This is a genomic window from Calothrix sp. CCY 0018 (assembly GCF_963920925.1).
In the GTDB taxonomy this organism is placed as follows: domain Bacteria; phylum Cyanobacteriota; class Cyanobacteriia; order Cyanobacteriales; family Nostocaceae; genus Rivularia.
Genome location: NZ_CAWUDI010000047.1, coordinates 1 through 57,671 on the forward strand (window position 1 = coordinate 1; position 57,671 = coordinate 57,671).

Here is a 57,671-nt window from a genome sequence, read left to right on the forward strand (position 1 = left end):
GACAAGGGGACAAGGCGACAAGGGGACAAGGCGACAAGGGGACAAGGCGACAAGGGGACAAGGGGACAAGGGGACAAGGGGACAAGAGGAAATTTCAACTCCTAACTCTTAACTCCTAACTCCTAACTCTTAATTCCCCAATCCAAAATCTAAAATCTAAAATCTAAAATCCAAAATCCAAAATTGTTAAATCCATCCTTCGACTTCCTCCCAACCCAAACCTTGACGTATAACTGTTGGCTGTTCCTCAGTTAAATCTAAAATTGTGGAGACTTGATAACTAGGCTCTTTGCCAGTATCTATGATTACGTCTACCAAGCTTTCCATCCGGTCAAATAGCTCCACTCGCGATAAAGTTTCAAGTTCAAGCCATTCGTCATAATCGGCATCTGAAGGTGGTGGTATATGGGCTGAAGTTGAAATAATTGGGTTTCCCAAAGCTTCTAATAACGACAAACAAACCGCATTGTCAGGTACTCGAATCCCAGTAGTTTTACGTTTTGGATTTTGTACTAATTTTGGTACTAACTTGGTAGCAGGTAGCAAAAAAGTGTAAGTTCCCGGAATCAGATGCTTCATAATTCTATAAGCTGCATTATTGACAAAAGCGTAAGTAGCCACGTTTGAAAGAGAAGGACATAAAAATGTCAGTGGTTTGTCATTCGCTAACTGCTTTATTTGTCGTACCCGCCCGATAGCGGACTTATGGTTTAAATCGCAACCGATCGCATAAACCGTATCGGTGGGATAAAGCATAACAGCGCCACTTTTTAACGCGACAATAATATCTTCTATTCGGCGATTTTGCGGATTATCAGGATGGAGGGTAAAGATTTTTGCCATGAGAGAAAAATATTAGTGTGTAATAAATGAATTAAGAATTGGTTTTAAAAGTAAATAGGGTTGAGGGTTGGGGGCAACGGGGAACAGTGGAAACAAAGAATATTAATTCAGAAAAAAATGTTATGAATAAAACATATTTTTGATATAAACAGCTAAAGGAGGTTTTTCACCGGAACTTTAGCATAAAAACAAATTAATTTCTAATCTAAAATCCCTAATTAAAAGTCTCTTAACTGGTAACTGCTAATTGTAATCATGAGTAAAATTGTTTATTTTCAATGTCCAACTGGAATTTCTGGTGATATGTGTTTGGGAGCTTTAGTCAGTCTGGGTGTAAGTATTGAATACTTAATTGAAAATCTGTCGAACTTAGGAATTGAGCCAGAATATAAACTGTGGACTGAACTTGTTAGCCGTAAAAGTCAGCAAGCCTCGAAAGTTCATGTAGATTTAATCGAGAATCACCCTTCGGGTTCGCCACTTCGCTCAACGGAGGGAGACGACCCACGCGAGTGGTCTCACCACCATCATCAACATCACCATCACGGACGACATTTACCAGAAATTGAACAAATCATCGAAAAAGCAGGTTTGCCCCCAAGGGTTAAAGCTTGGAGTTTGGCAATATTCCGACAATTAGCAGTGGCAGAAGGAGCGGTACACGGTATTGCCCCAGAAAAAGTTCATTTCCATGAAGTAGGTGCTGTAGATGCCATAGTGGATATTGTAGGAACTTGTTTGGGTTTAGATTGGTTGGGTATTGACAGCGATAATCAAGGATTACCTTTACTATACTGCTCTAAGCTGCCAACTGGCGGAGGAAATGTACGTGCTGCACATGGAATAATGGCTGTACCCGTGCCAGCAGTATTAAAATTGTGGGAAATGCGGAAATGTCCGGTTTATAGCAACGGTATCGAACGAGAATTAGTTACACCAACAGGTGCCGCTATTGTGACAACTCTTGCAATAGAATTCGGTTCTCCACCCGAAATGAATATTGAAAAAATCGGTATGGGTGCGGGAAATAAAGATTTAGAAATACCAAATATTTTACGTATTTGGTTGGGTGAAACCACAGATGATGATATAAACCAATTACAAAATTCAGAAATTAGTCCTTATTTAGAAAATATTTCGGTTTTAGAAACACAAATAGATGATATTAGTCCTCAAGCAATAGGTTATATATTTGAAGCATTATTTGCAGTAGGTGCCGTAGATGTTTTTACCCAAGCTGTAGGAATGAAAAAATCTCGTCCGGGAATTTTATTAACTGTAATTTGTCATCCACAAGATTTAGCTGAATGTGAAACGGTTTTATTTCGAGAAACCACCACATTAGGAATTCGCCGTTTTACTCAACAACGTGCCGTACTCCAAAGAGAAATTCAAGATTTAATTACTGAATATGGCAAAGTTAGAGTTAAAGTAGCGTGGAAGGGAACAGTACAAGATAAAGTTATTGCAAACGTACATCCCGAATATACAGATTGTGCCGAGTTAGCACGAAAATATGATATTCCCTGGCAAGAAATTCATCGCCTGGTATTGCAAAGTTGGTATGCAAAAAATCATCAATAAATTTATAATACAAGAAAATTTACGGAGAGCTTCTACATAAGACCGTAAAATTACTGAAGACTTTGGTTTCTTTGCTTTGTTAAATTTATTTTGTCTGTTTCAAAAAATACAGGGTATGAAAGTAAGCGCTCGCAACAGTTTCAAAGGTACCGTGAAAAAAATTATCCCCGGAGCAATCAATACAGAGGTGCTTTTAGAAATTGCCCCTGGAATAGAAGTAAATGCGATAATTACAAAAACATCGGTAGAAAACCTTAATTTGACAATTGGTCAACCAGCCTACGCGATGATTAAATCATCTGATGTAATAGTTGCTATAGACTAAAAATTAAGTATATTGAGTATGAATCAGCAGTTTATTTATTTCCATAAACTGCTTATTTTAGTCTTTTTATGATAATTTTTGAGAGATAAATCATTCATAAAAAAAAATCCCCTTGATTTTGGAAGAGGACTAAGTATGTTATGACGATTATTAAAACGACACTAAAACCAAATAATCAAAATCTAAATGTAGTTCTCACAACTCCTTCATAAATAGTGTCATTGTTACTATTATGTTCGGGATTAAAAATAACAATCAAAGCTGGCGTAATTGATAATCTAGGATTAACTTGATAGCGATATAATGCTTCTAAATGGAAAGATGTATCGCTATCTTCGCGTCGATTAGTAGTAGGAGTAACCACAGCTGGACCGAAATCATTACTTGTCACTTTCGGTGGTTGACCAAAAATAATTCCACCCAAATTACCTTTTTTACCTAAATCTGGGAAAGCTAAAGTAACAGCCCAATTCCAAATATCGGCTTTATCACCTTTATTTACATTATTCGTCGTAGCGACATTACCGGAACTTGTTTCCGCTTTTGCTTGAGTGTATCCCAACCAACCAGAAAGCACGAATTTTGGATTCAAGCGATAGCTGGTTTGTAAGCCGTAATGATTAGCTGAAGTTGCAATCGTGTTACCAAAGGGAGTAGCAGCAAAAGCACTACCTTCGGAACCAGAAACGTTGACATCTCCTGTTGCGACACCATTAATCGCACCGCTAAAGTAAGAATGAGCGTAGGTTAAAGCAATGGTTGTATTTTTATTTGGTTGAATGGCTAATTGAGTTAAAGCACCATAACTACCATCGAATAATCCTTTCTTGATTCCTGGATCTTCCACGTTACGAGCCAAATAACCAGCTGATAGAGTAAAGGTGTCATTCAGCTTATATGTTGCACTCACCCCAGCACCTTTACCAGCTGCAAGTCCGGTGTTGCTAGCTCGGTAAATGGGTGCGAATCGACCAAAGCGAGATAATGCACCTGCTGTAGCTGCGGAAAACTGAGGATTAACAGTGTTGAAGTTATCGAAGAACGACCCACCAACGGCATCAACAACAATATTACCTTTTTCACCCAAAGGGAAACTATAGAATATTTTACCTACATCTATAGTGTTTTCCTGTCGAACTGTTGTATCGTATCCCAGACGGGTCATATTTGTACCAGTAACACCACCGTTGAAAGGAATAGTGTTATTAGCTTTGAGGATAATTCGCAAGCGGTCTTTTCCTGTAAAGCTAGAATCTAAAATTAAACGAACGCGATCGCTGAAAATTGTATTGTCTTGCAATTTAGAACCCCCGGCACCATAAGCAGATGCTCTAACTGCATCTCTTTGATCTGGGGTAAGTGCAGGGTTATTAATCTCTCTCCACCGATCGGATGTCAGCGCTCTATCGTCACCGAATACACCTCCCACATTAAAAATGGCATCTCCACTTAATTTAGTGGTAGCGGAAAACTGCTGACTTTCCAAAACTGCCGCCCGTGCTTCTAAAGGGTCAATTCTTCCTCGCAGTTCGGCTAGTCCGTCGGCAAATTCTTCTGATAGCTTTTGCAGTTCTATTAAGTCCTCTTTTCTAACTAGATCGGCTGTACCCGCAGCAATCAGTTCGTTGACTCGATTTAAACAAGCATTCAAACCAGCCGCAAATTCATAGCGAGTCAAGGCTCGATTACCTCTAAAAGTACCGTTTGGATATCCGGCAATACATCCATAACGTTCAACTAGCGATTGTAGGGCTTGAAATGCCCAGTCTGTCGGCTGTACGTCCGATAGTTCCGACACCGATGTTACCTGTGACATGGTTGATTCTGAGTCTGACGCATTATTTTGATCAGATTGGGAAACAGGAATTAGCTGGTCTTTAATTGGATCGAGTTGTACGGATATATTCCCTTCAATATCTATTTGATCTAACTCTGACTGCTGAGAATTTTCCGAGGTTGATTTTGCCAACGCAGCACCAGCAAACAAGGTATATGCAGCCAAAAAAGGCGCAATCCGCAAGGAATTCCACAAAATATTAAACATTTACCTCACATCTCCAAATATGCTGAAAATACCACCAACCCAGTTGGTAAATATTGTTAATCTCCGAGATGCTTCGTTACAAAGCTTTACGCAACTTTAAAGTAGCCAGAACTACCCCACCAAGCAAAAAGCCAAAATTCATCGATGGTTCGGGAACTTTAGTAACTACAAACGAAAGTTTGTCAGCATAAGCATCATTGACACGTCCGCGCACGTAATTCATATTCAACGCAACGTTAACTTGTCGCGAACCAACCGGAAGTATCCCTTGAGTAGACTTAAATAATAAGCCAGTGATGTTATTCCTTTCCTTTGGAGTCGGTGAAGCAATATTAGTTTTACCCAAAGACAAACCATCTCGATCTAAAAAATCCAGACTTAGCAATACATTGTCTAAGTCGGTGTCATATCCACCCAACCAAGCACCCAAATCGTAACCACCTTTACCTGCATCAATAACTGATGCTAGGTCAGTCAGATTAATTAATTGAGAAGCACTTGAAGAAGCTCTATCTGCACCACCAAAAAACAAATTTTGACCTCGATTCTCTGGTCCGGGACTATTAGCGTCAGGAAGTCCGCTGACACGCACTGAAGTACCTTGGTTGTTTACAAACTCAAAACCACTGGCTCCGTAGCAAAGGATGCTAAAGCTACCAGTTGTTTTCCAAGCCGGAATATCCGGTATGTCAGAACCGACAGCATTCCCTACTGGATCGCAAGTTCCTTGTTCCCCATTACCGTTGACTATCAAATTTTTATTTAGCACTGCATCTTTAGTTTTTACAGCTGCATAGAGAGGATTATTGCTAAGTAAATTTAATGCTAATCCTGTAATAAGTAAGACGGTAAGCAAAGACTTTTTCATAAATTTTGAAAATGTTTAATCGGTATTTACCAACTTAATTGGTATCAACTTTATACCAATTATATTGGAAATAATGTAGTTGTTGTTACAGTTTAAGTTTATTTTAGTTGCCCTGTAATCTCTAAATAAAAGCAGTTACTTATATCTGCACTTAATACCACTATGAATAAGCGAAATTAAATTATTTCGGTTGGATTATAATTTTCTTCTTTTATATACCAACTTTGTAAGTGTAGATTTAACATAATAGTTGGTATTATAAAGCTGCTGTAACTTTCGATACTTAATTTAAAATTATTTATGTTTATTTTGGATAATAGTAATATGACACTGCTCGCAATCCGATCGCATTCACTCGATCGCGATCGCAATATCTGTAGATTTAATTACTGCATAAGCTTCCTCACCCACAGCAAGTTCGAGTTCTTCGGCTGAAACTCTGGTAATGACTGAAGTTAATTTAACTCGATGCACAATTTCTAGTGTCACTTCCGCATTAACTGCTCCAGGAATAATTCGCGTAACTATACCTTTTAGGGTATTGCGAGAACTCACTTTTAATGCTTTCTTTGGACTGCTAGTTTCTGTATCGGGTAGGAAATTAGCATCAATATTATCAACTTGCTTAGTAGATTTCTGACGACTTTTTTTAGCTGGTAGAGGATTTTCAATCTCAATTGGTTCCTCTTCGGTTGGTAATGGTGGTGCAGAATGCTTACCCAAAGTCCGCACCATTTCCCGTAAAATCTCAGTTTTAGTCCGCTGAGACTGCTGACAGAAATCGTCGAGGATTTTCCGTTCTTCCTCTGATGTTTGAAATGTAACCCATCCTTGTTCTTTTCTTGGCATAAATATTACCAAATTAATTGGTAAGTTGGTTAAAAGTTGGTATTATAAAAACAACCATTAATTTTACGAGAAAATTTCTCATTATTTGTCAATAATGAATAGAAGACAACTTTTTGCTTTCGTTGGTACGATGATTGCCAGTTTGTTGTTGACAATTGGCTCACCGTTATTAACTCCTTCTACTTCAACTGTAGTTGCCCAATCAAATACTACTTTATTAGTATCCACTGCTGCTAGTTTAAAAGACGTAATGGAGGAAATTAAAGGTAATTACCAAAGAAGTAATTCTGGAGTCACTATCAATTATAATTTTGGCGCTTCTGGTGCTTTGTTGCAACAAATCCAGCAAGGCGCTCCAGCTGATATATTTCTTTCTGCTGGTAAAAAGCAGGTAGATACCTTAGAACAGTCAGGAAAGCTGGTTGCAGGTACTCGCAGCGTTTTAGTTAAGAATCGTTTAGTATTGATTGTTCCCAAGAGCAAAGTTGGTGTCACCAGTTTTTTTAATTTGACTAGAGACGATATTAAAAAAATTGCCATTGGTGAACCCAGAAGCGTTCCTGCTGGACAATATGGAGAACAGGTACTGCAAAAGTTGGGTATTTACAACAAAGTAAAGTCAAAATTAGTTTTCGCTAATAATGTGCGTCAAGTTTTAGCTGCGGTGGAAGCTGGAAACGCTGATGCGGGTTTAGTTTATCGAACTGATGCCAAAATTTCTAACAAAGTTAAAACTGTTGTGGCTGCGGATGAGAAGTATCATTCACCTATAGTTTATCCAATGGCAGTATTAAAACAAAGTAAGAAGGTTGCTGCTGCCAAAGAGTTTGTTAACTATTTATCTACCGAACCAGCTCAAGCTGTGTTCAAAAAATACGGGTTTATTCTGCCCTAATAATATTTGATATAAAGTCCGATTAATTAAGCGGTCAATTGGCTTGATTGTTACATCCCAAAAATACAAAGTCCACGGCGACTAAAGTCGCACGCGGCGTTTTTACTCTTGCCCTAAGAGGACATACTGCGCGAACAGGTCTAAAGACTCTGAGTTTCCAAACTACCGAGAATTTCTTATGAACAAGACACAAATTACTTCTTTTTTGGGCTGGGTGTTTCTATCTCTGTTAATAACTGTCGGTTGCAGTCAAATTACCCCTAATCCTTCTACAACTTCACCATCCGCAGCATCAACCGCGAGTTTAACCGTATCGGCAGCTGCTAGTTTAAAAGATGCGATGGAGCAAATCAAACCTTTATACAACCAGGAAAATCCAGAAGTTGAATTGACATATAACCTTGGTAGTTCGGGTGCATTACAGCGACAAATTGAACAAGGCGCACCTGCTGATATTTTCGTTTCTGCTGCAACTAAACAAATGGATGCTTTAGAAAAACAAGGGCTTTTGTTAGAAGGAACCCGTCAAGATTTGTTGAAAAATCAATTGGTATTAATCGTACCGCAAAATTCTACTGGGGTAAAAGATTTTCAAGACTTAGTAAAACCAAGCGTTAAGAAAATTGCATTAGGTGAACCCAAAAGTGTTCCCGCAGGACAATATGCTCAAGAAGTCTTGACTTCGCTCAACGTTTTAGCACAAGTAAAACCCAAAGCTGTGTACGCGAAAGATGTACGTCAAGCGTTGAACTACGTCGAGTCAGGAAACACCGACGCTGGTATCGTTTATCTCTCAGACGCAAAAATCTCTCCCCAGGTAAAAGTTGTCGCAACAGCAGACGAAACAACCCATAAGCCAATTACTTACCCTGTTGCAGTTCTCAAAAGTAGTAATAATATAGACGCAGCTAAGGAATTTGTGCAATTTCTCTCAAGCGATCAAGCTAAAGCTGTATTTGAAAAACAAGGATTTACAGTAATTGTAAACTAATCAAATAGCGAAGATGGGTAAAACTGTTTATTGATAATTGTTCATTGTTCTATGCCTCAAGATTTAACTCCCTTTTGGATATCAGTAAAAACTTCTTTACTCGCAACAGTAATTACCTTTTTCGTTGGGATTGCTGCTGCTTATTGGATGCTGCAATATCAAGGTAAAGGTAAGTCATTTATTGAAGGAATATTTGTTGCTCCCTTAATTTTGCCTCCTACTGTCGTTGGTTTTTTACTGCTGATGTTTTTTGGTAAATTTGGTCCAGCAGGGCAATTTCTGGATAAATTCGGCGGCTTTAGTGTTGTTTTTAACTGGTATGGAGCTGCGATCGCGGCGACTGTTGTTTCTTTTCCGTTGATGTATCGCACGGCTTTAGGGGCTTTTGAACAAATCGACCAAAATCTTCTACTGGTAGCAAAGACTTTAGGAGCTTCTCAATCAACAGTATTTTGGCGGATTATGTTACCCCTATCGCTACCTGGGGTTTTAGCAGGGACTACATTAGCTTTTGCTCGTGCTTTGGGAGAATTTGGTGCAACTTTGATGCTGGCTGGTAGCATTCCCGGACAAACTCAAACAATACCCCTAGCGATTTATTTTGCCGTGGAAGGGGGAGATAATAACGAAGCTTGGTTTTGGTCCCTGGTAATTATGGCTACATCTTTATCCGGGATTATTGGGGCGAATATTTGGCAGGAATCACGGAGTAAGAGAAAAGGGAGAACAGGGAAGAATATACAACTAACGCCTCACTCCTCACTCTTAACTCCTAACTCCTCACTTGCTGCTCCCTACTCCCTAATTGTTGATATTTACAAGCAACTTGCCGATTTTGATTTACAAGTCTCATTCAGTGCAGATAACCAACCTTTGGGATTATTAGGAGGTTCTGGGGCTGGCAAGAGTATGATTTTACGCTGTTTGGCGGGAGTAGAAACACCTACATCGGGAAAGATTATTTTGAACGGACGAGTATTGTTCGACTCGGAACATAAAATTAATCTACCGTCACGCGATCGCAAGATTGGTTTTTTAGTCCAGAATTACGCTTTGTTTCCTCACATGACGGTAGCGCAAAACATCGCTTTTGGTTTATCCAAAGGTTTATCGAATACAGCGATTAAGCAACAAGTCGAAACTCAATTAGTAGCGCTACAGTTAGCAGGGATGGGAAATAGATATCCTCACCAACTTTCCGGGGGGCAGCAACAACGGGTAGCCTTGGCAAGGGCTTTGGCTTCGCAACCGGAAGCATTACTATTAGATGAACCATTTTCGGCGTTGGATACCTATCTACGCAGCCAATTAGAGCAGGAAATGATGGCAAAGCTTGCCGATTATGATGGTGTGTCTTTATTCGTCACTCATAATATGGAGGAAGCTTACCGCATTTGTCCGAATTTATTGGTATTGTCAGCAGGGAAAACAATACAATATGCTTCTAAACAAGAAGTTTTTGAAAACCCACAAACAGTTACAGTTGCTCAAATTACAGGCTGTAAAAATTTTTCTAAAGCTGTTTGTAAAGAGGTTGAAACTGTAGAAGCAGTTGATTGGGGTTGTACGCTACAAATTATTGAACCAATCCCTAAAAATTTATCTTATGTCGGCATTCGCGCTCATCAAATTACTTTCACTAACGATGCAAATCGGGAAAATACTTTCCCATGTTGGTTAGCAAATTCTATCGAAACTCCGCACCGAATGACGCTATTTTTAAAATTACATTATCCCGCACAAAATAAAAGCGATTATCACCTACAAGCAGAATTATTTAAGGAAAAATGGACAACAATTAAAGATAAATCTTTTCCTTGGTACGTGCGCTTGGATTCCTTACGGTTGATTTTGATGGATTGACTTCTCTCCTGACTAAAGTCGAGGAGATTCCAATAAGGATGTTGCATGACGGGTTGAAACCACGTCACTACACTTTTTATCTTTATTAGCTGTCACCCAGAGATTTATCCGGGTGGGACGAGTCAAAACGTCCCTACACAGTCGTGATAGGTTTAAGCCCAGCGTTCTGCTTACTTTGCGAATGATGTTGGCTGCTGCATTGGCATCCGCATTGATATAAAAATTGCTAGCTGTTCTGTACAACCCGCGCTTTGTTCTTTTTCCTGATGGCTTCCATAAGTTGGGTTTTTCACCATATGAAGGTAGATAGTCGCCATCTAAAAAAGATGTTTTGCTAGTGTAGCTTTCTTCAGTTTCTATAAATTTAATTCCATATTGTTCGCACAGTTGAGATATTCTATCTTTAAGTCTAGCTGTAGGAATAGGAACAAATTCTGAATTATTCTTTTTACCTAGTTCTATTTCATTTTTATTCCCTTTATTCCATCCAAATATAATAGTACCTATATTGTTTTCCAAACAATGATTAACTACTATTTTTGCGGCTTTATTAATCCCGTCTCTCATTTGACGGTTACGTTTTTCAGTTATAGCAGCTAGTTTTTTGTTCCAAAAACCCTGAAGTTTATCTTTTTTTATAGTTGATACTTTTTTATTGTACCAACGATTCATAGATTTAACTTGTTTGCCATCAAGAATAAAGCTGATACCAACGTTAGATACGCAGGTTAACCAATTAGTTAATCCTGGGTCTATGCCTAATACATTATCTTGATTTAATAAATCGCTATCTATATCTTTTTTATAAACAAACTCGAAATAAAAACATTTATTTCTGGGCAGTATTCTTAACTCTTTGATATCAATAAATTTCAGATTTGCTGGCATTGGAATATAAAAACTATCTATTCCAAACCACCGTTTACAAGTATTGCCTAAAGGTACTCTTATTTGACCATCTTTTAATTTAAGTGCTTGTTTAGGATAACTAACCGTAGCCATACCTCCCCTTTTTCTATAGTTAGGTATCCGTGGTCTAGTAGTTATTTTTCATAGATGTATATGCTTTAATTAACCCATAATAAGATTTAAATGATTCAGCTACCGTTCTTAGTATTTGTTGTGCAGCTTGCGAATACAAAACCTTAAAATGATTATTATCTTTGTATATTTTTTCTAAATCATATTTGCCAATTCCTTTTTTAGCTTTAAAGTATAACTGCCTAGCTGTAGGAATTCCCATATTCGTCAGTTTATGAGACTCCGAACATAAGAATGTCAATATTGCAATTAAGTTCTTATTTTGTTTTACTAAAACTTGTTGACAACCGTACATTGGATTAATTGAAAACTAGTATAACTATATCATGTTATGGGATAGTTAAAACTATCTTTACTCGTTTTCATGAGGACACTTCTGTGCGCGGGTTCCCCGCGTTGAAGAAAGTGTCCGTCCCTTGTCTAAAGACGAAGGGCTTTCAACTCGTTTTTCTGTAAATATTGGAGTTAGAATTAAAAGGCGATCGCAATAAAAACGGATAGAATATCGCATATCCTACCCGCTTAACAATTAATTAAAGACTCGTATTAATCAACTGCATCTCTTAATGTTCTTTGTACTGCATTACCAGCATCTTCAGCAGCACGTTTAGTACTTAATTTTGCATCTTTAGCAGCACGCTGAGTACCTAACTTCGCATCTTCAGCTACATCACCTGCATTGTTAGTAAGCCTACCAAATGCATCAGAGGTATTGTCTTTGATATTTTCAACTCCTCGCTTGGTACCTTCAGCGAAATTTCCAGCTTCTTCTTGAGCTTTATCTGCTGCATATCCCGCATCTTCTTTGGCATTTTTACCTAAATCTTTGAGGTTTTCTCCTTTCTTATCCAAAGTGCGACGAGTATTACCACCCAAGCTACCAGTTTGGTCGATTTCATTTACTTCAGCATTATCTCTCAAACCCTTAGCTTTCATTTTTGCTGCGGCTTCAGCATCTTTGCTTCTAGGATCGACATCGCTATACTTGTTCATTCCTCCCTGATAACCAGAATCAGGGCTTTTTGCATCAACTGAACTGCAAGCCTGGGTAACAAATAGCAATGTTCCTAACACAAAAGCAGTTAGAATTTGCTTAATTTGAATTTTTCTCAATGCAGAAAATACTTTATTCATTATTTACTCCTTTGTTTGAACGATTGAATGAGTTGTAACCTGAAAAAGAATCAAAATTTAAACTCTTAATTGATTCTTTTGAATTAACTTTATTTGCCTAAAGCTGGATTCTTCTGTAATTCAGGTCTTGCACTTGCTTCTTCGGCTTTATCTTGTAAAAAGCTTGAAGCTTCTTTTACTGATTCTTTCACAGCATCAAGTCTTCCTTCAACGCGATCGCCAAAGTCTGCTTGCCGCTGATTAAATCCACCCGGCTCTCTTGAGTTAGTGGCTTCCAAACCCTTAATTGGCAATTCTTTCTCTTTGGCAATTCTACCTGCGGGAGTTTCTGCACCGGGATACAGCAATCCATCAGATTTTGCAGCAATTAACAATTGCGAATCGGGATTATTTGAATTTACGTCTAAAGAATATTGACTATTATTAAAAGTCATGCTGGTCGCAAACAGTAATATACCAGCCAAAAATACAGTCAAAATCTGGCGCGATTGCAGTTTTTTTAAAAATCCGGTTAATTTATTCAATGAAGTCCTCCTGGCTAATCTCTTGGAGGTAACTTCCGGTTTACATACGTATTTGCTTAGTAAACAGATGCTACCCGTTCGAGACTGCTAAATTTGATTATCAATTGTCAACATTACATCAAAAAAAACAACCTTTTCCTCTAGCAAAGGTCTTATTATTGCGAATACTTTAACTATATATTTCTCTTACTTTGGAGAGATATAAGTCGAAAAAATTGCATTTTTATCCAAATATATAAATCGTCTATTCATATCCATCGTATATAAATATTTGGTTATACAATAATATAATTTTAAATCCATCTAAAGAGTGATTTTTAGATATAAATGGGAATAAGGCAAATTTTCTAAATTAACCACTTTAGAGTTTTTACCGCTTCTAAGTCAATTAATTTATTTAGGTGCTCTAAGTATTCCTGAAATCTAAATATGAATTCTAATTAATAATCAAGTTTAAAATTATGGTTCTTCAGTATTTGGTATGCGCTCAGCTTCAGAAAAAAACTTTATAAGCCAAGTATATATTCCCTGTTGCCCGTTCCCTCTTTCCGATTATTTAATGCCGCATCCCTTTGTGCTGAACAACCAGATAATTTTAGTACTTATAATTGTTCGTCAAAAAAATGAAACTAAAAATTTAGGCATAAAGTTACTCTTATTACTTGGGCTTCTGGTCGATCTAACATATTATTTGTTGTGTTTGCCTGTTTGAAAACTTTATCAGCAAAATGATACTAATGATTAAGCAAGTTTTACGCTGGCTGCTTTTGGGTGGAACACTGTTTTTTCTGGCAAGTGCTTTAAAAAATAATTGGCAAGAAGTCGCAGCTATTCGTATTGATGCGGCTGGATGGGCAATTTTAGCAACTGCGACTGGTGTTACCTTGCTAGCACATATTTGGGCTGGGTGGGTATGGAGTTGGATTATTAAAGAGTTCGAGCGAGATCCAAGCTCTATAAAACTGATTCAGGCTTATCTTAAAACAAATATTGCTAAGTATTTACCGGGTAATATAGGACATTACGTTGGAAGAATCATGGCTGCAAAGGATTTAAAAGTTAGTACCAGCGCTGCTACTATTAGCGTACTACTCGAACCCTTGTTAATGGCAACAGCAGCTTTGATTGTTGTGCTTTTGTGCAGCCAGTTCACTTTGATGGAGAGTTCAGTTGCTGTACTAATAGGGCAAATATTGGGTTTAATAGTAGCCCTTTGCCTGCTTCATCCTTTATTTCTCAATCCAATAATTCGTTTTGTACACCGTCGGAAAGATAATAAATCGAAAACTGGTAATTTTAATAGTGTTTCTTTAAGTCTGAATCGCTATCCACTAATACCTTTGCTTGGAGAATTCGGCTTTTTATTACTTCGTGCCTGCGGTTTTATTATCACTTTATATGCAATAGCTCCAATAAATTTAAGTCAGCTTCCTTTAGTAATAGGAGCATTCAGTTTCGCTTGGTTGCTGGGTTTGGTTGTTCCTGGTGCCCCCGGTGGCATCGGAGTATTTGAAGCAACTGCGATCGCGCTTTTACAGCAGTCTTTCCCTATGGCACTTATCATTAGTGCTAGTGTTTTGTATCGTTTAATTAGCATTGTTGCTGAAACTGCTGCTGCAAGTCTTGCTTGGTTCGATCAACGGCTTTTTTAATCTCAAATACTTATAGCCGTAATAGCTGCCTTTGATGTTAAGTTTTCCGCTCTCAATAGCTTGTAAAGCTGAATGTACAATAAAAATTATGCTCTATTACTAATATTATTATTGTAAAAACTTTCCACAGTATTCCCTATTACTAATCATTCTTTTCTACTTAATCTTAATTGAGAAAATACTCGATAAGTATCTAAATTAGTTTGTAGTTCGTTATCATTTTCTTGCATTTTGATTAAATTGTATTCAACGTTCTCTGCGTAAATTGCAAAGGTTATGTTAAATACTTCGATAAACTTAATTACCCAATCACACTCTTCTTCCTGATATATTTCATAATAATTAATTATATTAGCAATTCGCATTTCTAAATGACGACGCGAATGTTTACTAATTAAAACTATTTTCAGAAGTGCAATTACCAAAGTCAGAGGATTCCCTTGAGAAAGCAGTAAAATAAATAGCCCAGAAGGTTCTTTGCCATTTTCTGAAATCAGACAATCAATTACTTTATTACAAGTTCTCAGTAATAAATTCTTGTCAATTTCTACTTTGTGATAATCAGTTTTCCATGCAAACAACTTCCCAGAGAGTTTCTGCTCTACTGTTTCAACAAATTCTTGTTGACTTACCGAATATATCAAATACTTCAGTAAGCTTTGTTTGAATTCTTTTAAATTTTGATTTCGAGTCTGCTTAACAAAAATATTGGCAATATTTTCATAGGTAAACACACCTCTTCTGACAACAATGACTTTGATTAAACGTAAAACCTCATCTCCCAAAATACTGGGATTATTGTAACGATTAATATTAGAAGCCGCAGATTGAGAGCGAGCAATATACATTGCTAACTCAAATTTAAACTTGTCTTTTAATTGTTTAGAAAGACGTTTTGCCGCATCTTGTTGTTCTTTCGGATTATTTTTGTCTGTAGACTGAGCTAATAACAAATAAGAGCTATAGCGTTTTGTCCAATGAAGATTACTTTTTTCTTCATGTCTAATCGCAAATAAGTTTAGTTCTTGATAATCTTTACTATTAATAAAGTTTGTTAACCAAGCTCTAAAAATATTGATTTTTCTAGAACAGCTTAAAGTATTTTTTGGCGTATACTCACTAAATAAATCAATTAAATTTTGAATATATTTGTATTGACGACGATTTTCCCAATTGTTGATCAGTATGTAACAAGTCCGTTTTAGAGTATTCCGAAACTCCGGTTCGTTACTACCGACAAAAATTTGGTATACCCCTAGTTCGGAATTAGAATTAGCAGAATCTAAACAATTTATAAATAAATCTTTAAATTCTTGTAAAACATCTTCCGGTTCTTGACTTTGAACAATCTCTAGAAAAAAGCTATAAACTTTTTCTTGTGCAGCCTGCACATCTAATCCTCTATCATTCAAATCAAGAAGATGCTTTTTACCCTGTATACTCGGTAAGCGATCGACAATCATGTTATGGTTCTCAAGACCCAAAGTCTCAGCAAGGGCAGTTGTTACTAGCTTATCCTTCACAACCAGGAGCATCAATCGATTGTTCAAAACTTAAGTATTTTTTTTACATAAATTTGATAAATTTATGACCAGGAGATAAAAATATTGCATCAGCTTATGTAATTCCCGATATAATATTTAAAATATTATACGGACTCGACCGTATCCGTAATTAGTTAATTCCTTTAAAATTGTCGCAATCAAGAAAATATAAGTTTTATTGTAGGGAATGGGGAGTAGCGAGTAGCGAGTAGGAAGTAGAGAGTAGAAAGTCGCGAGTAGCGAAATATCCCGGTAATAAATTCGTAGTGCGAGCGTCTCGCTAGTACCGCTTCGCGGAAGTAAGAAGTAAGAAGTAAGAAGTAAGAAGTTTGATTTTCTAGGCTTTTCAGCTATTTTTAATGGTTGCCTTATTTACGCCGACTTGTACTAGTGGCAATCAGCGAGCGAGACGCTCGCACTACAAATGCGTTATTGCTTAAAACAATATTATGCTTGCCAATCAAATTAAAAATTTATTTCCTACTCGCGACTCCCTACTCCCTACTCCCTACTCCCTGATAAAAAAATTTGTCCCGAATGTAATTACATTCGGGATAGCAATCAAACTATTAGTTTTTAGTGGGGGTGGAGGGACTTGAACCCTCACGACTTTATAAGGTCAACGGATTTTCATTCTCCCGTAACTTTCGCTACTGCCTTAATATTTTTTAAAATATAAGGCTTTAAGAATTGGACTCTCTCTTTACCCTCGACTTAACAAACAATATAACTATTTGCCCTGTACGTTAGGGTCGCTCCCGTCGAGTCTCTGCACCTTCCGAACCGTTAAACTTTGTGAGTTTTAACATAATGGTTTGGCTTGGCTCAGGATTGCCTTGTCTCTTGTAAGATTTAGGTTTCCCTGAGTTTGAGAGCATCCACTTGAAGAATTTCTTCAACAAGGCTCAACTTTTTAAGTCCGTAGCGTCTACCATTCCGCCACACCCCCATTTTTTTGGGGAATTTGTAGATATTTGCTTGTTGTTCAAATATCTCCTCATATATTTGACCATTAATTACGTATTTTGTCCAACATTTTTTAAAACTTTTTTTTCGTAAGGATTTTTTACGCCCCTCTTTATTGGCTCAACCTAGCTTGGCAACAGGTAATCAATGGCTCTAACTAAAACTTTCTCAACACAAAGCGATTAGCTTATTATGGAACTTAAAGATCCAACCATGAGCGTGACTCACACGAAGACAGATGCTACAGAATCTACTGAATTATTTACAGAACTTGCAGACCGAGACGCTAATTCTACCTTTAACCTACTTAGCTTTAGCAGGTTCTTACTTGTTGGTCATTCCGGTTCTCGTGCTGACTTACATGAAATTTCGCTGGTATTCAGTCAGTTCCTTTGAACGCGGCTTCATGTATTTTCTTGTGTTCTTGTTCTTTCCGGGCTTGCTACTGCTATCACCCTTCGTGAATTTCAGACCCCGACGACGACAGATCGAAGTTTAAAATATATTCGCAGGGCATATTTATAAATGCGACGCATTGACGCTATCGGAATTGTATTTGGCGTTTTTGTTTTGGGTGGTTTAGCCTATGTGGTTCTTCAATTTGCAGGTTTAAATAACTTGAGCGCTGGTATCTGGAGCCAAGTTTTATTGGTTGCAGGTTTAATTGGCTGGTTGTTTACCTATATTTTCCGTGCTGTAGGAAACAAAATGACTTACCATCAACAGCGCGAAGAATACGAAAAAGCATTTTTGGCTTCTAGGCTAGACCAACTTTCTCCAGAACAAAGGGATAAACTTTTAGCTGAGGTGGAACAGGAAGAAGCTAGTTAGTAGTTGAAGAACTCACCACATTAATTACTCATGCTGGTTTGTAGTGAGGGTTTGTGACCTCAATATAAGAGTTAAAACTCTTACTACAAACTTTTTTGCTCGCAGCCACCATAAGAATATCCACTGTTATACATAAGTATCTTTGATAGTTAAATTATTTTTAGTATTTACACATTAAGATATAACGAAGCTAAGTTCATTCTAGATGGTTAATCCAGTTGACAGGCTTTGAGCTATGCGGAGCTAGTAAATTATCAACATGACCGTTTTTATTCATTGGTCATCAGTATTATTACGGCGATAATCCAATTTCAGCAAGATAGCTTTTTCCGGATAAATTGCCCGATATTTATGATTAATTTATGGCTGAAATACTCTTTAATACAGTGACAATGGTTAAATAGACACCGATCGCTAATATTGATAGCAATGAAAAACTATATAAAAGATGCATAATAATAATGTCTTATTCAATCGGCTGTAGTAGACAATTTCAGCGATATGATCTTGAATATATTAAGAAGACCGTCAGTAACAACCTGCACTAGCTGTTAGGAAATTATTATATTTTCGTTACACAAGTAATCGTTGAGTAAGGTATAAATAATGAGTGTGAGAGAGTGTAGGTTATCAATGATTTTAATTTTGTCGCGCTGTAGGGGCAAAGGTTATGAGTGAAAGTATGGCATTTATTGGTGGAGTTGCAGTAGCTGGACTGGCGGCTCTTTTATTGTTGAAAGGTAGTGGTAATTCCCTCCCAGCAACTTTTAATGCCCCGCAAGTGCAGTCTCCCGTAGTCGCACAACCGTATATGGCTCAACCGGGTGCTTATCCTGGCGTACCAGTTTACCCCAATCAACTTCCCCCAAATCCCGATTCAATAGAGTTACGGACGCAGTTGGAACGTCAAAAAACCCAACTCGATACCCTGCAACGGGAAAATGACCTGTTAAAGAATCAAAATCAACAGTTCCAGTCTCAAGTACAAACTTACTACCAATCGCAATTAAGCGCCCAACAAAATCAAAATTCGGCGCAACAAGCTGCATTGCAACAGCCCCAAGAACCTTGGTGGTCTTCGGGTATACTTTGGGCTGTAGGAGGAATGGCTCTTACAGTTGGCGGTGGTATTGTAGTTGCTGGAGTTTCTGCTTTGTTTTCTCCAAAACAGCGTCCGACTCGAACAGTACAGGTAATTCATCCTTATAATGCTTCGGGCAATACGATATCTCCTCCGGTACGCCGTGCTGAATTTCTACCTCCTCGTTCGGAAAGACGGATGGAAGCACCTGAATACGACGATACTTATTAAAAAAAATTAAGAATGAGGTTCGTAGCGCTGCATCTGTCCCGATGACAGCGCAGGCTCAAATTGAAAATTATATTGATTGTTGCAATTTAATGGCTTTGAAGCTCCCTCAATACCTTTGAGGGACTATTACTAATAGATGTTTTCTAGAGGTTTACTTTGAGCAACGCGTGAGCCTTCAATTCGGGGGCATCAGACAAAGGTTCACCTAGAAAAGTCAACTGTAAGTAGGTTGGTGTTGAAAATTGTAATTATGATGAGGCAGTAGCGGTAAGGTTTTTAAGGCTATTTACATTCTGTTACATAATTATATTTATTTCTGCGAACTTATTTAATTTAACAAGATAAATTTTTTTCAGATGGGAATGGTGATAGGCGTTTACCGTAGGTGCGGCTTAGCCGACACCGCTCGCCGCACCTAGCGGTGAACGGGTGTATCGCAATTCAAATTTTTGATCGGTATTTTTCGACAAATATAGAAAAATCATAAATACTATTCGCAACTAATCCCTTCGATCTTCTTGATAAAATTCTCCTTCCAAGGTTGTGCGTGCAGATCAAAATTAGATATTTTTCTTTATAGATCGATGTTTAGGGAGCAGTATTGACCTCTAAATTTTGTATTGTCTTCAGTAATCGCAGGGCAAAAGAAGCAAAAAATACATAAAAAGTTATATTTTGAGTAGACACTTCATGAACTGTCTATACAGATAATTACACCTGACTACAAGTGTATTTGCTGAGTAATAGTATAAAAAAAATTTTTTCTGGACGTAGCTCTAAACGATAAGCAGCAATCAGGATGAGAATAGCGTGATTTATATTACATTAAGATGTAAATTAGTTTGCGTCTAAATGAAAGATGAAGCGCTCTTTAAAAGGTCAATAGTAATTAGTTACATTTTTACTAATTCCTATAGTTGATTACCTATTCAACTTGCATCTTGCAGTTTCAGGATAATTTATTATTTTTTTTCAAATTAAATTAATTATTGCAGATGACAAAATCACTACATAATTTATTTTTATATTAAATGATACAAATATTATTTTGTTAGAGTATTTATGCTGTAAGAAGTAATACGCACAATATTTTGGCAATAATAAATACATAACTAAACAAGAAATCCCTGATTGCTTAAGTGAAAAATCTGAGTAATATTACTTAAGTGTGGTTATTAGATAAAGATTCGGCAAAGTCAGGTTTTAGGTAGTGGTCTAGATTGTAAATTAGAAACATATAGTGTGTAGGGCAGTTCATAAATACTGAGTTTCGGAGAACCTTAAATGTAGTTAGTAGCTGCAATTTTGGTTCTCAGAATTACAAGTAGCTTGTGAAGTTCAGTTTTTAAATATATATTGCGTCGGGTGTTTAAAAGTTTGATGACACGGTAATAAATAATTAACGTGGAAATTTTTAATTATTGCCTGCACGGAATTACTGACTGAAAAAGAACCCATACATGGGATACTCAACTTTAAGCAAGAGAAATGTTAGTGGTGTGAAGGTTATGGAGATGAAGATGAATATGTTTTATTTAATATTCAAGAGGAAATGGCGTATATTCTTTTCCTCGGTTGATGGTAGTTTTTACCGCAAACAGACAAAATTAAAGTCATTTCAAATAACAAAAATTTAGAGGAAATACCTTTAATAAAAAAGTTACACGTTGTATCTACGGACAAAAAATAGCTGCAATTTTAAATTAAGTCAGGTAGTCAGTGTTGGTTCACTATTGACGAGTCGCAGTTAATGTTTATTGTTGCCAATTTCTTGAAAGGCAATAATTCAGATTTACTCTTGACTAGTGCATTTACTCAAATAAACGGATCTTTTATGGTAGTCAAAAATATTTTTCACGCAACTGTTGTGTGGAAATATTTGTTCTACTAATTTTAGTTGAAGCTAGGGATAAAGATGATGAATCTATGTCAAATTATCTCAAAATTTGAAAGTCTCTCCTCACATTTGTTTATTTGATACAGGAATTCATAACTATGTACACCAGTTTTGATTCTTGACAAGCAGTTAATAATATGCTCTGATTGCAAAAAAATATACATTTTGCATAGTAGGAGAAATAAAAAATAAAATTTTCCTAGATACTACGTGTAACGGTGGTGAGGTTTAGTGATACTATTCTTTGCTACTGGTTAATAATTTCAAGATTAGAAAAAATAGGTTTTTTATTAAAGCCTATACAGAGAGAAAAATGATAGCTATTTATTGCACTGATGCCTTTCAATGACATTTTTAATTTCATGGTTAAGGCGTAAAAGCCTCCTTTTAGCAATTAGTTCCTTAAGTGTTATTGCTTACGGAATTATACCGACTGTTGCCCAAACAGTGATAAACAATACCGCTAGCGGCGGTGCAGATAATTTACCTGACGAACAAAGAGTTGATTCAAACGAAGTAACTCTTAGTGCATCTCCGGCAGATTTGCGATTAACCAAAACAGGCGATCGCGCGGCTGCGGAGCCTGGGGATACGGTAATTTATCGGTTGTTGGTTGAAAATGTTGGTCGATCGCCAGCGACGAATGTGAGTATTACCGATCGGCTGCCTTTGGGGTTGCGGTTGGTTGCTAATTCGTTCAAAGGTTCCATCGGTGATAGAGAAGTAGATTTTGGCACTCCAAATATCAATGCTTCTAGTCGAGGAACAAATCTCACTGTAAGTTCGACTGCTACTTTGCAACCGGGAGAAAGCATGGTTGTTAATTATGCGGTTGAAGTGACTCCAGATTCTATCCGTGGAAGCGGCAGAAACTTAGCTCAAGCAACAGCTGGGGGTTTGCGGAGTAACCAATCGAGTCATAGATTGCGGATTAGACAAGGGATTTTATCTGACTGCGGTACTTTGATTGGAAGGGTATTTGTCGATAAAAACTTTGACGGCGAACAGCAGCCAAACGAACCTGGAGTACCGAATGCGGTGGTTTACATGGATGATGGGAACCGCATTGTCACCGATGCCAATGGTTTGTATTCTTTAGCGAATGTGATCTCTGGATACCGCTCTGCGGCACTGGATTTGACTAGTTTACCAGGCTACTCCTTGGCTCCGAATAAATACTTTATTGAGACAAATAGCCCGTCACGTTTAGTGAAATTAGCGCCTGGAAGTATGGTGCGGGTGAATTTTGGCGTTACACCTGCGTTTTCGGAGGGTAAGAATGAATAAGAAACAATCTCGCGTGCGACTTTGCAATGGTAATAACGACCATCGCAACCAAAAGCAATTTTTTCATACGATGTTACCTGCCCTACTAAAACTGGGTAGTGCGGGTATTTTGCCAGTGGTTATAGCAATTTTAGGGTTTTCTACAATTTGCTCTAAGGCTGAAGCAGCTGCATCTTCAGATGAAAAGGCTCAACCGTCTATAGGTTCTAGATTAAAAGAGAGTAAGAATACAGTAAAAGAGGTCAAAGGTCAAGAGCCGAAAACTTCTTTACCCTCCAAAACTTCCTTAAGAGTAGAAACAGGAAAAGAGGTCAAAAGTCAAGAGCCTAAACCTTCTTTAATATCAGAGACTTCCTCCAAGTGGCTGTTTGAAAATACAGGAAAAGAGGTTAAAGGTCAATACTCTGAATCATCTTCAAGATCGGAATCTTCTAACATTTCGCCACCTCTAGAGGAATTAGTAAAGCTGGCGGAAATCGGAGACAGTCCCGTTTCTCCAACCTCTCCAGCAACACCTGGTTCAGGCTCTTTGTTTGACCAACAAGGTGGGTCTTTATTTCAGCAACAGCAGCAACCACAGCCGCAGCCACAGAACGTTCCTCAAGAACAACAAACTCAAGCAGAACCGGCGTTACCCCTGCAAGAGAATTCGACACCTCCCTCAACACAAAGAAGTCGTAGCAAGATACAGCTCGAAATTACCCCTGTAGGCGACCCAGTAGTACAGGCTGATGGACGTTCGACGATTCAGATCCGAGGGCAAATTATCAACTCGGAAGGGGAAGTGATTCCTCGCGATGTGTTGGTAACTCTGACAAGCAGCGCGGGTAAGTTTATCGGTTCCGACCAAGACCCAGATGCACCTGGATACCAGGCACTTGTGGTCAATGGTGAGTTTATTGCCACTTTGCAGTCAGGCTTAAAGCCTCAACCCGTTCGCATCCGGGCAGCAGTTCATAAAATCAAAAAACCTACATCTACCCTAAGACAGAGAGAAAGAGCAATTGATGGAGAAATCTTATTAGAGAGCGGTAGAGATACAAGGCTATTTAATAACGAACTTATTGACGAGCCGATAGAAGCCTATACCCAAGTAGAATTCACCACCTACTTGCGTCCTTCGTTAGTTACGGGTATTGTCAATCTCCGTATCGGTGCTAGAGGTACCAATTTCTGGGGTAGTCGCAGAGAGTTTCTAGATCCAGATGCGGGTGATGGAACCGAGTTCGATTTAGATTCTCAGGTATTCGCTACGGGTAAAGTTGGTGAATGGCTGTTTACTGGTGCATTTAATAGCGAACGACCAATTAACCAGGATTGCGAAGGTAGAAACAGGTTATTTGGCGGGATTCAGTTTTGCGAACAGAATTATCCCGTGTATGGTGATAGCTCTACGGTGACTGCCACCACACCTTCAACAGATAGTTTTTACGCTCGTTTTGAACGCAGTTCTAAGATACCTGGTGCAGATCCCGATTATGTAATGTGGGGAGATTACAGAACTGAAGAATTTTCTCGACCTTCTCAGCTTTATGGTGGAACTGCTCGTCAACTGCACGGTTTCAAAGGTAATTACAATTTTGGACCTTTGCAGATAACTGGTTTATACGCCAATAACGTTGAAGGTTTCCAACGAGATACTTTTGTTCCTGTAGGTTTGAGCGGTAATTACTTTCTATCAAGACGATTGCTGGTGCCAGGAAGTGAAAGCGTTTATTTAGAAGCCGAAGAAATCAACCGTCCGGGTACTATTGTCAAGAGACAGGAACTATATCGCGGTCGAGATTATGAAATAGATTACGACCGAGGCACGATTAGGCTCTTAAGTCCAATATTGGCAACAGAACTTAATCCTTTTGGAGCAACTCTGCAAAGACAGGTTGTTGTTACCTATCAGCCGGAATTTGGCAATGAATCTGATATTTACGGCGCAAGGGCACAGTTTAATATCTCTCAGAATTTTGATAATAAATCTTTTATCGCCGGTTCCTATTTAAGGGAAGACCAGGGAGATAGAGATTTTGAACTGTATGGAGCGGATTTTCTACTTTCCTTCGGTCGTTTTGGTAAGATTCTTGGTGAATATGCCAGATCGGAAAGCAATATCGGCAGTGGTGACGATTTAACCGGAAATGCTTACCGTATCGAAGCGATTGGTAACTTAAACGATCGCGTAAACTTAAATGCTTATTACCGTTCGGTGGAGGAGAATTTTAATAATAATGCTACATTCAGCTTTTCTCCCGGACAAACCCGTTACGGTGCTGGTTTACTCGGTAAGTTAACCGATACCACAACTCTGGGTGTTTCCTACGATGTGGAAGAAAACTTCGGTCGAGCCGCTACGGGTTTAGTAAACTTCTTCGATTTATTCGATCCCCAACCGCAAGCGCGTCCTGGGGAAGCTTTAGATAACGAACTAAAAACTTTCCGAGCCGGTATTTTACAAAACTTTGGTTTTGCAGATGCCAGCGTTGAATATGTTAACCGTTCGCGGGAAGATCGGGTAAACGATGAGTTGCAAGGAGATGCGGAGCAGATTGTTTCGCGATTAAAAGTTCCTTTAACTCAATCTTTGAGTTTCCAAGCCCAGAATGAAGTTAACATCGATGGTTCCGATCCGCTTTATCCCAACCGAACTACTTTAGGGCTAGATTGGCAGGCATTTGAAGGTGTCACTTTTAGATTGGCGCATCAATGGTACGACGATACCAGCTTGTTACCCGGTAATTCCCTAACAACTTTAGATACTTTAGTTGACTACAACCTAGCCAAAGATACTACCTTCAACGGACGTTATTCGGTATTATCTGGCTTCAATGGTTTGCAGGGACAAGGTGCATTGGGAGTCAACCACGGAATGCCGATCGCGCCGGGATTGCGGTTGAGTTTGGGTTATCAATACGTATTTAGAAACATTTTTAATGCTACCGCTGCCGGAGATAGAATCCCGCAATATTACGCAGTCGGACAAACGGCATCTTCCTTGGGATTGTTCGCCGGTTCGGTGTACAGCGTCGGCTTGGATTATACCGACAATCCAGACTTTAAAGCTAGCGGTCGCTTTGAATTCCGCGATGGTGATGAAGGTGACACCACCTTTATATCCGTGGGTGCGGCAGGTAAAATAACTCCAGCATTAACAGCATTAGCACGCTTCCAACAAGCTGGTGAAGCCAACGTGTTTTTACCTTCTTCGGTAAATAACTTTGGTGCAGATCAAGGTGTGAGATTTGAAGAGTTGGGAGACACCGCTAATTTCAAACTTGGTTTAGCTTATCGCGATCCAACCAACGATAAATTTAACGGCTTGCTCAAATACGAATGGCGACAAAACTTTGACTCCATACCCGAAAACCAGTTTACGGGAAGTTCTACAGCGACAGGACACGTATTTTCAGCAGAAGCTATTTATGCACCTTCTTGGCGATGGGAATTTTTCGGTAAATACGCGCTGCGTAACGGTGTAACTTATTTCGACGGCGATCGCTACGATGGAACGGTGAATTTAGCACAAGCGCGAGCCACTTATAAATTAGGATTCCGCACCGATTTAGCTGTAGAAGGACGTTGGATTGGTCAAAATTCCAATAATAATGCGGACTTCGACGAATTTGGAATTGCGGTAGAAGGCGGATATTACTTAACTCCAGATTTGCGTTTGGGAGTAGGTTATGCATTTGGTAGCGTAGACGACCGCGACTTTACCGGATATCGCTCGGAAGGTGGACTGTATCTTAATGTCAGCTTGAAGCTTAACGAATTGTTTGGCGGATTTGGATTGCAGAAAACAGTTCCAAAACAGGAACAGGAATCGGAAGTTTCGCCTTTGGTAAGAAACGGTAACGATTCTCAACAATCTAAGAAACCGTCGGAATTAGCCGAACGTTTGAAGAAGAACTCAGAAAGCAAATTGGTTAATCGTTTGAAGAGCGGTCAGACTCCGCGCCGCCGCAAGGCGCAAGGGAATGCTGACCAAGAGAGGGAACAGGGAACGGGGAATGGGCAACAGGAAAGAGAGCAATTTCCCACAAACAATACTCAATCTCGAATCCCTCAAAATAAATCGAATCAAACCAATTTGATTAACAATCTGAAAAACTAGCTGTTGAAATACTGGTCAAATGTGGTGTTATAGGAGCGAGCAATGCCCAAGAAAAGGTCAAAAAGGTCAAAGGTTAGAGTAATACGGTTAAAGGTGAATTTTTCGCTTTTACCTATGGTTCGTTCGCTTTTACCGAATAAAAAAATATTTTGTGTAATCCCCACTTCGATATTATTTCTTCCCACCGCAGTATTCGGACAAAATCCGAGTCCCACTCCCCCTATCTCCCCCTCCCCTCCTGCCGTGCGGGTGGTGGTAAATAGCAATATAGATGGTGAGGTAACTGCGGATGCTCAATTAACTTTGCGCGAAGCGATTGAAGTTGTCAACGGAACTCTAACCCCCCAGCAACTCAGCAGCGCCGAACAAGCTCAAGTTTCTCCGGCAACTGGGGGAAGCACTATTGAATTTAATTTACCCAGTGGTGCGACAACTATCGAACTGCAAACGGTGTTACCAGATTTGGCAGTACCTGGGTTAACAATTGACGGAAGTACCCAACCAGGATATGACCCCAACACCTCGGCAACGGCGGAAATTGCCATTCCGATTCCCTTGGTGACGATTAAACCTGCTACAGGAATAGAAGTATTTCGCGGGTTAACGGTAGTTGCGGATGACATCACAATTCGCGGCTTGAATATGTATGGTTTTAATGCCGAACCCATCAAGCAACAGTTGGGAAGCGCGTTGATTTATGACGGTAAAGCCGAACCCGCAACTCTGACAACTCCACCGGGGGATATTGTCATTGCTCACCGCAACCCCCCTCCGGATATCAGCGAGCAAAAACCTCCTAACGATGATTTTCCTTTTTACGAAAGAAACGAACCGCCGAAAAACGTAACCATTGAAAATAACTGGTTGGGAATAACTCAAGATGAAAGGGTACCCGATCGCCTTTCCGCTTTTGGTGTTTATGCCTTTAACAGTCAAGGTGCAAATATTCGTAAAAACCGGATTTCTTACCACGCTGGTAGTGCAATTATTACTTCGGTAAGGGCGGAAAATACTCAGGTGGTGCAAAACATTATTGTCGGTAACGGTATCGACGGAATGCCCGATGCTTTGCGATTTGAAGGGGTAGTCGATAATTCCCAGATTTTGGGTAACTTAATCTGTGCGAACGACGGCGCAGGAGTGTATTTATTCAAACCTCAAGGCAAGATATTAGTACAGAATAATAAAATTACCTATAACGGCCGAAGATTAAGAAGGGCTGCTGTTTTCGTTATGGGTAGCGACCATCAAGTAATTGGTAACGAAATCGACCATCAAGCGGGGCCTGGAGTCGTAGTTACCGCATTTCCCCATAACGATGTTGGTAGAAGAGGTGTAGCGAAACGCAACGACATCCGCAACAATAAATTTGCGGCATTAGAAGGATTGAGTATCGACCTCAACAGCCAGAGAAACCTGGGAGTAATCGACTTTCAGCGCGGAGATGGCCCAAACCCCAGACGTAACTCTGTAAATCGGCGTAAAGAAACCGGAAACGCTGCAATTAACGCTCCGGAATTTACCGAAAAAGCCTTTGCACCCAATGGCAGTAGCGCCATCATTACCGGCAAAGCCGATGAAGGAAGCGAAATCACAATTTATCGGTTGGGCGATTACCAACGGGGAAAAGAAGCCATATATCAACCGGGATTCGGCGCATTAACAGAACCATTAACCATAGTTACCACCGGGGAAGACGGCGAATTTACTGCTCAAGTTGAAAACGTGCAGCCAGGGGACATGATCAGCGCGATCGCCACCGACCCAAAATACGGAACGTCGGAGCCTGCGGTAGCGACAAAGATTGGTACGATTGACACTCCACCCAACGTTAACGTTACGCCAAGAATTGAACCGATTAATCCGCCGCAGTGCGTTTCCAGACCGGCACCACCACCGCCACCAACACCACCAGCACCACCACCGACACCACCTGTTACCCCACCAGAACCAATTACGATTCGAGTACCGCGCAATATCCACTTTGCCTTAGATAAATCTTTCATTAGCGACGAAAGCGCAGAAGTCCTAGACAAGGTAGCAGAAGTTCTCAAACAATATCCATTCATCGTCATAGAACTGCAAGGTCATACCGACCCCAGAGCCAGCGATGCTTACAACCAAGCGTTGGGTAGACGACGGGCGCTGTCTACGAGAAATTATCTGTTGCGGAAGGGAATTGCACCAGAAAGGATGACCATACGCTCCTTTGGTGAAAGTCAACTCAAGGTTCCCGGTAGTAACGATATTGTCGATTACGCCAGAGATCGACGTACCGAAATTATCTTCAAGGATATCAGGGGTATAGACCTTGAAATCATTGACCAAGAGCAAGATTTACAAATCGAAGGAAGGTAAAGGATTTTGGATTTTGGATTTTGGATTTTGGATTGAAGATGAGGATTTAGAAGCTAGGAGTTAGAAGCTAGGAGTTAATAGTTAATAGTTAAAAGTCCCCTTTGTTCCCTTGGACATTCCCAATTCCCAATCCCCAATTCCCAATTCCCAATTCCCATTACTAAATATTTTTCGTTGTTTAGGAAGCAAAAAATGAAAGCTTTATTTAAGCATTTATCGGCAATTACTCAAGGGGAAACGGGTTCGGTGGCAGATAATACTTCGTACTTAGTAAACAAAATCTCCACTCCCTTTCTGTCTACAACTTTATTAGCAGTGTTATTAGGCGTACCCCAGATACCAATAATTGGGAGTGGAAAAGCAGTAGCGCAAAACACGGGAAGCTGTCCTGCGGGTACCGCACCAGCAACAGTACAGTTGAACCCTAGCGATAGCCTGCAAGATTTAATACAAGAGTATAATGTTGGCGGCATTGGTACCGTCCTTAGTATTACTGAAGAAGTCCCCGGTCAAGTAATCGATCGAACCGAATCGAGAGTCGATGATGGTATTTACGGTGGTATCCAAGGTCCCGATTTACGTTTAAATATTGGTCCGGGAAAACCTCCAGAAACAGGTAATCTAGCTCCGGGTAGCGCAACAGTGACTATCACTTTTGCTCAATCAGTTACCTTAGCATCACCTTTAACGTTATTGGATGTTGACCAGGAAGGACCGCAAGACAACCGTCGATTTTTCCGAGATATAGTTACCGTTAGCGCAACTAATAATAATTCCAACGTTCCCGTTAACCTACAAGCGCTCGGCCCGTTCACCCAAGTTTCCGGAAATACTGCTTCCGGTATCAATGGAAACTCACTTGCTCAGAATGGAGATGCTAACGTTTCCGTAACACCCCAAGGACCTATTGACCAAATCAGCATTGTTTACACGCCAGACGAATCTCAACCAAGAGGACAAGACCAAAGCATCGGTTTAGCGCCATTTACTATCTGTGCGCCAGGAAATCTAGCTTCAATTGGCGATACGGTTTATCGAGATACTAATGGTGACGGTACGCAAAACCCTGGTGAAGAAGGAATTCCTGGAATTAACCTGACTTTGACAAATCCCGGCCCCGACGGTCAATTTGGGACTCCCGACGACACTACAGAAACCACAACTACTGATAACAACGGAATCTACAATTTTCCCGTAACTGGGGGAAATTACCGAGTTACCGTTGATAATCCCCCTGCTGGTTTAACACCCACTCAAACACCACCAGGAACCATTGTTGTCGCAGCAGGTGAGAATTTTGATACTGCTGACTTTGGTTTCTCTCCACAGCAAACAGGTAGTATCGGCGATACCGTTTATACAGATGGAAATAGAAATAACGTCCAGGATGAGGGAGAAGAAGGTATTCCTGGAGCTACAGTTAGCTTAGTTCTTCCAGGCCCCGACGGTCAATTTGGTACCCCTGACGATACTACTCAAACCACTACTACCAACGATAACGGTAATTACACATTCCCCAATCTTCCTGCGGGAACTTACCGAGTTACCGCAACCAGTCCCAGAGAAGGAGATACCCCCACTCAAACCCAACCAGATACTATTGAACTACAGCCAGGTCAAAATTTAGATACAGTTGACTTTGGTTTTGTACCGGAACCAGTAGGACAAGGTCAAGGAACGGGTTCTCTTGGTGATACCGTTTACAATGATTTGAACAATAACGGTCAACAAGACGAAGGTGAACCCGGAATCGGGGGTGTAATTGTCAACTATGCCGGAACCGGGCCAGATGGCGTGTTTGGTGAAAGTTTAACTGATGACGATACCAGCGGTAGAACTAGTACTGATGCAAACGGTCGTTACACCTTCCCTAACCTACCTGCGGGAACTTATCGAGTTACGATCAACGACCAATCTCAGCCAGAAATTCAGGGATTGAGTCAAACCCAAACTCCTAATAACCCGATCGCACTGGGTGAAGGGGAAAATATAGATACTGCTGATTTTGGCTATACACAAGCTACAGGTACAATTGGCGATACCGTTTACCGAGACAACAACAGCGACGGTACTCAAAACGAAGGTGAACCAGGAATTCCTAACGTTGAAGTTACTTTAATTAACCCCGGCCCCGACGGTCAATTTGGTACTCCTGACGATACAACTCAAAATACCACTACCAACGAAAACGGTATTTATAGTTTCCCCAATATTCCTATTGGTAACTACCAAGTTGTTGTTAATAATCCTCCAGAAGATTTAAGTCCGACTCAAACACCACCAACTACTATTCCTTTACAAGCAGATCAAACCTTCAATGATGCTGACTTCGGTTTCTCACCGCAACAGGTCGGTACAATTGGAGATTTAGTTTTCTTTGATAACGACGGAGACAGCACTCCCGATGGTAACGAAAGCGGAATCTCTGGAATTAACTTGGTTCTGCGAGACGCTCAAGGTAATCAAGTTGCAACTACCACCACTGAAGAAGATGGTTCTTACAACTTTGTTGCACCTCCAGGAACTTACACGGTTACAGTTGCCAATCCTCCTCAAGGTCTTACTCCCACGCTAACCCAACCAAACCCAGTTAACTTAGAAGCGGGTCAAAATATTGATACAGTTGACTTTGGCTTTCAACCACCAACAAACGGTTCAATTGGGGATACCGTATTTGCGGATGTAAATGCTAACCGCATCCAAGATCAAGGAGAACCGGGAGTTAGTGGTGTTTTAGTCAGATTAATTCGTCCGGGAGATGATGGTGTTTTTGGTACGAACGACGACCAAATTGACGAGCAGCGTACTGATAATACCGAAACAGTTGCTTTCAATCAAAATACTCCAGGTCAATATACCTTTAACAATCTTCCACCAGGAAATTATCAAGTAGAAATAGTGCTTCCCGATGGTAGTATTTTGACTACGGCTGCCAATCCGATTCCGGTAACTTTAGAACCCAGTCAAAATTTTGTCGATGCTGATTTTGGGGTGAGAATGACTGGATTGCCAGGTTCTATTGGCGATACGGTGTTCAACGACACCGACGGTGACGGCGTACAAGACTTTACCGATAGCAATAACAACGGTGTTAAAGATGCAAACGAAGAAGGTGAAGAAGGAATTCCTGGAGTTCAAGTAACTTTGAGAGATTCCGACGGTGATACAGTTGCCACCACAACCACCAACGAAAACGGTAATTATGTCTTCAATAGTTTACCTCTTGGTACATACACCGTAGAAGCTGCAAGACCTACCGACTTCAGCCCAACCACCGAAACCACATTACCGGCTCAGTTAACTCAAGCCAATCCCACCACAAATGAAGTTGACTTTGGTTTCCGTCCCGGTCGTTTGGGAGCATCCGGGCCAACAAACTTGCGTTTAGTCAAGCGGATTACCAACGTATTGAGAGGAAATACACCTATTAGCGGCGTTGCCTTCAACCAGTTTGAAGATGATTCCAACGATGAAGATGATAATAGACTCAACTCCTCTCCCCAATCTTCACCTGTAGGTATTACTCGCTTAGAAACACCTGTAGTAAGTGGTGACATAGTAGAATACACCATCTACTTCTTAAGCGAAGGTGGGGAAGCCTTGCAAAATGTCAGGGTTTGTGATTTAGTTCCCGACGGTACAACCTTTGTAAACGGTAGCATTGCTGTAAATGGCGGCGGTAACGGTGCAGATAACGGTAATTTCTCATCACCTTTAGCTCCAATACCCGCGAATTTCCAAAATATTTGTCGCAACGGTACTCCCACAAATGGTGCGGTACTTACCAACTTAGGCACTTTACCTGCTGGCGGACAATTTGGATTCGTTCGCTTCCGCGTCAGAGTTAATTAATTTCGATTAAAAGTCTTCCTTAACAACTATTGGGGTACGGGTTTCCGTGCCTCTTTTTTTGGGGAGATGGGGGGATGGGGAGATGGGGGATGGGGGGATGGGGGGACAAGGGGAGAGATAATAAAAATTGAAATTAGTTTTGATTTGGTATACTATCGCACAGCGAGGGAGAATTAATTAGTTTCTAGATTGTTAATTTATAATTCTCAATTCCCAATTCCCAATTCCCAGTTACCAATCCCCAATTTCGTAATACAAAAAAACCCGAACGATTGGGTATGATTATTTTGACCGAAATAATTGTTTGATGAGCCTCACAATTAAATGTGATTGAAATTTATTTTTGAATGTCAATGCTAAAAAAGAAATTAATTAGTTCGGTTGTTCTACCAATTGCAGTAATGTTACCTGCTCTTTTTCCTTTGGGTGAAGCAACTGCTCAAAAGCAAGAAAAAAGGATGCGTCCGATTTCTTTATTAAAAGCAAGATGCGTTAACAGCGGAATCGGTAGCACTCGGATGGAGAAGCGTAATGTTTCTATTGGTAAAGCGGTTTACAACAGTAAATTTTATTTAGGTCCTGGCTATCGTTCGGCAGCTCTGACCTGTAATATAAAACCTGATGGCGATCGCGCTCAAAATGTATTTCAAACTTTGAATTTAGGCTTTGGAATGCGCGACAATAATGTAAATAGTCCTAGCGTTCAGGTTCAACTTTATTTGGACGGAAGACCAACTGAAACTGTTACCATTGGGCCAACAAGAATGGCAAATGTATCGGTTGATGTAAATAATGTGAGTAATATTGCGATTGAAGCAACTTGTTCTAGTTCGACTCAATATTGCAGTCGCGTTTACTTTTACGATGCCGATTTGCTACGGAATAATCCGACTACAGTGACGTACCTACACTTCTCTAACGAGTAAGTGTTGGCTTCTCAGAGACTCTTCTTTGAAGACATTGACTGAGCTTGATTATACAGGTCGTGCGTCCCACGATTCCTGATATTTATAGCCGCGTTCAAATCACGACACAAACTGGTATGACATACCGGACAATTGTGCATTCTTTGCGATAGCGACTTTTTGACCTTATGACTGCAGCTAGAACATTCTTGACTGGTACCGTTTGGATTTATTTCTACTACTGATAAACCAGCATTTTCGGCTTTGTTTTTCAGTATTGATAAGAACTGACCCCAACCAGCATCATGAATCGCAAAAGCCATTCTTGTCCTAGCAAGTCCTTTTATATTCAGTTTCTCAACAGCAATTACATCGTAATTAGATAATAGGGTTTTAGTTGTTTTGAAGTGAAAATCTTTACGGGTATCAGCTACTTTTTTATGCTTGATACCTAGTTTATTAATTGCCTTCTTTCTCCGATTAGAACCAATATGCCGCCGCGATACCTTACGTTGCGCTGACTTTAATTGACCTTCAGCTTTACGTAGATGTTTTGGCGCGGCAATTCGGGTATTGTCAGAAGCTACATAAAAATCGATTAATCCCACATCAATACCAACAATATTGTCAGCATTGAAATCTGGTTTAACGGTTGGTACTTCTTTATTATCTAAACTTAGAGTAACGTAGTAGCCGTTCGCTTTTTTTGTAACAGATACGGTTTTTATAATGAAACCGTCAGGTATAGGGCGATGAGCAATAACTTTTAGATCGCCAATCTTTGACAACGTAATTTTATTTTCTATAAAATGATGTTGTTTGAATTGCTTATAAGTAAATGTTTTGTATTGCCCTAACCCTTTAAATCTAGGTCTACCAGACTTTTTACCATTACTGTCCCCTTTTAACCATCTGTCAAAAGCTTTATCAACTTTGTCAGATACAACTTGCAATACCTGGCTATGAATTTCTTTGTACCAAGGTCTATCTTTTTTAAGTTGAACTAAACTTTTTTCCTGACTTGCTTTGTTGGGTCTGTCTTTTAATTCTGGGAGATAGCAAATAAGACAACATCTATCTATAGAACAACGGTTCTGCTCGTACCAATTAAACCGTTCAGCAAGCTGATAATTATATAGACAACGTAACATATTTAATGTCTTGTCAATGATTTCTCGCTGCTTTTTATTTGGCTTTAACCTATATTGGTACGATATTCTCATGATAAAAATCCTTGCTGTCCGACCTATTCATATACTAACATATGTGTGTAGTCCTTGTGTAGATTAAAATGAAAAACAAAGCATTAAATTTAAGAGTTAGCGAAAAAAGACTAAATATTCTAAGAGCTTATGCGATGGATAGAGATAAAACGATGACGGCAATTGTGGAAGAGTGGATTGACTCGTTGTCCATTAAAAGCTTGCCCGCAATTCATCTCAACACCGATTCAAAGAATTCGGGGTGAGCCTTCTTGCGGTTGAGGGTAAATAATAATCCCGCACCAGAACAGATTTTGCCACCTCCAAGTAATTGATGGGGAGATGGGGAGAGGGGACAAGGGGACAAGGGGACAAGGAGAATTTTAACCTTTAACCTTTGACCTTTGACCTTAATTCCTAACTCCTAACTACTCCCTACTTTCTTCCTCAGCTTGCTCCGTTTCTGCTGCATTTATTTGCGGTAAACTTTTTTTGGCATTTTCGGCAGCTTGCTGAAATAAAGGTTCAACTTTTTTTTGCCAATATTTAGTATCTGGCAATTTATCGGGATTTTTTTGATAATCCTGGACTTTATCCCATTTTCCTTGAGAAATCGCTGTATTTACATCGTTGAAAAACAGAGTGGCTTTTGCCCAATCTTTTTGCCATTGATCGATCATTTCTCGCCCTTCTTTGACACGCTTGTCATTGGGAGCAAGGGTTTCTATAATGGCGATCGCACCATCTAAGTCTCCGGATTCGTATTTTTCTTTGGCTTCTTCTACAGCTTTATCGTCTTGTTTGATGTTTTCGACTGGTTTTATTGTTTCTTCGTTTTTAATAACTGGTTCTGTGGGTACTGGAGTTGCAATCAATCCACTGCCATCAACGGTTTTAACGGCAATACTTTGATCTCGCAGACAAGTTACCCATTCATCTCCATTTTTAATTACGTTGGAATGCGCCCAACCGGAATCTCCGGAATTAATTTTAAGTTCTACCCAACCTTTATTTGTCCTTTTGCCCGTTACCAAAAACGGAGTGTCTTTAGATATTTTTTGGACAATATTATTATTGGTATAAGTACTAGGCTCGGAACGAACGTTAGAATTAGCTGCAATCGTAGCCGTACAGCTAGCTTGAGCCGTTCCAGAAAAATTATTTGCAAAGTTGTTTACATTTCTAACTATGTCAGGAGTTGCAAAAGCGGCACCACCAACTAAACCGAATAAAATTAATATTTGTAAAAAATCGGGGCCTTTAGAAGCGCGAGGAATCTCGTGTTGAGGAACTGCTTGTGTTGGCTGACGCTTGTGAGCAGGTGCAACAGCAATAGTCATTACACGGGAATGCTGAGAATTTTGAAATGGAGATTGAGTACGCAGTTGTGGAAATGGTTGGGGTACCAAATCTTGCGAAAATGAATTAATCGCATATAATGCATCGCTTGCACTTTGGTAACGCTCTTTAAAGTGATAGCGCACCATTGTATTGAGTACATCTCCTAATTCGCGGCTTACAGAAACTAAATTTTGCCAGATTAATTCTCCGGTGTAGGGATCTTCTTGTAAATCCATTGGTCCAACTCCGGTAAGCGCCTGAATTGCAATAATTCCCAAGGAATAAATATCGCTATTATGGCGGGGTCTTCCTTGCCCTTGTTCGGTAGGCATATAGCCAGGAGTCCCAATTGCTACGGTAGCAGAAGAGTTTTCCATGCCTTGGAACGAACCATTACCGTAAGCTCGTAATTGCTTTACAGCACCAAAATCAACTAAAACTAATCTACCGTCGCTATAACGACGAATAATATTATCTGGTTTAATATCGCGGTGAATTACACCTTGACTGTGAACAAATTCTAAAATGGAGAGAATCGAAACTAACATTTGAATGACTTGACTTTCATTCCAACGTTCTCCAATAGTTAATTCATCAGTCAGCGGATGTCCTTCTATAAATTCTTGTACTAAATAAAAATTTTGATTTTCGACAAAATAAGCTAATAATCTAGGTATTTGGTCGTGATTGCCCAATTGTTCTAGAGTTTCAGCTTCACTTTGAAACAGACGCTTAGCGGTATCAAAAACTTTATATTCAGTGCTGGTAGGTTTAAGATGCTTTACAACACAAATCGGATTACCCGGTCTTTTGGTATCCTCAGCAATATAATTTTCACCAAACCCACCCGTTGCCAGGACTTTGATAATTTGATAACGATAGTCTAATAGCTTGCCTATCATGTTCACTCCCAGTGTTAACCCCAACGATTACGAGACGTACTAAATATTTCCATATATACTGCGACCATATCCGCTATCTTGAAAAAAAAGATTCGGATTTAATCCCAGTATTCTATTGTCTACACATTGTTAATATCGATTTCAACAATGAAGGTTAAATAACAATGGCACCAAAAATAACAAACTCACTAGCATGGCAGCAGGCGGAACTACTGATGCAACCAACATTCATTCGCGTTGTTGATAACGTTCGTAAGCTAATTGACAATTCTTCCTGGAAAGGAACTTATCATGATGTGCTGACTTGGGCTGCTGGCACGAGCGAGGAAACTAAAGCAATAGTCACTCAAATGGTGCAAGAACTCGAAACCGCAACACCCGAACAAGTCGTGCAAATAAGAGAAACATTGGCTAAACTGCCAACGCCCCATCCAGGATACCATCTGTGCTTGCAGCGTCAAGAGCAGCAAGTAAATGTGGATTTATGGGAGTTATGCTATCAGGTATGTTTTGTTGAATACACCCTCAGTGATGACACAGTTGATATTGATACTAGTTTAATCGATGAAAGGGGTGATGTGGAATGGAATTTGTTAGATAAGAAGGCGAAACGGGTAGTTGAGGAGATGTTTGCTAAGTTACCAGATTAGGAGATGGGGTGATGGGGAGACAAGGGATGGGGAGTTTTATTTATTTTTATTTATTCAAAAAAAATTAATTTTAAACAATTATTGAAGTAAATCGCTAATAATAGCTGAATTTTTTCCTTTGTTATAGAAAACTAACAAATTAAATAGTTAAAAGCTAGAATCTGATTTTTTATTAAAAAATTTTTTTGAAACCAATCTAAACTATAAAAAAAATTATTCTTGTATAAATTATTAAATTAGCTTATAAATAGTATCTTTAAATCGGGATTTCAATGGGAAAGTAAAATTTTTTACGATTAATTTGAGGAAAAAGAATTCGTCAATACTAGACTATATAGTATTTTGAAGTTTATAAACAATCTCTGGATTAAAACGTTTCGTAAAATCAAAATTCTAATTGAGTATTACCTCGGAATCAAAAATTAAAATAAATCTCCGACTTGCGGCTGAATAATAATTCAACAATGTCCGCCTAAAGTTAGTGTAATTCAAAAGTTACAATTGGTAAATTTAAATTGTTCGACCAACTGCGAAATATTTATTTGTTTAGTGGTTTAATTATTGGAGGTATTTATATATGACTCAGGATAAAGATAAGCAATCTTTGGAAAATCAAGAAGAAAATAAGAATTTAAATCAAGAACAGCAAGGACAGGAAAATTCGGAATCTAATTCTGGTTCTGGTATTGGTGCGGCGGTTGCTGGTGCAGCAATTGGTGGTATTTTAGGTTCTAGAAAAGGAATTGTTGGTGCGGTAGCTGGGGCAGCAGCCGGTGCTATGGCTGGTAAAGGTACATCTGAAGCTGTTGATAAAACTGTAGAAGGCGTTGTTGGTGCTGCTGAGACTGTAGCTGATAGTGCAAGTAATGCGATCAATACTGTAGGTCATGCAGTAGAAGATACCGCAGAGGAAGTCAAGCCTTCTATCAAAGGTGTGGTAGATGAAGTTAAGGATACTGTTGAGCAAACTAAGCCTTCTGTTAAAGGTGTAGTAGATGAAGTTAAGGATACAGTCAAGCAAGCTAAGCCTTCAATTAAAGGTACTGGTGAAGCTATACAACAAACAGTTCAAGAGTCTAAGCCTTATGTAGTTGAAACAACTAAAGCTGTATCGGAACAAGCTAAACCTGCGATTAAGAACATTACTGATTCGGTAAAAACTACCGTTGAAGAAACCAAGCCCGCTATCAAGAGCGCTGCGAATTCCTTGAAAGGTGCGGCTGAAGAAGCAAAACCTGCAATGAGAAGCGTATCGGGTTCTGTTCAAGAAGCTGTCGAAGAAGTTAAGCCAGCCGTTAAAGATGCTGCTAGCTCCGCTAAGAGTGCAGTAAATGAAGTTAAAGAAGATGTTAAGCCAGCTGTAAAAGATGCTGCTCACTCGGTAAAAGGTGCAGTTGATGATGCTAAGACATCTGCTCAGAGTGCGACTGATTCTGCTAAGAGAGCAGGTGAAAATCTTAAGTCTTCTGCAAAAGATGCTGCTGATTCTGCTAAGAGAGCAGGTGAAAATCTCAAGTCATCTGCGAAAGATGCGACTGATTCTGCTAAGAGAGCAGGTAACAATGTCAAGACTTCAGCACAAGACGCAGCAAAATCCGTGAAGAATGCAGCTAAAGATAATAACTCTCCTTCTGTAGGAAAAGAGGAAGTTATGGTTAAAACAGATTTAGAGATGAATAAAACTGAAGCTGACTTGTATAAAACACAAGCTCCAGCAGTAGAAATTAAGGATACAAGAACTGACATTTAATTATGTTTGCTGCTCCCAAGAGCGTAAAATAGAATTTTGAAGAAGGGTGAATCGTGATACGGTTCGCTCTTTTTTGCTTTAAGAAGGGAACAAGGGAACAAGGAGAAATTAATTCTTAATCCAAAACAAAATCTAAAATCTAACAACTCTTAATTCCTAATTTCTAATTCCTAACTCCTAACTCCTAACTTCTAACTAAAATCTAAAAGAAACGCATCTGTTGTCAAAATCTAAAATCCAAAATAATTATGTCCGCATCAGTTATTCAAACAGTAGAAACAAAGGTTGCTATGTACGATCGCAGCCACTGGGGAAGAATTCAGGTTTCAGATAGCGATCGCTTGCGTTTTTTACACAATCAAAGTACTAACGATTTTGAAAGTCTTAAATCGGGGCAGGGATGCGATACGGTTTTTGTAACTTCTACTGCTCGTACTATCGATCTAGCTAGTGCTTATGTTACCGATGATGCTGTATTGTTACTGGTTTCTCCCAATCGTCGCGAATATTTGATGCAGTGGTTAGATAAATATATTTTCTTTGCTGACAAAGTTAATTTAAGCGATTTAACTAATGAAACCGTAAGTTTTAGTATTATCGGTTCCCAAAGCGACGCTGTTGTTGAAAAATTAGGTGCTTCCGAAATTATCGGTAAACCTTACGGAACTCACATTCCTATTCCTAATTTAAACGCAGAGAAAGAAAATATTATTGCTGTTGGTAGTGGTTTAGCAACTCAGGGATATACGTTAATTTTAAATGCGAATCATAAAGAACAAGTTTGGTCAAAAATTATTGAAATTGGCGCAATAGAAATCAACGATAATGATTGGGAAATGTTGCGAATATTACAAGGAAGACCGCAACCAGAAAGCGAACTAACTGATGATTATAATCCTTTAGAAGCCGGTTTATGGCAAACAGTTTCTTTTGATAAAGGTTGTTATATCGGACAAGAAACTATTGCGAGATTAAATACTTATAAAGGTGTAAAACAAAATTTGTGGGGAATTAGTTTAAATGCTGCTGTTGAAGCGGGAACAGTAATTACAGCAGGTGACGAAAAAGTAGGAAAACTTACCAGCTGTACCCAAAATGGTAATAATTATTTTGGATTGGGCTACATTCGCACAAAAGCTGGTGGTGTCGGTTTAAAAGTAAAAGTAGGAGAAACTGAAGGAGAAGTGGTGTCAATTCCCTTTGTTTCTCATGAATACCCAAACAGTGAGCAGTGAGCAGTGAACAGTGAGCAGTTAGGAGTTATTGAATTTTAGATTTTAGATTTTGACAACGGATGCGTTTTTTTTGGATTTTGGATTAGGTAGGAAATAGTTAGGAGTTATGAGTTTAAATTTTAACATTGATTTGGATTAAACGAGTTAGGAGTTAGTAATAACTGTTGACTGTTAACTGCTTACTGCTCACTGTTCTAAAACGGAATAAAAATAGCTTCTTCCCTATCCCAACCAGTACCTTGACAAAATTCGTCTATCCAAGAGGCAAGATTTGATAGTTTTTTCCTGGAAGCTGTTTTAACTTCTTGGGTTTCTTCTTGTTTCGATTCTTCTAGAATTTCTTGTTCTTCATCACTACACATAGAAAGTAAAGATAATACTTGCTCTTCACTTTCTAATTGAGCAATCATGCTGCCAGAGGCAAATTTTTCAGATGGGTTTTCTTGGAGTAATTCTGAAAAAACTTGAAATTCTTTTTCTATTGATTCTAATTCTGCTGTTGATGCGAATTTAGTAATTGCTGTTGAATTAGATATAGGTTGATTAATTTCTGTATCGTCTGTTTTTTCTGCTCTAAATGTATCGTAAACAACTTCCTCTTGAAGGATATTGTGATTTACTTTATTATTACTTACACGCTCATCTAAATTGTCAATTATATGTAATTGCTGTTCGGGATTAAAATTAAGACCTAATGCAGCAATAATTTCATCGGGATTATTATTTAATTCAAGAATAAAAGGAAAAATTTCATCTAGTTTTGGTTCTAAAACTGATAAAGTTGCTAAGATAAAACCGCTTGAAGGGCGACGATAACCATCATAATTTCCCCAAATTCGCATTTTTTCTAACCAGGGACGATTTTGATGGTAGTATTTCACCCATTTGATTTTCAAAGATTCGCGTAGCTGCTTAATATTCATTTCAATATACATCTATATACAGACTTTTATAAGTCAGTAATTAACTTTTAACCTGGGAATGAAATCGGCGATAAAGCATTTGTTTGACTATGCAACCACCTAACAAATGTTGTTCTATCACCTTTTGGACTTCCGACGGATGAACATTGCTATACCAAACATTTTCTGGCAATATTAGGACCATCGGACCATTACCACATTGTCCCAGACAACTGCTACTTATTACAGTTACTTCAGAAACAGGATGCTCTTCAAAAGCTGCTAATACTTTAACAGCACCCTGTTTTTTACAAGTACGATTTTGGCAAACTCGAACGGTTTTCATATTAGTTGTTAGTGGTTAGTTGTTAGTTGTTAGTGGTTAGTTGTAAACTTGGTGTCTCAGCACCAATTATGAATAAATATAAACTGCTACATACATTCCTAAATACTAACTCCTAACTCCTAACTCCTAACTTACTTCTAATCCTTTTGATTTTAACCATTCTGAGTTGAATATTCGCGATTGATAACGAGAGCCACTATCACATAATATAGTTACGATTGTATGTCCTGGCCCCATTTGTTTGGCAAGGGCGATCGCCGCACCTACATTGATGCCTGTCGAACCACCCATTAATAATCCTTCTTTTCGCAATAGTTGGTAAACTACTCGCAATGCTTCTTTATCATCAACCTGGATAGCGTCGTCAATGGGTACGTTTTCCATATTGGCTGTAATCCTGCTGTTGCCAATTCCTTCAGTGATGGAACTACCTTCTGTGTTAATTTCACCAGTTTTAATATAGCTGTAAAGTCCGCTACCAAGTGGATCTGCAACAACGCATTTTATATTTTTGTTTTTTTCTTTAAGAAACATTGATGCACCTGCAAAAGTACCACCCGTGCCGGTTGCAGCTACCCAACCATCAACTTTACCATCTGTTTGCGCCCAAATTTCGGGGCCAGTGGTTTCGTAATGAGCTTGCCGATTTGCTAGGTTATCAAATTGATTTGCCCAAATCGCGTTTTCCATTTCGGACGCAACTTTACCAGATAATTTTACATAATTATTGGGGTCTTTATAAGGTACCGCAGGAACCGGACGAACTTCGGCTCCCAAAGCTGCAAGTGCGTCCATTTTTTCCTGTGACTGAGTTTCGGGAATAATAATTAAACATTTGTAACCTTTGGCATTGCAGATATGTGCTAAGCCAATTCCTGTATTACCAGCAGTTCCTTCGACAACGGTACCACCAGGTTTGAGTAAACCTTTTGCTTCAGCATCTTCAATAATATATAGTGCTGCTCTATCTTTGACGGAGCCACCGGGGTTGAGAAATTCTGCTTTTCCTAAAATTTCGCATCCCGTTTCTTCGCTAAAGCTTTTTAACTTAATTAACGGAGTGTTTCCGACGGTACCGACAAAGCCGTTTTTAATGTCCATGTTCAATTTACCAATTTTCTTCTTCACTATAAGAATTTTGGCTTATTGCGGTACATATATTAAGTTTTTTATAGATAATTATAAAATAGTCACGGATGAAGATTTTAAACTTTCCATTCGGATTCTGGAATATCTGCACCAAGCATGATGTTGTGTAAAGTTCCGATAGGTAAATCTTTGCCTTTATGATAAGGGACAATAACCATTAATTGTCTTTCCACATTTCGCCATTTACGATGACTACCTTTTTGAGAAACTAATTCAAAACCATATTGCTGTAAAGTTTTTTCAACTTCCGAAGCATTCATCCGTCGAGTGCGACTCATCCCAAAGTTACCTCGCTGGTGATTGCTCCTGGTGCGAGTTGAATTGTATCGGGTTCAAGATAAAGCTCTATAGCTTCACGAATATTTTTTAAAGCTTCTTCTTGCGTCTCTCCTGCTGACACGCAACCAGGTAACTCTGGACACCAAATAGCCCATTCTCCAGTTTCAGTATCTGGTTCAAGAATTACACGCCACTTCATAAAAACATCTCCTTAATTCAATTAATATTTCTGATGACACTATGTAAATACATCGTAGCTTAAAGTTTTTCTATCAATATCCAAAATGAATTTATAAGCTTCTAATTAATTGTTAACAGATTATAATTGTAAGCAGTAATTACACTGAGGCATTATTTTGTAAATTTAATTTATTTTATTATAAGATCAGTATTTATAATAGCTTTGTTTCGGGGTGCTTATTGATGATAAAAATTGCAACGTCATGACTGAAGTTTGTCTTTAATTAGCTTTTAGAATCGCGATAATTGCCGAGTAAAAATTTCAACTCATAAATCAAAAAGAATGAATTTACAAACAGAAAATAATAATTTCATGGATGATTTAGAAAAAGTTGTCCAGACACGTTCTTCTGTATCGGTTTCTTTAGATAAAATCGTTGAAACGATAGATAAAGCGGAAAAAGCTTCTGAAGATAATTCTGGTAAACTAAGTTTAGAAAGAGATATCGAAGATATTAAGGTTGCCAGCAAAAATCTCCGCGAAGGTGTGTTTCGTTTATTGGTTTTAGGAGATATGAAGAGAGGAAAGAGTACTTTTCTCAATGCTTTAATTGGCGAACGATTATTACCGAGCGATGTGAATCCTTGTACTGCTGTTTTAACTGTTTTACGTTACGGAGCAGAAAAAACTGTAACGGTACATTTTAATGATGGTAAAAGTCCGTGCATGTTAGATTTTGATTCTTTTAAACATAAGTATACTATCGATCCAGCCGAAGCTAAAAGGTTAGAGGAAGAGAAGAAACCAGCGTTTCCTGATGTTAGTCATGCAGTGGTTGAATATCCTTTACCTTTATTAGAAAAGGGTATTGAAATCATTGATAGCCCTGGTTTAAATGATACGGAAGCCCGAAATGAATTATCTTTGGGTTACGTCAATAACTGCCATGCAATTTTATTTGTAATGCGAGCTTCTCAACCTTGTACTTTAGGAGAGCGTCGCTATCTAGAAAACTATATTAAAGATAGAGGTTTATCGGTTTTCTTTTTAGTTAATGCTTGGGATCAGGTAAAAGAAGCTTTAATCGATCCCGATGATCAGGAAGAATTACGGGAAGCTGAGGAAAGATTGCACAAGGTATTTAAAGCAAACTTAGCTGAATATTGCGTTGTTGACGGACAAGATATTTACGACGAAAGAGTATTTGCAATCTCATCAATTCAAGCTTTACGCAAACGGTTAAAAAATCCCGCTGCTGATTTACAAGGAACTGGTTTTTCTGAATTTATGGCAGCATTAAATATATTTTTAACCAGAGAAAGAGCGGTTGCAGAATTGCGTCAAGTAAGAACTTTAGCTAGACTTGCTTGTCATCATACAAAGGAAGCAATTGAAAGAAGAATTCCTTTATTAGAGCAAGATGTCGATCAACTTCGTGAAAAAATTGATTCTGTTGAACCCGAATTTGAGAAACTTAAAAGTATTGGTGATGAATTTAAGCAAGAAATTAGAAATACTAGGGATACTGAAGCTAAAAGTATTTCCGATTCTTTCCAAAGCTATGTTTTGAATTTGGATAATACTTTTGAAACTGATTTTGTACGCTATCAGCCGGAATTGAACTTATTTGATTTTCTGAGTAGCGGTAAAAGGGAAGCTTTTAACATTGCCCTGCAAAAAGCTTTTGAACAATATATTACCGATAAATTATCTGCTTGGAGTTTAACCGCTGAGAAAGATATTACCGCAGCTTTCAAAGAATTATCTCAAAGTGCGGCAAAATATGGTGCTTCCTATACCCAAGTTACTGATAGCATCACTCAAAAGTTAACTGGGGAGAAAGTCAAAATCAATTCTAATAGTACTGCCGAAGAAGATAATTCTCCAACTTGGGCAAAATGGGCTATGGGATTATTATCTTTATCAAGAGGGAATTTAGCCGGTTTTGCAATGGCTGGTGCGGGTTTTGACTGGAAAAATATTTTATTAAATTACTTTACAGTTATTGGAGTTGGTGGAATAATTACCGCAGTTACAGGTATTTTTCTAGGCCCCATCGGCTTTGCTTTATTGGGTTTGGGTGTAGGAGTTTTGCAAGCTGATGGTGCAAGAAAGGAGTTAGTTAAAACTGCAAGAAAAGAATTAGTTAAATATCTACCGCAAGTAGCGCAAGAGCAATCAGTTAACGTTTATAATGCAGTCAAAGAATGTTTTGAGGCTTATGAGAAAGAAGTAAGTAGCAGAATTCAAGATGATATTGCGGCTCGGAAATCGGAATTAGATAATTTGTTGAAGCAAAAAGAAACTCGTGAAATTAACCGCGATGAGGAGTTAAAGCGATTTCAAGTTTTGGAGTCAGATATTTTTACAGAGTTGCACAATGTGGAGTCAGCTTACAGTAATTTATTGGCTTATTACGGTTAACCTCGTTTACCCATGAATTGATTTGTAGAGACGTAGCACTGCTACGTCTCTAGATTTACCGGAATAGCGATACTGTATCTAGATTTACCCGAATAGCGATACTTTACAACCATAGATATCGGAGACGTAGCACTGCTACGTCTCTACATCAATAATCATTTTTATTTAAACAAATAATTATGTCGCAAAATCAAAACCAACTTGTAGAAAGTCTCAAATCCGCAACTAAATCACTAAATGTAGAATCAACATCCCAACTATCTAGAGATGTAGAAGCAATTTCCCAACATCTTATAAATCCTAACTTTCGCATTGCGGTTTTTGGCCCTTTTAATCATGGTAAGTCAACTTTACTCAATGCTTTATTAGGGAACAAGACTTTACCCATAGATTTAATTCCCACTACTGGTGCTGCGATTACTGTTAAATATGGTGATGAAGTTGAAACTCGGATTACTTTTCTGGATGGAAAACAAATTCACCGCAGCGGTACCGATATTTTAAAGGAATTTGCCATCCTTGATGATGACAGAAGGATGCGAAATGATGTTTTATCTGTAGAAGTTTTTTCTCCTCATCCATTTTTAAAAACTGGTATAGAATTTATCGATTTACCGGGAACTAACGATCGAGAAGAACAAAATAATTTAGTCAAAGAACAATTATTAAGCGTCGATTTGGTAGTGCAATTGCTCGATGCGCGTAAATTAATGACTTTGGAAGAAAGGGAAAATTTACGCGATTGGTTATTGGATAGGGGAATTCAAACTGTTGTTTTCGTCGCCAATTTTCTCAATTTACTCGAATTAGAAGAACAAAAACAAGTCCAAAGCCGCTTAAGGTTTGTTGCAGAAAGTTTTCGCTCTCAATTGCCTTCAGGATTCAGTAATTTATATCGAGTTGATGCTTTACCAGCTTTACGAGCAAGGTTGAAAGGTGATGTTGCAGCGGCGAATACCAGCGGTTTAGTTGCTTTTGAAGCCGCTTTACAGAATATTGCCGCAAGTTTAAAAAAGGATAGTCAAAATATCTCTTCCCCCAGAATTGAGTCGGTAGCAACTCAAATTCAACAAGCTTTAAAGGCAAAAATTATACCTTTGAAAGGTGATATTAAAGCGTTTGATGATAAAAATAAAGCCAAAAATGAGATTAAAATAAAAGCAGAAAGATTAATTAAACAAGGTTTTACTCAAAGTTTATCCGAGCTACGTAACTGGTTTAATTTAACGAATTTACTCAAAAAATATCAAGGTGATGCTGCAACCGAATTAGCTAATAATAACTTTAATAATTGGGAAACTAATAATTTAAAGAAAGATTTCGAGCGATTAAAAACTGATTTAGAAAAATGGCTAGAACAAGCATACGATTTCTTTGCACAAGAAAAACCAGAAAATTTATCAATTCAATTCCCTGCTCATCCAAAAATAGAAATACCGCCTCCACCAAGTAATTCTAATAGCGGTGATGCTGGAGCTTATGCAGCCGCTGGTGGCATTGGTTGGTTATTAGGTGGCCCCATTGGAGCTGCTGTCGGTGGAGGTATTGCTTATTTACTTGATAAAGGTTTACAAGAAGGTGGTGAAAATACAACTGAATCTTACACCGATAAAATCGCCAGAAATTGTATAGATGCTGTTGATGAATATTTTCTCCAATTAAGCAAGCAAGGATTATCTCTTTTAGATGAATACGAAAATCTTGCCGATAAAATAATTAAATTTGTACCTCAAAATCAAGATTCTTCAGAAATAGCTGCAAAGCGAAAAGAATTAAAACAATGGCAAAATACTTTAAATGATTTGAATATAAAATTAGAGCAAGTATTAGGAACTTTTATTTCAGATGAATTTAAAATTGAAATAGAAGAAATTGCTCAAAAAAAGCATGACACAAATACTGTAAATCAACCTCAATCTCAATCTCAATCTGTATATAGCTATTCCGGTAAAGGAGTAAAAGAAGATGTCGGAACTTATAAAAAATATTCTCCCCCAAAAAAAGAGGATGTAGATAAAAAATTTGTTGATTGGGAAATAGATGAAGAAATCGCACAGATGAAATCACAAATGAATTCATCTGGATTTGAAAATAATCAAAAAAATAACCAAAAACCTAAAACTGATGCAGAAAAACTTATTCACGCTTACAATATTCTCGGTTTGAAACCAGATGCTTCACCATCACAAATTAAACAAGCTTATAAAAGTTTAGTCAAAAAATGGCATCCAGATTTATTTGTTAATCAACCGCAAGAATTAATTAAAGCTCAGGAGAAAATTCGACTGATAAATGAAGCTTACCGTATTTTAAGTTAGGTGTTGATAACTGTTCACTGTAAAGGAAAATGAACTATAAAAGTTGCACCTTTCCCTTCCCCAGCACTTTCAGCGATAATTGTACCGTTGTGTAATTCTACTAAATGATGTGCGATCGCCAATCCTAATCCCAATCCTTTTTGCTTGGTTTCATTATCGTTGCCTTGACGAAAACGCTCAAATATGTATGGTAATAGTTCGCTGCTAATTCCTTTTCCCGTGTCGCTAACTGTAATTTGAGCGGTATTTCTAATATGAAGTAAATCAACTTTTATCTGTCCCGATTCGGGTGTAAATTTGATTGCGTTACTTAATAAATTACTTAATACTTGCTGCAAGCGATTGGCATCTCCCATTATGTTGTTAATGGTAGAATCAAGTTGGGATTCTAAATGAATATTTTTCGCAATTGCTATTGGGTATGCTGACTCAATTGCTTCTTTAACTATAGATTGTAGATTAACCGAGCTAATTTGTAGTTCAAGCTTACCCTGTACAATCCTTGATATATCTAATAAATCTTTAATTAAATTATCTTGGGTTTTAGCATTACGTTCGATAATTTCTATAGCCCGGTTTCTTGTTACTTCGTTATCGGCATTTTTATGTAATATTTGCGACCAGCCTAAAATTGCATTCAGTGGCGATCGCAAATCGTGAGATACCATTGCCACAAAATCATCTTTGGCTTGATTAGCTGCTTCAGCTTCTTCTCGGGCTTCTCGTTCGCTAATTAATAACTGAGCGCGTTCTTTTTCTATGCGCTTGCGTTTTGTAATATCAAGTATAAAAGAAACACCAATATCGCTATTATTTTCTGATAAAGAAGCACCTAAAACAATGGGAACCCTACTTCCATCTTTACGAATATATTCTTTTTCAAAAGGATGACAAACTTGATTATTTCTAATTTGCTCGATTGCTTCTCTATCAACATTTTGCCATTCTTCGGGTGTCAATTCATCCCAACGAATTAATCCTGCTTGCAAATCCTCGCGACTATAACCAATTATTTCCAAAAAGCGCGTATTGGCATCAACTATTTTACCGTTAGTTTCCCAAAACATGATTCCCAACATATCTGACTCAAAAATGCGCCGAAAACAAGCTTCACTTTCTCTTAAATTTTCTTCCGACTGCTTTTGAGCGGTAATTTCTCTAAGTACTCCTAATAACTGACAAGGTTTTCCATCCGAGCTTCTCAGAAAAACTGTATCGCGACTGCTAAACCAGTGCAATTTACCTTGACAATCGCGCATTCGGTATTCAAAAGATAGTATTTCCCCGTCATCTACAGATTTAAATTTTTCGTGATAATCTTTTAAAGGCTGTAAATCATCTGGATGAATTAAGTTTTTTACTAAATCCACTTTCATTTCCTGAATCTGCTGTGGGGAATAACCCAAACGCTGTTCTATTTGACAATTAATATAAATATTCCGCTGTTCTTTTAAGTCAAATAAATATAATATATCTGGCGTTGTATCGGCGATTTGTTGAATTAAACGCTGGCTTTGTTGCAATGCTTGTTCGGATTGCTTGCGTTTAGTTATATCGCGCCAAGTTGCCACAAAACCATCTTCTAATTTAGATATTCTAATATCGTAAGCTTTACTCAAAATTTGCTCGTTATTGTTATTAGTAAAACATAAGACTTCTCTTGAAAGTGGCTTACCCGTTTCTACAACTTGACAATACTGTTCAAATAACTCTCTTTCTAACTCGTTCCCGAATTTTTCTAAACCGATTAATTTATTTTCGCAGCCCGCAGCATTCAAATACTCGCCGTGAAATCCCGTAATATTACCAAAATCATCGCTGATGCAAATATATACACCGAAGCAATCGAGCATATTTTCTACGGAAGCAAAGAAACGCCGCTTGCTTGCGTTCAATTCCTGCTGCAAAACTGTTTTTTCCATAACGTTTCTGACAGCAAGACGTAAAGTTTCAGGAGTTGTATCTGCTTTTACCAAATAATCTTCAACACCGTACTTCATTGCCTGTACGGCTACTTTTTCGCTACCTTTGCCTGTCAGCATTACTACTGGAGGTTTACTACTATTACAGTAAGGTTTTAATTCTTGCAAAAACTCCAAACCATCCATATCCGGGAGCATATAGTCAAGCAAAATAACGTCTGGTTGGACTTGCTTACAAGCTTCTAAAGCTTCTTCCCCATTCTGCTTTTCTAAAAATGTGTAATTATATTTCTCATCTTTTTGCAAGTAGCGACGATAGGTATGTCTATCTTCCAGGCAATCATCAATAATTAGAATTGTACGCTGGTTTTGCATTATGCTTTACCTTTTTGCTGCTTTGCCTCAAAGTACGCAAAATTTCCTTGATTTGACAGGACTCGAAATAGTTATAGGATACAGATAATTCTTAATATTTTATAAATTTTTATGAGTTTATTCTAATATTATGTATGACTACAAATTAAATTAGGATTTAAATTTCATATATACTGACGTTAAAATGCCCCATCCTAATTAAAATCAAGTAGAAACTAATACAAATCATAATTGCTATCTTCAGGAAGAACAACAGTGCTAAACCAGTAGTTAACAATAGACTGCATTACATCTTTTGATTTTTGTACGTTCATTGGCTTGAGGATGTAGCTATTCACTCCGAAGCGATAACAAGTTTCAATATCTTTGGGATTGGATGAAGTAGTAAAAACAATAACTGGAATAGTTTTTAATTTCTCGTCTTGCTTAATTTGTTCTAGAACTTCTCTTCCATCGGTTCCCGGCAAATTTAAATCTAACAAAATTATAGATGGACGAGGTGCTTGTCGATCGTGTTCGTAATCTCCTTGACGATAAAGAAAGTCTAGAGCATCTTCACCATCAATACAGCGATAAACCGGGTTGGAAATCTGCGATTTTTTTATAAAGCGTCCGAATGCTTCAAAATCTTCGTCGCTATCCTCAACTATCAGTAGAGGTAAATATGGTTTTTCTGCGATTTGTTGTGTCATTCTCGATCGGGTTGCAAAGTAAAATAAAAAGTACTGCCTTCTTTAAAAGTTGACTCCACCCAAATATTACCACCGTGGCGTTCAACAATTTTTTTGACAATTGTTAACCCAGCCCCAGTACCGCCTCCGTACCTGTTTGGAGCGTGTAATCTTTTAAAAATGCGGAAAATAGTTTCTAAGTGTTTGAGCCGAATTCCGATACCATTATCTTTAATGTAATAAATAATTGGTGGTTCTGAATCGCTACGATGGCTGTAATGTTTTTGATATTTTTCGGTATCAGCTTCTGGATCTATGAAACCAATTTCTACCCATTTTTGTTCTTTATCATTATACTTTAATCCATTGCTAATTAAATTACTAAATAATTCGCTAATTTGAGTTTTATCGCAATTAATTGTAGGTAATTTTTGGGGAATGCGAATATCAACGTCTTTGTTATAGCTAATTCTTAAAACATCAGCGGCATTATGAATAATTTCGTTTAAATTAATATTATGTAGCGAAAGTTCGGTTCTTCCCAAGCGAGAATAATGCAGCAAGGAATCAATTAAATTTTCCATTCGCTTAGTTAACCGCATCAAAGTTTCTAACTTAGAAACTCCATCGCTGTCTAAAGTATCTCCATAATCTTCGATCAAAAAGCTAGAATAATTATGAATTCCCCGCAATGGTTCTTTCAAATCGTGAGATGCTATATAAGCAAAAGAATCTAAATCATCATTGCTGCGTTCTAATTCCAAATTAACTTTCGCTAACTCATCCGCTTTCCTAAGTAAAATACCGACAATCGAACTCCGTAACTCTAACGCTGCTTCAATTTCGCAATTTTGCCAAGCTAAAGACTTTTGTCTTACGGTTTCTTGCCATAATTTAAATGATTGTCGCGGAGATATGTTGATGGTTCCATCTTCTAAAACTTCTACAGGTTTGTGAGGATTTCCTCCCCAATTTACCGTTTGCAGAACTTCCGGACGAAACCATAATATATAAGTATTTTGAACTTTGGAAATAGCTAAAGCCATTAAACCGCTACCAACTTCCATGAACTTTTTTGCTTCTGGATAAACATTTGCTAGGGAATCGGTGTGATAAATAATCTCATTTTTCATTTGCGTTTCTACCCAAGAAACTAACTCATTGATTTGTAATTCTGTCGGAGTTATACCTTCTTTAATTGAACTACTGCCATTACAAATTGCAACTCCTTTAGCACCAACCAAATCTAATAAATCTGATGGATTCTTGGTTAAACCATCAACCAAGTCTTCTGCATGAGTAATTGAATCGATAAACCTAGACTGTATCGACTTCAACTTAATTTTATAGTCTAAGTCTTCATTTTCTTCTTTGGCTGCTAATTCAAAGGACATTATTTGTGCCAAAAATTCACATACCGTGCGGATTTCGTAAGATACCGTTTTTTCCGCTTCGTAATGATGACAAGCAATCAATCCCCATAACTTCTTATCTTTCAATAAAGAAACCGACATCGAAGTGGTAACACCCATATTTTTCAAATACTGAATATGTAGCGGTGAAACGCTGCGTAACACCGACAAACTCATATCTAAAGGTTTGTTAGTTTGGGGATTTAATTGAGGAATTAACTGTACTGGCCGATAATCTACATTCCGAATCAAACGCAGTAAATTTAGCGTATACAATCTTCTAGCTTGCTGAGGAATATCAGTAGCAGGATACCGCAAACCTAAAAACTTTTCTAAACCTTCTTTAGGATTTTCAGAAATAACTGCACCCGCTCCATCATCATCAAAGCGGTAAACCATTACCCTGTCAAAGCCAGTAATTTTCCTGACTTCTTTGACAATTACATCACAAAGCTCTGTCAGCGTCGAACTCTTCTGTATCTTATTTAAAGGGCTTTTAACTAAATTATAAAAATCAAAAAACTTTCTATCTTCCTGCGTCGATCGCGTCGGCTCTAACTCCAAAATTACCGTACCAATACTGCGATGAACTATACCAGTAAATACCAGTGTTTTATCGGAACGCTTAATATAAAGTTTCAAAGGATTTACGCTATCAAAATCCTCCGTCAAACACCTACGTACTGCTTGACTCTGACTTTCATCAAGCAGAAAACTCAACTTCTGGTTTAACAACTCCTCTGGCTGCAAACCAAGAAACTCAAAAGTATTATTGCTTACCTGGAGTATCGTAAATTCCGGCTCCCTTAAAGCTAATAATATGCCATGCGGCTGAATCGAACTCGGAATCTGAATTGCTTCGCGATCGCAATTCGTCAAATTCACATTTTCCGCCGTTACACCTTGATTTGAGCTTACAGCCTTACCCTGGCTCATTCCTTAATCCCTAATTTCTTTAAGTCAACTAATCTACTTAAATCACCGTCAAATTTAAATTAACTTTTATACTTAATTTTTATTTTTAATTAAAAAGCAATTATTCATATAATAATGAATAATTATAAATGTTGATTAATCTTTTAAAGTAAAATATTGTAGAAAAAGGGAACGGGGAACAGAAGAATAACTTAAATAATTGTAAAGAGGGAATAGGGAATAGGGAACAGGGAACGGGGAATTTCTATAAATTTATTTAAAAAAACAATTTTAGTACTTACAAAAAGCCCCCCAATGCATCGGGGGGTTGGGGGGATATTACCGCTAATTCTGAAACGGTAATTCAACAACAGATTATTTATTAGGCTGAGGAGTCATCCGTAAATAAGGCTTAACCACTTCATATCCTTTAGGAAACTTTTCCTTGAGAACTTCTGGATCTTTAAGAGTGGGGACAATAACGCAATCATCGCCATCTTTCCAGTCAGCAGGAGTCGCAACGCTGTAATTATCAGTTAACTGCAATGAATCAATTACCCGGAGAATTTCATCAAAATTACGTCCGGTGCTGGGAGGATAAGTTAAGCTCAAACGTAATTTTTTATCTGGATCGATGATGAACACAGTCCGCACAGTTACCTTAGCGTTAGCATTCGGGTGAATCATATCATAAAGATCGGAAACCTTTTTATCATCGTCAGCCAAAATCGGATAATTGAGCTTAGTGCTTTGAGTTTCCTCAATATCTCCAATCCAACCTTTGTGAGATTCAGCATCATCAACGCTAAGTGCGATCGTCTTAACATTGCGCTTGTCAAATTCCGGCTTTAACTTAGCAACGGTACCTAATTCAGTCGTGCAAACGGGAGTATAGTCAGCAGGGTGAGAAAACAGCACAACCCAGCTATCCCCAGCCCACTTGTAAAAATCAATTTCCCCTTCACTAGAAGCTTGAGTAAAGTTTGGAACTGTATCACCGAGACGTAGAGCCATATGAAGATTACCTGATAGTCTGAAAGTTTTGCTTGACACTCTGCCCTCTTTCATAGAGGCAGATTCTCTAAGACTTGCTTAAAAGGGATAGTCAAATATCCCCCTAGATGCTCAAAACAACTATCGAATTCGATGCTGCAATTGCGCTTACTTTTGATTAATTATTTTGCTTTCTGAGTCCATCACTACTGCCAATTCGGTACGCCGGGGCATCCTGCCATTACTTACTCGTCTAGTCGTACTACGAAGGTAGCCGGATCTTCGTTGTAGGGATTTCGCCTTACTAGGATGTTTCCTCGCGTAGATGGTTATTCCTACTTGCTATTCACATTTTACCATTTTTTGAATGCAGATAAATCTGCTTTATCGATTTTCCAACCCGGTTTAAAAACACGGGGCTACCAATCTCCGGCTTTTGCGTGTTTAAAAAAAAGCAGTCATCACATATTACCGGGTTCCCCGATTCGGTTTTAGCAGATTGAAACAAAACGTAAATCTAATTAATTAGGAATTGGGCATGGGGCATGGGTAATTGGGCATTAATAACTCCTAACTCCTAATTCTTAATCGCATCAAGACTTTGTTGATTCCACACATAATCTTTCATATCATCTGGCCAAGAAACTTCTTCTGCTGTGGCAAGTTTTAAAGTGCTAGCTTTTAATTCAGAATACAGATCGGCAAAATCACCAATTATAATATTATTTTTAATAAAAGTTTGACGCAACAGTTCTGTTGTAAACATCATGTTATGAGCTTCAAAACTGCCTTTTTTAAATATCTGCTCAAAGATGATAAATTTTATATCATCTCGTCCTTGTTTATTCGCTTTTTCACGAGTAATTCCAAATTTTTCGGGTACTATATCACCTTTAATTGATACCATGATATATTTTGGTCCTTTCACCCATCTTTGATAGCTGTTACCAAAAGCAAAAACATTAATTAACCGATCTGTACGATTTTCCCATCTTTTTTCTTGAATCTTTCGCGCTTTAAAATTCCAAAAAGCTGCGTATTTTCCAACAAACTTTCTTTTAGCACGATTAATAGCGCGGGCTAATAAAATTGTTCCATGACTATCCCCCGAAAAATTCAGACATTTATCGTTTTCTATAGCGTAAAGTATTAAAGTCGTAGTATTTCTAATTGCAGGACTTCCAGCTAAACCGATGCGATGTATTGCAGCATCGATCCAATCTAAATATTGATTAACAAATTTAAAAAGAGGATTTTGCTTGATGAAAGAAGAATTATTCAAGTTAGCAACCCCAGTATTCAAAGTCTGTGCGTATCTCCTACTTCTCTTTGAAGATATTTCTTCAGGTTGTCCCAAACCAGGAATAAATATTGCAAAAAGTTGGCGATCGTCACATAAAGGATAATAAGCGATTTCTTGAGTAATAAAGGCAATTGAATTTCCCATTGCCATCACATCATCAAAATCAAAAATTTCTTCCGTGCCCGGATTCTGAAATTGTCCGTCAAACTTCTTATCCGGGAATAAAATTTCTAAAAGCCAGCGTCGTGGATTTGACTCTACCTGCTGTGCCTTATATTTATTCCTCATGATAAATTTCCTTTTATTAAAACCGCGTTGTTATCAGCTTACTGTTTGATATACAAGTATTTTGTTAAACTTTCCGATAATTAATTTAAACATATTACTGTAGTAATGTAAGTATTTTAGGGAACAGGGAATGGGGAGATGGGGACAAGGGGACAAGGAGAGGGGGAGAGGGGGAGAGAAAATAACTCTTAACTCCTAACTCTTTAAATCCAAAATCTAATCACCTTTAACCTGAATAATATCTTGATAAGCCTCAACTATTTTTTGCGCGATCGCATCCCAACTATAGTTCAACAATGCATATTTCCGTGCCTGCAAACCCCTACGCTGTCTTTCTTCTGGATCTTTCAATGCTTCCCTTAATAAATCTGCAATTGATTCGGTATTGGTTGTACCTACCCATCCCGATTCGCTACCGCTAATGTCTTGACAAATATGCACTTGGTCTGAAATTACTACTGGGATTCCTGCTACCATCGCTTCGGCTACAGCAATACCAAAGTTTTCGTAATAGGAAGGTAATACGAATAAATCGGCTGTTTCCAATAAAGCTGATTTTAATTCCCCGGTAACAAAACCAGTAATAGTAGTATGTTTATCTAAAGGTGAAGCTTGAATTTGCGACTTAATTTTTTGTTCGTAACTAGGATCTTGAGGATTAGTTCCAGCTAAAACAAAATGAAAATCTAACCCTTCACTCAAAAGTTTTTCTAAAGCCGGAATTAATAAATCTAATCCTTTTTTAGGATCGATGCGCGACATAAATAATATTTTTGGTACGTTGTCGGGAATATTAAATTGATTGGAGACGTTAAATTTAACGTCTCTACATTCCTGCATTTGCTTTACACCGAGGGGAATTACTAAATCTCTGGTAGTCACCCCAAATCTATGGGAAACTTTCGCTTCTTGTTCGCTGGTAAAGTGAATTGCAGCAGCTTTCTTAATATTTGGACGTTCTAAACCTGCTGCATAAAGTTGTTTTAATTGCTTTTTCTTACGTAAATCTGCTGGATCGAGGGTTCCTAAAGGACGTAAAATATAAGGTAATTTTTTAGCGCGACAAACAGCAGCGGCGGTACTACTAACTGGAGAAAATAAAGCATGAATATGAGCTAAATCGTATTCCTTAGCATGATTATTTAACCACTTTAATAGATCGACAGAAAACTTATAGCGACGAAACGGAGAACATTTAAAATAAATGATTTCATAACCATCTTGTTCGATGGGAGAATTTAGCGGCACATCCAAAGGTTTTTGTCCCGTATCACCATTACTATCTGTTGTCAAAATAGTCACTTTTACACCTTGACGTGCTAAAGCAGGTGCAAGCCCCAATACCATTTGACTGGGGCCACCGTAAATCAGAGAAATTGAAGGAACGATTTGTAATATTTTCATAACTCTTGATAAAATTGCAATTGCTGTTTCGCTAAAGCA

44 protein-coding genes (1 of these 44 running past the window's edge) are annotated in these 57,671 nt (G+C 38.3%); 20 read left to right on the plus strand and 24 right to left on the minus strand.

Going from position 1 to position 57,671, the window contains the following annotated elements; all coding sequences use genetic code 11:
• Positions 1-186: 186 nt before the first annotated feature.
• Positions 187-843 carry an L-threonylcarbamoyladenylate synthase gene (locus ACM03V_RS27245; RefSeq protein WP_414623940.1) on the minus strand — a complete coding sequence of 219 codons (657 nt, stop codon included), beginning with the start codon at positions 841-843 and terminating at the stop codon, positions 187-189.
• Positions 844-1,098: 255 nt separating this feature from the next.
• Between ACM03V_RS27245 and larC the strand changes: the two genes are divergently transcribed.
• Both larC and ACM03V_RS27255 read left to right on the plus strand, forming a co-directional pair.
• Positions 1,099-2,427, plus strand: coding sequence for a nickel pincer cofactor biosynthesis protein LarC (gene larC / locus ACM03V_RS27250; RefSeq protein WP_414623941.1), 1,329 nt, complete (start codon positions 1,099-1,101; stop codon positions 2,425-2,427).
• A gap of 115 nt (positions 2,428-2,542) precedes the next feature.
• A complete protein-coding gene (locus ACM03V_RS27255) occupies positions 2,543-2,752 on the plus strand; it encodes a TOBE domain-containing protein (RefSeq protein WP_414623942.1) in 210 nt (69 codons plus the stop codon).
• 175 nt (positions 2,753-2,927) lie between these two features.
• Here the strand turns inward: ACM03V_RS27255 and ACM03V_RS27260 are convergent, their stop codons facing one another.
• The 3 genes from ACM03V_RS27260 to ACM03V_RS27270 all read right to left on the minus strand — a co-directional run bounded on the left by ACM03V_RS27260 (position 2,928) and on the right by ACM03V_RS27270 (position 6,513).
• Positions 2,928-4,796, minus strand: a complete 1,869-nt coding sequence (locus ACM03V_RS27260; RefSeq protein WP_414623943.1) for an iron uptake porin — start codon at positions 4,794-4,796, stop codon at positions 2,928-2,930.
• 76 nt (positions 4,797-4,872) lie between these two features.
• The gene (locus ACM03V_RS27265) at positions 4,873-5,664 is read right to left on the minus strand and encodes a PEP-CTERM sorting domain-containing protein (RefSeq protein WP_414623944.1); all 792 of its coding nucleotides are present in this window, start codon (positions 5,662-5,664) and stop codon (positions 4,873-4,875) included.
• Between the two features lie 351 nt (positions 5,665-6,015).
• A complete protein-coding gene (locus ACM03V_RS27270; protein ID WP_414623945.1) occupies positions 6,016-6,513 on the minus strand; it encodes a TOBE domain-containing protein in 498 nt (165 codons plus the stop codon).
• A gap of 94 nt (positions 6,514-6,607) precedes the next feature.
• Here ACM03V_RS27270 and modA (ACM03V_RS27275) point away from each other — a divergent pair, with 94 nt between their 5' ends.
• From modA (ACM03V_RS27275) to modB, 3 genes are all read left to right on the plus strand, one after another.
• Entirely contained in the window at positions 6,608-7,408 is an 801-nt protein-coding gene (modA, locus tag ACM03V_RS27275; protein WP_414623946.1) for a molybdate ABC transporter substrate-binding protein, read from the plus strand.
• A 178-nt stretch (positions 7,409-7,586) separates the two neighbouring features.
• Positions 7,587-8,399 (plus strand): molybdate ABC transporter substrate-binding protein, encoded by an 813-nt coding sequence (modA, locus tag ACM03V_RS27280; RefSeq protein WP_414623947.1) that lies wholly within the window; start codon positions 7,587-7,589, stop codon positions 8,397-8,399.
• A gap of 51 nt (positions 8,400-8,450) precedes the next feature.
• Complete coding sequence (modB, locus tag ACM03V_RS27285; RefSeq protein ID WP_414623948.1) at positions 8,451-10,262, plus strand: molybdate ABC transporter permease subunit; 1,812 nt, start codon at positions 8,451-8,453, stop codon at positions 10,260-10,262.
• Between the two features lie 12 nt (positions 10,263-10,274).
• On the opposite strand, the gene ACM03V_RS27290 is transcribed toward modB, so the two are convergent.
• The 5 genes from ACM03V_RS27290 to ACM03V_RS27310 form a co-directional block, all read right to left on the minus strand.
• A complete protein-coding gene (locus tag ACM03V_RS27290; protein WP_414623949.1) occupies positions 10,275-11,264 on the minus strand; it encodes an RNA-guided endonuclease InsQ/TnpB family protein in 990 nt (329 codons plus the stop codon).
• A 34-nt stretch (positions 11,265-11,298) separates the two neighbouring features.
• Positions 11,299-11,505: a hypothetical protein gene (locus tag ACM03V_RS27295; protein WP_414623950.1), complete on the minus strand. Its 207-nt coding sequence runs from the start codon at positions 11,503-11,505 to the stop codon at positions 11,299-11,301.
• A 150-nt stretch (positions 11,506-11,655) separates the two neighbouring features.
• Positions 11,656-11,814: a hypothetical protein gene (locus ACM03V_RS27300; protein WP_414623951.1), complete on the minus strand. Its 159-nt coding sequence runs from the start codon at positions 11,812-11,814 to the stop codon at positions 11,656-11,658.
• A gap of 35 nt (positions 11,815-11,849) precedes the next feature.
• Complete coding sequence (locus tag ACM03V_RS27305; RefSeq protein ID WP_414623952.1) at positions 11,850-12,437, minus strand: hypothetical protein; 588 nt, start codon at positions 12,435-12,437, stop codon at positions 11,850-11,852.
• A gap of 89 nt (positions 12,438-12,526) precedes the next feature.
• Positions 12,527-12,961 (minus strand): DUF6658 family protein, encoded by a 435-nt coding sequence (locus ACM03V_RS27310; RefSeq protein ID WP_414623953.1) that lies wholly within the window; start codon positions 12,959-12,961, stop codon positions 12,527-12,529.
• Positions 12,962-13,698: 737 nt separating this feature from the next.
• On the opposite strand from ACM03V_RS27310, the gene ACM03V_RS27315 reads away from it, so the two are divergent.
• Positions 13,699-14,613, plus strand: a complete 915-nt coding sequence (locus ACM03V_RS27315; RefSeq protein WP_414623954.1) for a lysylphosphatidylglycerol synthase transmembrane domain-containing protein — start codon at positions 13,699-13,701, stop codon at positions 14,611-14,613.
• Between the two features lie 146 nt (positions 14,614-14,759).
• Here the strand turns inward: ACM03V_RS27315 and ACM03V_RS27320 are convergent, their stop codons facing one another.
• Positions 14,760-16,076, minus strand: coding sequence for a hypothetical protein (locus tag ACM03V_RS27320; protein ID WP_414623990.1), 1,317 nt, complete (start codon positions 16,074-16,076; stop codon positions 14,760-14,762).
• A 1,285-nt stretch (positions 16,077-17,361) separates the two neighbouring features.
• Here ACM03V_RS27320 and ndhL point away from each other — a divergent pair.
• From ndhL to ACM03V_RS27360, 8 genes are all read left to right on the plus strand, one after another.
• Positions 17,362-17,622, plus strand: a complete 261-nt coding sequence (gene ndhL, locus ACM03V_RS27325) for an NAD(P)H-quinone oxidoreductase subunit L (protein WP_414623955.1) — start codon at positions 17,362-17,364, stop codon at positions 17,620-17,622.
• A 26-nt stretch (positions 17,623-17,648) separates the two neighbouring features.
• Complete coding sequence (locus ACM03V_RS27330; protein ID WP_414623956.1) at positions 17,649-17,954, plus strand: DUF3007 family protein; 306 nt, start codon at positions 17,649-17,651, stop codon at positions 17,952-17,954.
• A 670-nt stretch (positions 17,955-18,624) separates the two neighbouring features.
• Positions 18,625-19,266: a heterocyst differentiation related protein gene (locus ACM03V_RS27335; protein WP_414623957.1), complete on the plus strand. Its 642-nt coding sequence runs from the start codon at positions 18,625-18,627 to the stop codon at positions 19,264-19,266.
• Between the two features lie 2,242 nt (positions 19,267-21,508).
• The gene (locus tag ACM03V_RS27340; protein WP_414623958.1) at positions 21,509-22,450 is read left to right on the plus strand and encodes a hypothetical protein; all 942 of its coding nucleotides are present in this window, start codon (positions 21,509-21,511) and stop codon (positions 22,448-22,450) included.
• Positions 22,443-26,555: a hypothetical protein gene (locus tag ACM03V_RS27345; RefSeq protein ID WP_414623959.1), complete on the plus strand. Its 4,113-nt coding sequence runs from the start codon at positions 22,443-22,445 to the stop codon at positions 26,553-26,555. Before ACM03V_RS27340 ends, ACM03V_RS27345 begins: the two co-directional genes overlap by 8 nt.
• Before the next feature lie 114 nt (positions 26,556-26,669).
• Positions 26,670-28,913 carry an OmpA family protein gene (locus tag ACM03V_RS27350; protein ID WP_414623960.1) on the plus strand — a complete coding sequence of 748 codons (2,244 nt, stop codon included), beginning with the start codon at positions 26,670-26,672 and terminating at the stop codon, positions 28,911-28,913.
• A gap of 192 nt (positions 28,914-29,105) precedes the next feature.
• Positions 29,106-32,765 carry an SdrD B-like domain-containing protein gene (locus ACM03V_RS27355; RefSeq protein ID WP_414623961.1) on the plus strand — a complete coding sequence of 1,220 codons (3,660 nt, stop codon included), beginning with the start codon at positions 29,106-29,108 and terminating at the stop codon, positions 32,763-32,765.
• A gap of 353 nt (positions 32,766-33,118) precedes the next feature.
• The gene (locus ACM03V_RS27360; RefSeq protein ID WP_414623962.1) at positions 33,119-33,691 is read left to right on the plus strand and encodes a hypothetical protein; all 573 of its coding nucleotides are present in this window, start codon (positions 33,119-33,121) and stop codon (positions 33,689-33,691) included.
• An 11-nt stretch (positions 33,692-33,702) separates the two neighbouring features.
• Here ACM03V_RS27360 and ACM03V_RS27365 read toward each other — a convergent pair whose 3' ends face one another.
• On the minus strand, positions 33,703-34,893 hold the full coding sequence (locus tag ACM03V_RS27365; RefSeq protein ID WP_414623963.1) for an RNA-guided endonuclease InsQ/TnpB family protein: 1,191 nt from the start codon (positions 34,891-34,893) through the stop codon (positions 33,703-33,705).
• Between the two features lie 68 nt (positions 34,894-34,961).
• On the opposite strand from ACM03V_RS27365, the gene ACM03V_RS27370 reads away from it, so the two are divergent.
• Positions 34,962-35,138 carry a hypothetical protein gene (locus ACM03V_RS27370; RefSeq protein ID WP_414623964.1) on the plus strand — a complete coding sequence of 59 codons (177 nt, stop codon included), beginning with the start codon at positions 34,962-34,964 and terminating at the stop codon, positions 35,136-35,138.
• A 162-nt stretch (positions 35,139-35,300) separates the two neighbouring features.
• Here ACM03V_RS27370 and ACM03V_RS27375 read toward each other — a convergent pair whose 3' ends face one another.
• Positions 35,301-37,115, minus strand: coding sequence for a protein kinase domain-containing protein (locus tag ACM03V_RS27375; RefSeq protein ID WP_414623965.1), 1,815 nt, complete (start codon positions 37,113-37,115; stop codon positions 35,301-35,303).
• A 164-nt stretch (positions 37,116-37,279) separates the two neighbouring features.
• Here ACM03V_RS27375 and ACM03V_RS27380 point away from each other — a divergent pair, with 164 nt between their 5' ends.
• The 3 genes from ACM03V_RS27380 (at position 37,280) to ACM03V_RS27390 (ending at position 40,750) form a co-directional block, all read left to right on the plus strand.
• A complete protein-coding gene (locus tag ACM03V_RS27380; protein ID WP_414623966.1) occupies positions 37,280-37,765 on the plus strand; it encodes a hypothetical protein in 486 nt (161 codons plus the stop codon).
• Between the two features lie 577 nt (positions 37,766-38,342).
• The gene (locus ACM03V_RS27385) at positions 38,343-39,515 is read left to right on the plus strand and encodes a hypothetical protein (RefSeq protein WP_414623967.1); all 1,173 of its coding nucleotides are present in this window, start codon (positions 38,343-38,345) and stop codon (positions 39,513-39,515) included.
• Positions 39,516-39,763: 248 nt separating this feature from the next.
• Positions 39,764-40,750, plus strand: coding sequence for a YgfZ/GcvT domain-containing protein (locus tag ACM03V_RS27390; protein ID WP_414623968.1), 987 nt, complete (start codon positions 39,764-39,766; stop codon positions 40,748-40,750).
• 194 nt (positions 40,751-40,944) lie between these two features.
• Here the strand turns inward: ACM03V_RS27390 and ACM03V_RS27395 are convergent, their stop codons facing one another.
• From ACM03V_RS27395 to ACM03V_RS27415, 5 genes are all read right to left on the minus strand, one after another.
• Entirely contained in the window at positions 40,945-41,673 is a 729-nt protein-coding gene (locus tag ACM03V_RS27395; protein ID WP_414623969.1) for a DUF5331 domain-containing protein, read from the minus strand.
• 40 nt (positions 41,674-41,713) lie between these two features.
• The gene (locus tag ACM03V_RS27400; protein ID WP_414623970.1) at positions 41,714-41,998 is read right to left on the minus strand and encodes a (2Fe-2S) ferredoxin domain-containing protein; all 285 of its coding nucleotides are present in this window, start codon (positions 41,996-41,998) and stop codon (positions 41,714-41,716) included.
• Positions 41,999-42,124: 126 nt separating this feature from the next.
• A complete protein-coding gene (locus ACM03V_RS27405; protein WP_414623971.1) occupies positions 42,125-43,099 on the minus strand; it encodes a cysteine synthase A in 975 nt (324 codons plus the stop codon).
• Between the two features lie 104 nt (positions 43,100-43,203).
• Positions 43,204-43,425 carry a type II toxin-antitoxin system HicA family toxin gene (locus tag ACM03V_RS27410; protein WP_414623972.1) on the minus strand — a complete coding sequence of 74 codons (222 nt, stop codon included), beginning with the start codon at positions 43,423-43,425 and terminating at the stop codon, positions 43,204-43,206.
• On the minus strand, positions 43,422-43,625 hold the full coding sequence (locus ACM03V_RS27415; protein ID WP_414623973.1) for a type II toxin-antitoxin system HicB family antitoxin: 204 nt from the start codon (positions 43,623-43,625) through the stop codon (positions 43,422-43,424). Before ACM03V_RS27415 ends, ACM03V_RS27410 begins: the two co-directional genes overlap by 4 nt.
• A 324-nt stretch (positions 43,626-43,949) precedes the next feature.
• Here ACM03V_RS27415 and ACM03V_RS27420 point away from each other — a divergent pair, with 324 nt between their 5' ends.
• The gene (locus ACM03V_RS27420; RefSeq protein WP_414623974.1) at positions 43,950-46,031 is read left to right on the plus strand and encodes a dynamin family protein; all 2,082 of its coding nucleotides are present in this window, start codon (positions 43,950-43,952) and stop codon (positions 46,029-46,031) included.
• 179 nt (positions 46,032-46,210) lie between these two features.
• Positions 46,211-48,349, plus strand: coding sequence for a dynamin family protein (locus ACM03V_RS27425; RefSeq protein WP_414623975.1), 2,139 nt, complete (start codon positions 46,211-46,213; stop codon positions 48,347-48,349).
• Positions 48,350-48,363: 14 nt separating this feature from the next.
• Here the strand turns inward: ACM03V_RS27425 and ACM03V_RS27430 are convergent, their stop codons facing one another.
• The 7 genes from ACM03V_RS27430 to hpsO form a co-directional block, all read right to left on the minus strand.
• Positions 48,364-50,646: a PAS domain S-box protein gene (locus ACM03V_RS27430; RefSeq protein WP_414623976.1), complete on the minus strand. Its 2,283-nt coding sequence runs from the start codon at positions 50,644-50,646 to the stop codon at positions 48,364-48,366.
• A 215-nt stretch (positions 50,647-50,861) separates the two neighbouring features.
• Entirely contained in the window at positions 50,862-51,338 is a 477-nt protein-coding gene (locus tag ACM03V_RS27435) for a response regulator (protein ID WP_414623977.1), read from the minus strand.
• A complete protein-coding gene (locus ACM03V_RS27440; RefSeq protein ID WP_414623978.1) occupies positions 51,335-53,665 on the minus strand; it encodes an ATP-binding protein in 2,331 nt (776 codons plus the stop codon). Before ACM03V_RS27440 ends, ACM03V_RS27435 begins: the two co-directional genes overlap by 4 nt.
• 354 nt (positions 53,666-54,019) lie before the next feature.
• On the minus strand, positions 54,020-54,658 hold the full coding sequence (locus ACM03V_RS27445) for a peroxiredoxin (protein ID WP_414623979.1): 639 nt from the start codon (positions 54,656-54,658) through the stop codon (positions 54,020-54,022).
• Positions 54,659-55,214: 556 nt separating this feature from the next.
• Positions 55,215-56,228: a hypothetical protein gene (locus ACM03V_RS27450; protein ID WP_414623980.1), complete on the minus strand. Its 1,014-nt coding sequence runs from the start codon at positions 56,226-56,228 to the stop codon at positions 55,215-55,217.
• A gap of 216 nt (positions 56,229-56,444) precedes the next feature.
• Positions 56,445-57,632, minus strand: a complete 1,188-nt coding sequence (gene hpsP, locus ACM03V_RS27455) for a hormogonium polysaccharide biosynthesis glycosyltransferase HpsP (protein ID WP_414623981.1) — start codon at positions 57,630-57,632, stop codon at positions 56,445-56,447.
• Positions 57,629-57,671: the 3' portion of a hormogonium polysaccharide biosynthesis glycosyltransferase HpsO gene (gene hpsO, locus ACM03V_RS27460; RefSeq protein ID WP_414623982.1), read on the minus strand. It continues 1,121 nt past the right edge of the window; the window shows 43 of its 1,164 coding nt (coding positions 1,122-1,164); its start codon lies beyond the right edge, outside the window; the stop codon is at positions 57,629-57,631. Before hpsO ends, hpsP begins: the two co-directional genes overlap by 4 nt.

Excerpts from the sequence above, each read along its gene's own strand:
- ACM03V_RS27245 (WP_414623940.1), bottom strand. The coding sequence starts at position 843 with ATGGCAAAAATCTTTACCCTCCATCCTGATAATCCGCAAAATCGCCGA.
- larC (WP_414623941.1), top strand. The coding sequence starts at position 1,099 with ATGAGTAAAATTGTTTATTTTCAATGTCCAACTGGAATTTCTGGTGAT.
- ACM03V_RS27255 (WP_414623942.1), top strand. The coding sequence starts at position 2,543 with ATGAAAGTAAGCGCTCGCAACAGTTTCAAAGGTACCGTGAAAAAAATT.
- ACM03V_RS27260 (WP_414623943.1), bottom strand. The coding sequence starts at position 4,796 with ATGTTTAATATTTTGTGGAATTCCTTGCGGATTGCGCCTTTTTTGGCT.
- ACM03V_RS27265 (WP_414623944.1), bottom strand. The coding sequence starts at position 5,664 with ATGAAAAAGTCTTTGCTTACCGTCTTACTTATTACAGGATTAGCATTA.
- ACM03V_RS27270 (WP_414623945.1), bottom strand. The coding sequence starts at position 6,513 with ATGCCAAGAAAAGAACAAGGATGGGTTACATTTCAAACATCAGAGGAA.
- modA (WP_414623946.1), top strand. The coding sequence starts at position 6,608 with ATGAATAGAAGACAACTTTTTGCTTTCGTTGGTACGATGATTGCCAGT.
- modA (WP_414623947.1), top strand. The coding sequence starts at position 7,587 with ATGAACAAGACACAAATTACTTCTTTTTTGGGCTGGGTGTTTCTATCT.
- modB (WP_414623948.1), top strand. The coding sequence starts at position 8,451 with ATGCCTCAAGATTTAACTCCCTTTTGGATATCAGTAAAAACTTCTTTA.
- ACM03V_RS27290 (WP_414623949.1), bottom strand. The coding sequence starts at position 11,264 with ATGGCTACGGTTAGTTATCCTAAACAAGCACTTAAATTAAAAGATGGT.
- ACM03V_RS27295 (WP_414623950.1), bottom strand. The coding sequence starts at position 11,505 with ATGGGAATTCCTACAGCTAGGCAGTTATACTTTAAAGCTAAAAAAGGA.
- ACM03V_RS27300 (WP_414623951.1), bottom strand. The coding sequence starts at position 11,814 with ATGCGATATTCTATCCGTTTTTATTGCGATCGCCTTTTAATTCTAACT.
- ACM03V_RS27305 (WP_414623952.1), bottom strand. The coding sequence starts at position 12,437 with ATGAATAAAGTATTTTCTGCATTGAGAAAAATTCAAATTAAGCAAATT.
- ACM03V_RS27315 (WP_414623954.1), top strand. The coding sequence starts at position 13,699 with ATGATTAAGCAAGTTTTACGCTGGCTGCTTTTGGGTGGAACACTGTTT.
- ACM03V_RS27320 (WP_414623990.1), bottom strand. The coding sequence starts at position 16,076 with ATGATTGTCGATCGCTTACCGAGTATACAGGGTAAAAAGCATCTTCTT.
- ndhL (WP_414623955.1), top strand. The coding sequence starts at position 17,362 with ATGCTACAGAATCTACTGAATTATTTACAGAACTTGCAGACCGAGACG.
- ACM03V_RS27330 (WP_414623956.1), top strand. The coding sequence starts at position 17,649 with ATGCGACGCATTGACGCTATCGGAATTGTATTTGGCGTTTTTGTTTTG.
- ACM03V_RS27335 (WP_414623957.1), top strand. The coding sequence starts at position 18,625 with ATGAGTGAAAGTATGGCATTTATTGGTGGAGTTGCAGTAGCTGGACTG.
- ACM03V_RS27340 (WP_414623958.1), top strand. The coding sequence starts at position 21,509 with ATGACATTTTTAATTTCATGGTTAAGGCGTAAAAGCCTCCTTTTAGCA.
- ACM03V_RS27345 (WP_414623959.1), top strand. The coding sequence starts at position 22,443 with ATGAATAAGAAACAATCTCGCGTGCGACTTTGCAATGGTAATAACGAC.
- ACM03V_RS27350 (WP_414623960.1), top strand. The coding sequence starts at position 26,670 with ATGGTTCGTTCGCTTTTACCGAATAAAAAAATATTTTGTGTAATCCCC.
- ACM03V_RS27355 (WP_414623961.1), top strand. The coding sequence starts at position 29,106 with ATGAAAGCTTTATTTAAGCATTTATCGGCAATTACTCAAGGGGAAACG.
- ACM03V_RS27360 (WP_414623962.1), top strand. The coding sequence starts at position 33,119 with ATGCTAAAAAAGAAATTAATTAGTTCGGTTGTTCTACCAATTGCAGTA.
- ACM03V_RS27365 (WP_414623963.1), bottom strand. The coding sequence starts at position 34,893 with ATGAGAATATCGTACCAATATAGGTTAAAGCCAAATAAAAAGCAGCGA.
- ACM03V_RS27370 (WP_414623964.1), top strand. The coding sequence starts at position 34,962 with ATGAAAAACAAAGCATTAAATTTAAGAGTTAGCGAAAAAAGACTAAAT.
- ACM03V_RS27375 (WP_414623965.1), bottom strand. The coding sequence starts at position 37,115 with ATGATAGGCAAGCTATTAGACTATCGTTATCAAATTATCAAAGTCCTG.
- ACM03V_RS27380 (WP_414623966.1), top strand. The coding sequence starts at position 37,280 with ATGGCACCAAAAATAACAAACTCACTAGCATGGCAGCAGGCGGAACTA.
- ACM03V_RS27385 (WP_414623967.1), top strand. The coding sequence starts at position 38,343 with ATGACTCAGGATAAAGATAAGCAATCTTTGGAAAATCAAGAAGAAAAT.
- ACM03V_RS27390 (WP_414623968.1), top strand. The coding sequence starts at position 39,764 with ATGTCCGCATCAGTTATTCAAACAGTAGAAACAAAGGTTGCTATGTAC.
- ACM03V_RS27395 (WP_414623969.1), bottom strand. The coding sequence starts at position 41,673 with ATGAATATTAAGCAGCTACGCGAATCTTTGAAAATCAAATGGGTGAAA.
- ACM03V_RS27400 (WP_414623970.1), bottom strand. The coding sequence starts at position 41,998 with ATGAAAACCGTTCGAGTTTGCCAAAATCGTACTTGTAAAAAACAGGGT.
- ACM03V_RS27405 (WP_414623971.1), bottom strand. The coding sequence starts at position 43,099 with ATGGACATTAAAAACGGCTTTGTCGGTACCGTCGGAAACACTCCGTTA.
- ACM03V_RS27410 (WP_414623972.1), bottom strand. The coding sequence starts at position 43,425 with ATGAGTCGCACTCGACGGATGAATGCTTCGGAAGTTGAAAAAACTTTA.
- ACM03V_RS27415 (WP_414623973.1), bottom strand. The coding sequence starts at position 43,625 with ATGAAGTGGCGTGTAATTCTTGAACCAGATACTGAAACTGGAGAATGG.
- ACM03V_RS27420 (WP_414623974.1), top strand. The coding sequence starts at position 43,950 with ATGAATTTACAAACAGAAAATAATAATTTCATGGATGATTTAGAAAAA.
- ACM03V_RS27425 (WP_414623975.1), top strand. The coding sequence starts at position 46,211 with ATGTCGCAAAATCAAAACCAACTTGTAGAAAGTCTCAAATCCGCAACT.
- ACM03V_RS27430 (WP_414623976.1), bottom strand. The coding sequence starts at position 50,646 with ATGCAAAACCAGCGTACAATTCTAATTATTGATGATTGCCTGGAAGAT.
- ACM03V_RS27435 (WP_414623977.1), bottom strand. The coding sequence starts at position 51,338 with ATGACACAACAAATCGCAGAAAAACCATATTTACCTCTACTGATAGTT.
- ACM03V_RS27440 (WP_414623978.1), bottom strand. The coding sequence starts at position 53,665 with ATGAGCCAGGGTAAGGCTGTAAGCTCAAATCAAGGTGTAACGGCGGAA.
- ACM03V_RS27445 (WP_414623979.1), bottom strand. The coding sequence starts at position 54,658 with ATGGCTCTACGTCTCGGTGATACAGTTCCAAACTTTACTCAAGCTTCT.
- ACM03V_RS27450 (WP_414623980.1), bottom strand. The coding sequence starts at position 56,228 with ATGAGGAATAAATATAAGGCACAGCAGGTAGAGTCAAATCCACGACGC.
- hpsP (WP_414623981.1), bottom strand. The coding sequence starts at position 57,632 with ATGAAAATATTACAAATCGTTCCTTCAATTTCTCTGATTTACGGTGGC.